The 57671-nt window shown below is 64.8% G+C and carries 45 protein-coding genes (2 of these 45 running past the window's edge); 26 read left to right on the forward strand and 19 right to left on the reverse strand.

Translation table 11 applies throughout. The features are described from left to right. The 11 genes from GDH07_RS11810 to GDH07_RS32685 form a co-directional block, all read left to right on the forward strand. On the forward strand, positions 1-36 hold the 3' end of the coding sequence (locus GDH07_RS11810) for a metallophosphoesterase (protein ID WP_172681624.1). The gene continues 939 nt to the left of window position 1, outside the view; the window shows 36 of its 975 coding nt (coding positions 940-975); its start codon lies beyond the left edge, outside the window; it ends in the stop codon at positions 34-36. Next, positions 33-902 carry a rhomboid family intramembrane serine protease gene (locus GDH07_RS11815; protein ID WP_152897641.1) on the forward strand — a complete coding sequence of 290 codons (870 nt, stop codon included), beginning with the start codon at positions 33-35 and terminating at the stop codon, positions 900-902. Before GDH07_RS11810 ends, GDH07_RS11815 begins: the two co-directional genes overlap by 4 nt. Positions 903-917: 15 nt before the next feature. Next, the gene (locus GDH07_RS11820; protein WP_085597477.1) at positions 918-1178 is read left to right on the forward strand and encodes a YeaC family protein; all 261 of its coding nucleotides are present in this window, start codon (positions 918-920) and stop codon (positions 1176-1178) included. Further along, the gene (locus GDH07_RS11825) at positions 1175-2005 is read left to right on the forward strand and encodes a DUF2797 domain-containing protein (protein WP_022639027.1); all 831 of its coding nucleotides are present in this window, start codon (positions 1175-1177) and stop codon (positions 2003-2005) included. Before GDH07_RS11820 ends, GDH07_RS11825 begins: the two co-directional genes overlap by 4 nt. Positions 2006-2017: 12 nt before the next feature. Further along, the gene (gene pepN / locus GDH07_RS11830; protein ID WP_152897642.1) at positions 2018-4675 is read left to right on the forward strand and encodes an aminopeptidase N; all 2658 of its coding nucleotides are present in this window, start codon (positions 2018-2020) and stop codon (positions 4673-4675) included. Between the two features lie 376 nt (positions 4676-5051). Further along, the gene (locus GDH07_RS11835; protein ID WP_152897643.1) at positions 5052-6107 is read left to right on the forward strand and encodes a WD40/YVTN/BNR-like repeat-containing protein; all 1056 of its coding nucleotides are present in this window, start codon (positions 5052-5054) and stop codon (positions 6105-6107) included. Between the two features lie 32 nt (positions 6108-6139). Beyond that, on the forward strand, positions 6140-8515 hold the full coding sequence (locus GDH07_RS11840) for an efflux RND transporter permease subunit (RefSeq protein ID WP_022639024.1): 2376 nt from the start codon (positions 6140-6142) through the stop codon (positions 8513-8515). 147 nt (positions 8516-8662) lie between these two features. Further along, on the forward strand, positions 8663-8956 hold the full coding sequence (locus GDH07_RS11845) for a DUF5629 family protein (protein ID WP_022639023.1): 294 nt from the start codon (positions 8663-8665) through the stop codon (positions 8954-8956). Beyond that, positions 8943-10118 (forward strand): lactonase family protein, encoded by a 1176-nt coding sequence (locus GDH07_RS11850; protein WP_022639022.1) that lies wholly within the window; start codon positions 8943-8945, stop codon positions 10116-10118. The genes GDH07_RS11845 and GDH07_RS11850 overlap by 14 nt, the downstream gene beginning before the upstream one ends. Before the next feature lie 154 nt (positions 10119-10272). Next, a complete protein-coding gene (locus GDH07_RS11855; RefSeq protein WP_103324242.1) occupies positions 10273-10452 on the forward strand; it encodes a hypothetical protein in 180 nt (59 codons plus the stop codon). Between the two features lie 181 nt (positions 10453-10633). After that, on the forward strand, positions 10634-10759 hold the full coding sequence (locus GDH07_RS32685; RefSeq protein WP_022639020.1) for a hypothetical protein: 126 nt from the start codon (positions 10634-10636) through the stop codon (positions 10757-10759). Positions 10760-10890: 131 nt separating this feature from the next. Here the strand turns inward: GDH07_RS32685 and GDH07_RS11860 are convergent, their stop codons facing one another. Continuing rightward, positions 10891-11580, reverse strand: coding sequence for an aspartate/glutamate racemase family protein (locus GDH07_RS11860; protein ID WP_152897644.1), 690 nt, complete (start codon positions 11578-11580; stop codon positions 10891-10893). Between the two features lie 76 nt (positions 11581-11656). Between GDH07_RS11860 and GDH07_RS11865 the strand changes: the two genes are divergently transcribed. Beyond that, complete coding sequence (locus tag GDH07_RS11865; protein WP_152897645.1) at positions 11657-12430, forward strand: helix-turn-helix domain-containing protein; 774 nt, start codon at positions 11657-11659, stop codon at positions 12428-12430. 3 nt (positions 12431-12433) lie between these two features. Here the strand turns inward: GDH07_RS11865 and GDH07_RS11870 are convergent, their stop codons facing one another. Further along, positions 12434-12652, reverse strand: coding sequence for a hypothetical protein (locus GDH07_RS11870; protein WP_031319938.1), 219 nt, complete (start codon positions 12650-12652; stop codon positions 12434-12436). A gap of 57 nt (positions 12653-12709) precedes the next feature. Next, positions 12710-14137 (reverse strand): cytochrome-c oxidase, cbb3-type subunit I, encoded by a 1428-nt coding sequence (gene ccoN / locus GDH07_RS11875; RefSeq protein ID WP_053130401.1) that lies wholly within the window; start codon positions 14135-14137, stop codon positions 12710-12712. Between the two features lie 419 nt (positions 14138-14556). Between ccoN and GDH07_RS11885 the strand changes: the two genes are divergently transcribed. The 3 genes from GDH07_RS11885 (at position 14557) to GDH07_RS11895 (ending at position 17511) form a co-directional block, all read left to right on the forward strand. Then, entirely contained in the window at positions 14557-16230 is a 1674-nt protein-coding gene (locus tag GDH07_RS11885; protein ID WP_152897646.1) for a nitrite/sulfite reductase, read from the forward strand. Further along, entirely contained in the window at positions 16227-16721 is a 495-nt protein-coding gene (locus GDH07_RS11890) for a DUF934 domain-containing protein (protein ID WP_022639017.1), read from the forward strand. The genes GDH07_RS11885 and GDH07_RS11890 overlap by 4 nt, the downstream gene beginning before the upstream one ends. 118 nt (positions 16722-16839) lie before the next feature. Further along, positions 16840-17511 (forward strand): DUF3313 domain-containing protein, encoded by a 672-nt coding sequence (locus GDH07_RS11895; protein WP_103324239.1) that lies wholly within the window; start codon positions 16840-16842, stop codon positions 17509-17511. Positions 17512-17545: 34 nt separating this feature from the next. Here GDH07_RS11895 and GDH07_RS11900 read toward each other — a convergent pair whose 3' ends face one another. Further along, a complete protein-coding gene (locus GDH07_RS11900; RefSeq protein WP_152897647.1) occupies positions 17546-18520 on the reverse strand; it encodes a DUF3829 domain-containing protein in 975 nt (324 codons plus the stop codon). Further along, complete coding sequence (locus GDH07_RS11905; protein WP_152897648.1) at positions 18517-20154, reverse strand: molecular chaperone DnaJ; 1638 nt, start codon at positions 20152-20154, stop codon at positions 18517-18519. The genes GDH07_RS11900 and GDH07_RS11905 overlap by 4 nt, the downstream gene beginning before the upstream one ends. A gap of 521 nt (positions 20155-20675) precedes the next feature. Here GDH07_RS11905 and tpx point away from each other — a divergent pair. From tpx to GDH07_RS11940, 7 genes are all read left to right on the forward strand, one after another. Then, entirely contained in the window at positions 20676-21176 is a 501-nt protein-coding gene (gene tpx, locus GDH07_RS11910) for a thiol peroxidase (protein WP_022639010.1), read from the forward strand. A gap of 177 nt (positions 21177-21353) precedes the next feature. Then, complete coding sequence (locus GDH07_RS11915; RefSeq protein WP_152897649.1) at positions 21354-22682, forward strand: MdtA/MuxA family multidrug efflux RND transporter periplasmic adaptor subunit; 1329 nt, start codon at positions 21354-21356, stop codon at positions 22680-22682. Then, complete coding sequence (locus GDH07_RS11920; RefSeq protein ID WP_152897650.1) at positions 22679-25771, forward strand: MdtB/MuxB family multidrug efflux RND transporter permease subunit; 3093 nt, start codon at positions 22679-22681, stop codon at positions 25769-25771. Before GDH07_RS11915 ends, GDH07_RS11920 begins: the two co-directional genes overlap by 4 nt. 118 nt (positions 25772-25889) lie before the next feature. Beyond that, positions 25890-28997 carry an efflux RND transporter permease subunit gene (locus GDH07_RS11925; protein WP_152897651.1) on the forward strand — a complete coding sequence of 1036 codons (3108 nt, stop codon included), beginning with the start codon at positions 25890-25892 and terminating at the stop codon, positions 28995-28997. Next, a complete protein-coding gene (locus tag GDH07_RS11930) occupies positions 28994-30487 on the forward strand; it encodes an efflux transporter outer membrane subunit (protein WP_152897652.1) in 1494 nt (497 codons plus the stop codon). Before GDH07_RS11925 ends, GDH07_RS11930 begins: the two co-directional genes overlap by 4 nt. A gap of 313 nt (positions 30488-30800) precedes the next feature. Further along, a complete protein-coding gene (locus GDH07_RS11935; protein ID WP_053130376.1) occupies positions 30801-32888 on the forward strand; it encodes a putative bifunctional diguanylate cyclase/phosphodiesterase in 2088 nt (695 codons plus the stop codon). Positions 32889-33113: 225 nt separating this feature from the next. After that, positions 33114-33860, forward strand: coding sequence for an SDR family oxidoreductase (locus GDH07_RS11940; protein ID WP_022639007.1), 747 nt, complete (start codon positions 33114-33116; stop codon positions 33858-33860). Between the two features lie 70 nt (positions 33861-33930). Here the strand turns inward: GDH07_RS11940 and GDH07_RS11945 are convergent, their stop codons facing one another. From GDH07_RS11945 to GDH07_RS11970, 6 genes are all read right to left on the reverse strand, one after another. After that, a complete protein-coding gene (locus GDH07_RS11945; RefSeq protein WP_152897653.1) occupies positions 33931-34494 on the reverse strand; it encodes a hypothetical protein in 564 nt (187 codons plus the stop codon). 43 nt (positions 34495-34537) lie between these two features. Then, positions 34538-35335 (reverse strand): PoNe immunity protein domain-containing protein, encoded by a 798-nt coding sequence (locus tag GDH07_RS11950; protein WP_152897654.1) that lies wholly within the window; start codon positions 35333-35335, stop codon positions 34538-34540. A 15-nt stretch (positions 35336-35350) separates the two neighbouring features. Further along, positions 35351-36391 (reverse strand): hypothetical protein, encoded by a 1041-nt coding sequence (locus tag GDH07_RS11955; RefSeq protein WP_022639003.1) that lies wholly within the window; start codon positions 36389-36391, stop codon positions 35351-35353. Between the two features lie 226 nt (positions 36392-36617). Beyond that, on the reverse strand, positions 36618-38027 hold the full coding sequence (gene mapR, locus GDH07_RS11960) for a GntR family transcriptional regulator MpaR (protein ID WP_152897655.1): 1410 nt from the start codon (positions 38025-38027) through the stop codon (positions 36618-36620). A 151-nt stretch (positions 38028-38178) separates the two neighbouring features. Then, positions 38179-39594, reverse strand: a complete 1416-nt coding sequence (ccoG, locus tag GDH07_RS11965) for a cytochrome c oxidase accessory protein CcoG (RefSeq protein ID WP_053130367.1) — start codon at positions 39592-39594, stop codon at positions 38179-38181. Between the two features lie 207 nt (positions 39595-39801). Then, positions 39802-40035: a DUF3203 family protein gene (locus tag GDH07_RS11970; protein WP_022639001.1), complete on the reverse strand. Its 234-nt coding sequence runs from the start codon at positions 40033-40035 to the stop codon at positions 39802-39804. A gap of 180 nt (positions 40036-40215) precedes the next feature. Here GDH07_RS11970 and GDH07_RS11975 point away from each other — a divergent pair, with 180 nt between their 5' ends. Continuing rightward, the gene (locus GDH07_RS11975; protein WP_022639000.1) at positions 40216-40710 is read left to right on the forward strand and encodes an MgtC/SapB family protein; all 495 of its coding nucleotides are present in this window, start codon (positions 40216-40218) and stop codon (positions 40708-40710) included. Positions 40711-40751: 41 nt separating this feature from the next. On the opposite strand, the gene GDH07_RS32285 is transcribed toward GDH07_RS11975, so the two are convergent. Continuing rightward, positions 40752-40922 carry a hypothetical protein gene (locus GDH07_RS32285; protein WP_022638999.1) on the reverse strand — a complete coding sequence of 57 codons (171 nt, stop codon included), beginning with the start codon at positions 40920-40922 and terminating at the stop codon, positions 40752-40754. A 211-nt stretch (positions 40923-41133) separates the two neighbouring features. Between GDH07_RS32285 and GDH07_RS11980 the strand changes: the two genes are divergently transcribed. The 3 genes from GDH07_RS11980 (at position 41134) to glgB (ending at position 48777) form a co-directional block, all read left to right on the forward strand. Next, positions 41134-43128 carry an alpha-1,4-glucan--maltose-1-phosphate maltosyltransferase gene (locus tag GDH07_RS11980; RefSeq protein ID WP_152897656.1) on the forward strand — a complete coding sequence of 665 codons (1995 nt, stop codon included), beginning with the start codon at positions 41134-41136 and terminating at the stop codon, positions 43126-43128. A gap of 76 nt (positions 43129-43204) precedes the next feature. After that, positions 43205-46549: a maltose alpha-D-glucosyltransferase gene (gene treS, locus GDH07_RS11985; RefSeq protein ID WP_152897657.1), complete on the forward strand. Its 3345-nt coding sequence runs from the start codon at positions 43205-43207 to the stop codon at positions 46547-46549. After that, positions 46546-48777, forward strand: coding sequence for a 1,4-alpha-glucan branching protein GlgB (gene glgB / locus GDH07_RS11990; protein ID WP_152897658.1), 2232 nt, complete (start codon positions 46546-46548; stop codon positions 48775-48777). The genes treS and glgB overlap by 4 nt, the downstream gene beginning before the upstream one ends. 60 nt (positions 48778-48837) lie before the next feature. Here glgB and GDH07_RS11995 read toward each other — a convergent pair whose 3' ends face one another. The 7 genes from GDH07_RS11995 to malQ form a co-directional block, all read right to left on the reverse strand. Continuing rightward, the gene (locus GDH07_RS11995; protein WP_022644258.1) at positions 48838-49527 is read right to left on the reverse strand and encodes an alpha/beta hydrolase; all 690 of its coding nucleotides are present in this window, start codon (positions 49525-49527) and stop codon (positions 48838-48840) included. Between the two features lie 101 nt (positions 49528-49628). Further along, positions 49629-50435: an endonuclease/exonuclease/phosphatase family protein gene (locus GDH07_RS12000; RefSeq protein WP_022644259.1), complete on the reverse strand. Its 807-nt coding sequence runs from the start codon at positions 50433-50435 to the stop codon at positions 49629-49631. Between the two features lie 84 nt (positions 50436-50519). Further along, positions 50520-51278 carry a PIG-L deacetylase family protein gene (locus GDH07_RS12005; RefSeq protein WP_085597506.1) on the reverse strand — a complete coding sequence of 253 codons (759 nt, stop codon included), beginning with the start codon at positions 51276-51278 and terminating at the stop codon, positions 50520-50522. A gap of 356 nt (positions 51279-51634) precedes the next feature. After that, entirely contained in the window at positions 51635-53800 is a 2166-nt protein-coding gene (gene glgX, locus GDH07_RS12010; protein ID WP_152897659.1) for a glycogen debranching protein GlgX, read from the reverse strand. Between the two features lie 97 nt (positions 53801-53897). Then, positions 53898-54194 carry a DUF2934 domain-containing protein gene (locus GDH07_RS12015; RefSeq protein ID WP_152897660.1) on the reverse strand — a complete coding sequence of 99 codons (297 nt, stop codon included), beginning with the start codon at positions 54192-54194 and terminating at the stop codon, positions 53898-53900. A gap of 21 nt (positions 54195-54215) precedes the next feature. Next, positions 54216-56990, reverse strand: a complete 2775-nt coding sequence (locus GDH07_RS12020; protein ID WP_152897661.1) for a malto-oligosyltrehalose synthase — start codon at positions 56988-56990, stop codon at positions 54216-54218. Beyond that, positions 56987-57671 carry the 3' portion of a 4-alpha-glucanotransferase gene (gene malQ / locus GDH07_RS12025; protein WP_152897662.1) on the reverse strand. 1397 nt of this gene lie beyond the right edge of the window, so 685 of the gene's 2082 nt are visible here — the last part of the coding sequence; the start codon falls outside the window, past its right edge; the stop codon is at positions 56987-56989. Before malQ ends, GDH07_RS12020 begins: the two co-directional genes overlap by 4 nt.

Here is a 57671-nt window from a genome sequence, read left to right on the forward strand (position 1 = left end):
TGGGTCGACGTCGAGCGGCCGGAGGTGTCGCGATGAGCGCGGTAGCTATCTTGCGCCTGCCCCTGGCTACCGACCTCAGCGGTTTCGTCAAGCTCTTGCAACGCATGCAGGTACCTCATCGGGTCAGCGAGGAAGCCGGGGAACAGGTGCTGTGGGTGCCCGAGTCCATTAGCCAGGATGTGCTGGGCCTGTACCAGCGCTTCCCAAAGGGCGATCCCGAGCAACAGTTGGACATTCCCCAGGCCACTGCCCCCGAGGGACCTGGGCTGGCCCAGCAGCTGCGGCGCAGCCCGGTGACGGCCCTGGTGCTGGTCCTGAGCCTGGTGGTCTGCGGCGTCACGTTGCTGGGGGACAACCTGCAAGTGCTGAGCTGGTTCACCTTCCTCGATTTTCGCGTAGCCGGCGACTACCTGCAGTTCCGCCCCCTGGCCGACGGCCTGGCGGCAGGGCAGTGGTGGCGGCTGGTGACGCCGATGCTGATCCACTTCGGCATCCTCCACATCGCCATGAACGGCATGTGGTATTGGGAGCTGGGGCGGCGCATCGAGTTGCGCCAGGGCAGCATCAACCTGCTGGGCCTGACCCTGTTGTTCAGCCTGGTTTCCAATTACGCGCAATATCATTTCAGCGGCCCCAGCCTGTTCGGTGGCTTGTCCGGGGTGCTGTACGGCCTGCTGGGGCATTGCTGGATCTATCAATGGCTGTCGCCCAACCCCATTTATCGCCTGCCCCGTGGTGTGCTGGTGATGATGCTGGTGTGGTTGCTGCTGTGCCTGTCCGGGCTGGTCTCGATGATCGGCTTCGGTGAAATCGCCAACGCCGCCCATGTCGGCGGGTTGCTCGTCGGTTGCCTCACCGGTTTGTTGGGCGGCTTGTACAGCCGCCGTAAACTGGCCCTCTAATTCCTGGAGTCTTGTATGTCGTCCTTTGTCGAAATGATCGAAAACATCACCCCCGATATCTACCGCAGCCTGAAGCTGGCGGTGGAGATCGGCAAATGGTCCGATGGCCGCAAGCTCACCCCCGAGCAGCGCGAGCTGTCGCTGCAGGCCATGATCGCCTGGGAAATGCACAACCTGCCCGAGGAAGAGCGCACCGGCTACATGGGCCCGCAGGAGTGCTCGTCCAAGGCCGAGGCCGTGCCGAATATCCTGTTCAAGTCGGATGCCATCCATTGATCGAGATCGGCCGTGGCTCCATCAGTAAAATGTCGACCCGCCTGGACGGGCCGAACGTGCAATACGCCTTCCGCCTGGGCGACAGCGAAGTGCCGGTCAATCCCTTGATCGGCAGCAAGCTGCGCCTGGAATACCTGGGGGCGATCCACTGCACCCATTGCGGGCGCAAGACCAAGACCAGCTTCAGCCAGGGCTACTGCTATCCGTGCATGACCAAGCTGGCCCAGTGCGATGTCTGCATCATGAGCCCGGAGCGTTGCCACTACGACGCCGGCACTTGCCGCGAGCCGTCCTGGGGCGAGCAGTTCTGCATGACCGACCACGTGGTCTACCTGGCCAACTCCTCGGGGATCAAGGTCGGCATCACCCGGGCCACCCAGTTGCCCACCCGCTGGCTCGACCAGGGCGCCAGCCAGGCGCTGCCGATCATGCGCGTGGCGACCCGCCAGCAGTCCGGTTTCGTCGAGGATCTGTTCCGCACCCAGGTGGCCGACAAGACCAACTGGCGGGCCTTGCTCAAGGGCGACGCCCAGGCCGTGGACCTGGTCCAGGTGCGCGAGCAGCTGTTCGCATCCTGCGCCGAGGGTTTGCTGGCTTTGCAGGAGCGTTTCGGTTTGCAGGCGATCCAGCCGGTGCGTGACATCGAGCCCCTGGAAATCCGCTATCCGGTCGAGCAGTACCCGGCCAAGATCGTCAGCTTCAACCTGGACAAGAATCCGATCGCCGAAGGCACCCTGCTGGGGATCAAGGGTCAGTACCTGATCTTCGACACCGGCGTGATCAACATTCGCAAATACACGGCCTACCAGCTGGCCGTGCATCAGTAGAAGGAATTCGCCATGCGCACCGAACAGCCGAAGATGATCTACCTGAAGGACTATCAGGCCCCCGAGTACCTGATCGACGAGACCCACCTGACCTTCGAGTTGTTCGAGGACCACAGCCTGGTCCACGCGCAACTGGTGATGCGCCGCAACCCGGCCCGTGGCGCCGGGCTACCGCCGCTGGTGCTCGATGGCCAGCAACTGGAGCTGTTGTCGGTGAGCCTGGCCGACCAGCCCCTGGGCGCGGCCGACTACCAGCTGGACGACAGCCACCTGACCCTGCACCCGGCCAGTGCCAGCTTCACCGTGGACACCAGCGTCAGGATCAACCCGCAAACCAATACCGCCCTGGAAGGCCTGTACAAGTCCAGCGGCATGTTCTGCACCCAGTGCGAAGCCGAGGGCTTTCGCAAGATCACCTATTACCTGGACCGTCCGGATGTGATGAGCAAGTTCACCACCACCGTGGTGGCCGAGCAGCACCGCTACCCGGTACTGCTGTCCAACGGCAACCCGATCGCCAGCGGCCCGGGTGAAGATGGCCGGCACTGGGCGACCTGGGAAGACCCGTTCATGAAGCCGGCCTACCTGTTCGCCCTGGTGGCCGGTGATCTGTGGTGCGTCGAGGACAGCTTCTGCACCATGAGCGGTCGTGACGTCGCACTGCGTATCTATGTCGAGCCGGAGAACATCGACAAGTGCCAGCACGCCATGAACAGCCTGAAGAAATCCATGCGCTGGGACGAACAGACCTATGGCCGGGAATATGACCTGGACATCTTCATGATCGTCGCGGTCAACGATTTCAACATGGGCGCCATGGAAAACAAGGGCCTGAACATCTTCAACTCCAGCGCCGTGCTGGCCCGCGCCGAGACCGCCACCGACGCCGCCCACCAGCGGGTCGAGGCCATCGTCGCCCACGAGTACTTCCACAACTGGTCGGGCAACCGGGTGACCTGTCGCGACTGGTTCCAGCTGTCGCTCAAGGAAGGTTTCACGGTGTTCCGCGATGCCGGGTTCTCCTCGGACATGAATTCGCGCACGGTCAAGCGCATCCAGGACGTGGCCTACCTGCGCACCCACCAGTTCGCCGAAGACGCCGGGCCCATGGCCCACGCAGTGCGCCCGGAGAGCTTCATCGAGATCTCCAACTTCTACACCCTGACCGTGTACGAGAAGGGCTCGGAAGTAGTGGGCATGATCCACACACTGCTGGGCGCCGAGGGCTTTCGCCAGGGCAGCGACCTGTACTTCGAACGCCATGATGGCCAGGCCGTGACCTGCGACGACTTCGTCAAGGCCATGGAAGATGCCAATGGCGTCGACCTGACCCAGTTCAAGCGCTGGTACAGCCAGGCCGGCACTCCGCGCCTCGCGGTCAGCGAAGCCTACGACGCCGCAGCCAAGACCTACAGCCTGACCTTCCGCCAGAGTTGCCCGCAAACGCCGGACAAGGTGGAAAAACTGCCGTTCGTGATCCCGGTGGAGTTGGGCCTGCTGGACAGCCAGGGCGCCGCCATCGCCCTGCGCCTGGTCGGCGAGGCCAGCGCCCAGGGCAACTCCCGGGTGATCTCGGTGACCGAGGCCGAGCAGACCCTCACGTTCGTCGACATCGCCGAGCGTCCGTTGCCGTCGCTGCTGCGCGGTTTCTCGGCGCCGGTCAAGCTGAGCTTCCCCTACGATCGCGACCAGCTGATGTTCCTCATGCAGCATGACAGCGATGGTTTCAACCGTTGGGAGGCCGGCCAGCAACTGGCGGTGCAGGTACTGCAGGAGCTGATCGCCCAGCACCAACAGGGCCAGGCCCTGGTGATGGACCAACGCCTGGTGACGGCCCTGGGCAGCGTGCTGGCCGACGAAAGCCTGGACCCGGCCATGGTCGCCGAGATGCTGTCGTTGCCGGGCGAGGCCTACCTCACCGAAATCAGCGAAGTAGCGGATGTCGAGGCCATCCATGGGGCCCGCGAGTTCGCTCGCAAGCAACTGGCCGAGCAGCTGTCCGCTGCCTTGCTCAAGCGCTACCAGGCCAATCGCGAGCTGTCCCGCGCCACCGCCTATGTGGCCGAGTCCGAGCACTTTGCCCGCCGCGCGCTGCAGAACATCGCCTTGTCCTACCTGATGCTGGTCGGCGAGCCTGAGGTCCTGGCGGCCGCCATCGAGCAATTCGACAGCGCCGACAACATGACCGAGCGCCTGACCGCCCTGGCGGTGCTGGTCAATTCGCCGTTCGAGGCCGAGAAGGCCCAGGCCCTGGCGGTGTTCGCCGAAAACTTCAAGGACAATGCGCTGGTCATGGACCAGTGGTTCAGCGTCCAGGCGGCCAGCCCGTTGCCTGGCGGCCTGGAGCGGGTCAAGGCGTTGATGCAGCACCCGGCGTTCAACATCAAGAACCCGAACAAGGTGCGAGCGTTGATCGGGGCCTTCGCTGGCCAGAACCTGATCAACTTCCACGCCGCCGACGGTTCGGGCTACCGCTTCCTGGCGGACCTGGTGATCCAGCTCAACGGTTTCAATCCGCAGATCGCTTCCCGCCAGCTGGCGCCGCTGACTCGCTGGCGCAAGTACGACAGCGCCCGGCAGGCGTTGATGAAGGCCGAGCTGGAGCGCATCCGCGGCTCGGGCGAGCTGTCCAGCGATGTGTTCGAGGTGGTCAGCAAGAGCCTGGCCTGATCTGCCCCCGGGCACGGCGACCCTGCCGTGCCTTCGCCCCTCCCGGTGCTGCCCAGGCAGCGCCGGGCTTTTTGTTTGCGCACTCCCTCTCTTCGGTCCCGGCAAGCTGCCGGCAGGCCGCGCTGAGCGCTGCCTGGGTATCGATCACTTCGACGAATGCCCGAATATTCAGGCCTGGCCCGAGGGGCTGCGATTAACAAAAGATAACGTGGCGTCGATTGTCAGACGTTTCCAAAGCCCGATAGGATAGCCCGCAGCCAAAGGGGCTCTAGATTGCAGGTTTCAGGACGATCGAGCGGATCGGACGAACACCCGCGAGACCCTGCAGGCGCCCTGAAAGGTTGAACGACCTGACAATAATAATGGGGAGAGGTCTATGAGTGAGCCTGTCATGGGTGTGGTTGCTGGCCGCCCGCCGGCGTTGCGTAGGGTCGCATCGTTGGCTGCAGCGCTCTCGCTGTTGAGTGTCGCGACACTGGCGCTGCCTGTCCGGGCTGCCGCCGATACGGCGGACGCCGCTGTCTATTCCATCGAATCGCCCAAGGCGGCGAAGAACCTGATGCTCGATGTGGTCCACGCTGGCAAGCGCCTGGTGGCGGTGGGCGATCGCGGGCATATCCTCTATTCCGACGACCAGGGCGCGACCTGGAACCAGGCCAAGGTGCCGAGCCGGCAGTTGCTGACCGCGGTGTATTTCGTCGACGAGCAACATGGCTGGGCCGTGGGCCATGATGCGCAGATCCTCGCCAGCCAGGATGGCGGTGCCACCTGGACCCGGCAGTTCCAGGACCTCAAGCGCGAAGCGCCGCTGCTGGACGTATGGTTCAAGGACGCCCAGACCGGTTATGCGGTGGGTGCCTATGGCGCCTTCCTGGAAACCACCGATGGCGGCCTGCACTGGGAAGACGCCAGCGAGCGCCTGGACAACGAAGACCAGTACCACCTCAACGCCATTGCCCAGGTCAAGGGCTCGGGGCTGTTCATCGTCGGTGAGCAGGGCAGCATGTTCCGCTCCGCCGATGACGGACAGACCTGGGAACGCCTCGAGGGGCCTTACGAGGGCTCGCTGTTCGGTGTGATCGGCACCGGCCAGCCGGCGACCCTGCTGGTCTACGGCCTGCGCGGCAACCTCTATCGCTCCACGGATTTCGGTGGCACCTGGGAGCAGGTGCGGCTCGAGGCCACGCGCGGCGCCCTGGAGTTCGGCTTGTCTGGCGCCACGCTGCTCGACGACGGCTCGCTGGTGATAGTCGGCCATGGCGGCAGCGTGATCCGCAGTACCGACCAGGGCCAGAGCTTCAGCGTATTCAACCGTCCGGATCGCATTTCCCTGTCATCGGTGAGTGCGGCCGGCAACGGCAACCTGGTCCTGGCCGGGCAGGGCGGCGTTCGCGTCGCGGCGGCAACGGGCGCTGAACTCGGTAATAAATAGGCCGGGCACATAATAAGAAGGTGGGGAATTCCATGAGCAGTCATCACCAGGACAAGGCGAACTTTCTCGAACGCCTGATTTTCAACAACCGCCCGGCAGTGATCTTCATCTGCTTGCTGGTCAGCGTCTTCCTGTTCTGGCAGGCGACCCTGATCCGACCCTCCACCAGCTTCGAAAAGATGATTCCGCTCAAGCACCCGTTCATCGAGCGGATGATGGAGCACCGCAATGACCTGGCCAACCTGGGCAACACCGTGCGCATCTCGGTGGAGGCCAGGGACGGCGATATCTTCACCCAGGAATACATGGAGACCCTCAGGCAGATCAATGACGAGGTGTTCTACATCCCGGGCGTCGACCGCTCTGGGCTCAAGTCTCTGTGGAGCCCCAGCGTGCGCTGGACCGAGGTCACCGAGGAAGGTTTCGCCGGCGGCGAGGTGATCCCGCAGAGCTACAACGGCTCCGCTGCAAGCCTCGACAAGCTGCGCAACAACGTGCTCAAGTCCGGCCAGGTGGGGCGCCTGGTAGCCAACGATTTCAAGTCCAGCATTGTCGATATCCCACTGCTGGAGTCCTATCCGGACCCGCAGGACCAGGGCAAGCTGCTGGCCCTGGACTACCAGAAGTTCTCCCACCAGCTGGAAGAGAAGATCCGCGACAAGTTCGAGGCGCAGAACCCCAATGTGAAGATCCACATCGTCGGTTTCGCCAAGAAGGTCGGCGACCTGATCGACGGCCTGATCATGGTGGTGCTGTTCTTCGGCGTGGCCTTCGTCATTACCCTGGTGCTGTTGTACTGGTTCACCTGGTGCATCCGCAGCACCATCGCGGTGCTGATCACTACCCTGGTGGCGGTGGTTTGGCAGTTGGGGCTGATGCATGCCATCGGATTCGGCCTGGATCCGTACTCGATGCTGGTACCGTTCCTGATCTTCGCCATCGGTATTTCCCATGGGGTGCAGAAGATCAACGGCATCGCTTTGCAATCCAGTGATGCCGACAACGCCCTGACCGCGGCGCGGCGCACCTTCCGCCAGCTGTTCCTGCCGGGAATGATCGCGATCCTGGCCGATGCCGTGGGTTTCATCACGCTGCTGATCATCGATATCGGGGTGATCCGCGAGCTGGCCATCGGCGCCTCCATCGGCGTGGCGGTGATCGTGTTCACCAACCTGATCCTGCTGCCGGTGGCGATTTCCTATGTCGGCATCAGCCAGCGCGCCGTGGAGCGCAGCAAGAAGGACGCTTCCCGCGAGCATCCGTTCTGGCGTCTGCTGTCCAATTTCGCCAGCCCCAAGGTTGCTCCCGTGTCCATTGCCCTGGCCTTGGTGGCCTTCGGTGGCGGTCTCTGGTACAGCCAGAATCTGAAGATCGGCGACCTCGACCAGGGCGCACCGGAGCTGCGTCCGGATTCGCGCTACAACAAGGACAACAACTTCATCATCAGCAACTATTCCACCAGCTCCGACGTGCTGGTGGTGATGGTCAAAACCGCCGCCGAGGGCTGCTCGCGCTACGAAGCCATGGCGCCGATCGACGAGCTGATGTGGAAGATGCAGAACACCGAGGGCGTGCAGTCGGCGATCTCCCTGGTGACCGTGTCCAAGCAGATGATCAAGGGCATGAACGAGGGCAACCTGAAATGGGAAACCCTGTCGCGCAACCCCGATGTGCTGAACAACTCCATCGCCCGCGCCGACGGCCTGTACAACAACAACTGCTCCCTGGCCCCGGTGCTGGTGTTCCTCAACGACCACAAGGCCGAGACCCTCAATCGCGCTGTGCATGCGGTGCAGGAGTTCGCCAAGGAAAACAACAAGGATGGCCTGGAATTCATCCTGGCCGCGGGTAACGCCGGGATCGAGGCGGCCACCAACGAGGTGATCAAGACCTCGGAGCTGACCATCCTGATCCTGGTGTACATCTGCGTGGCGGCCATGTGCATGATCACCTTCCGTTCCTGGGCAGCGACCCTGTGCATCGTCCTGCCGCTGGTGTTGACCTCGGTACTGGGGAACGCGCTGATGGCCTTCATGGGCATCGGGGTCAAGGTGGCGACCCTGCCGGTGGTGGCGCTGGGCGTGGGCATCGGTGTCGACTACGGCATCTACATCTACAGCCGCCTGGAAAGCTTCCTGCGCGCCGGGTTGTCGTTGCAGGAGGCCTACTACCAGACCCTGCGGTCCACCGGCAAGGCGGTGTTGTTCACCGGCCTGTGCCTGGCCATCGGCGTGTGCACCTGGATCTTCTCGGCCATCAAGTTCCAGGCCGACATGGGCCTGATGCTGACCTTCATGCTGCTGTGGAACATGTTCGGCGCGCTGTGGCTGCTGCCGGCCCTGGCCCGCTTCCTGATCCGTCCCGAGAAGCTGGCGGGGCAGAAGGGCAACTCGCTGTTCGCCCACTGATCGGCGGATGTCTCCCCAAGCCGCAACCCCACGAGGTTGCGGCTTTTTCATGGGCGCATGATTGGGCTTCGAGGAGGCGCAATACTGGCCCGACCGCCCCGCGCCAATCGGCTATCATTGCGCCTTTCCAACTGATGATTGATCGCTATGACCGCTGCTACCGACACCTTGCTCAACGCTCTCCAGGCCTGCGACATGCTGGAGATCGATGGCCTGCACGCCTTCGACTTCTCCCTCGACGACCAGCAATTGCTGATCGAGTGCATGGATGGCCGCGCCGCCAAGCGCTGGAGCTTCACCCTGGCCCAGGTGCAGGCCGCGAACTTCGACCAGGCCTTGCAGAGCTGGGTCGTGGAGGGCGACAGCGGCGAGCACCGCCTGGTATGCATGAGCGCGTTCAGTGCCCGTGACGAAGAGGAAGATGACCATGAAGATGCGTAATTTCTGGCCGCTGCTGATCGCTGGCAGTGTCGGTGCCATGGCGGTGCAGGCCGCGCCGGTGGAGACCCAGGAACTGTTGGTGGGCTCCTACACCCAGGGCCAGAGCCAGGGGTTGTACCGCCTGCGCTTCAACGAGCGTACCGGGCAGATCGATCCCAAGCCGCTGCAGGTGGTCAAGAGCTCCAACCCGTCCTGGCTGACCCTGTCCAAGGACCTGAAGTTCGTCTTCGCGGTGAACGAGAACAGTCCGGGCCAGGCCGACCCCATCGGCCGGGTCAGCAGCTACAGCCTGGCTCCCAAGACCCATCAGCTGAGCCTGATCAACCAGGTGCAGAGCCAGGGCAACGAGCCGACCCATTCCAGCTTGAGCGCCGATGGCAGCTACCTGTTCGTCAGCAACTATTCGGTGGACGTGGACCCGGGCGGCAGCCTGGCAGTGGTTCCGGTCAGCGCCGATGGCCATCTGTCGCCGGTGGTGCAGCTGAGCAGCCACCCGGCCAGCCGGGTCGACCCCGAGCGCCAGCAGTCGGCCCACGTGCATTCGTCGGTGTCCTCGCCGGATGGCAAGTTCCTGTTCGCCAACGACCTGGGGGCGGACAAGATCTTCGTCTACCGCTACGATCCCAAGGCCAATCCGGAGCACCCGCTGAGCGCCGCCGATCCGGCCTTCGTCCAGTTGCCGCCGGGTAGTGGCCCGCGCCATTTGCTGTTCAGTGCCGATGGCAAGCATGCCTACCTGACCATGGAGATGAGCGCCCAGGTGGCGGTGTTCGACTACCAGGACGGCAAGCTGACCCAGCGCCAGATCCTCGACCTGGCGGCCAACGCCGGCAAGGAGAAGAAGGCCGCCGGAGCCCTGCATGCCTCCAAGGACGGCCAGTACCTGTACGTGAGCAACCGTGGCACCGCCAACCAGCTGCTGGTGTTCGCCATCGACCCGGCCAACGGCCAGCTCAAGGAGATCCAGCGCCGCTCGGTGGAGGGCGATCACCCACGGGAGTTCAGCCTCGATCCGAGCAACCGCTATGTGCTGATCGGCAACCAGAAGAGCAACCAGATCGTGGTGATCGAGCGTGACGCCAAGACCGGTTTCCTGGGCAAGACCGTGCAAAAACTGCCGTTCGATGCCCCTAGCGATATCAAATTCCTGGTGCGTCAATAAGCCGCAGGCCCCGGCATCCGGGGCCTGAGCGCTTCTATTAATGACGCTGATATCGGCTACTGGTGCAAAGAATTTTTTCCCGCCAACCCTCGATAGTAAGTTTGCTCCACGGCCCACACGGGCAAGCCAGCCAACCGAATACGAGGGTTACCCCATGAATTTCAATCTCTTCTCCGTGATCGCCGCCTCGGCCATTTCCGCCAGCGTGGTCCTGCCTGCCGGCGCCAACGTGGAAATCAGCCAGAAGAAATCCGCCACCAACACCTACACCGAGAAATACCTGCAACAAAGCGCCAACTTCTATGCCGCGCTGGATCACAAGTCCCATAGCTGAGCCCGACTCGTCCATATCCAGGTATGCAGGAGCGACATCACTGGTGCAGTGCTGTCGCTCCTGCATGACCTGTTTGCGACCAGGCGCACAGGACGGCGAATTTTGCTTGGTAGTGTCACATCGCCATGTGTTTAAATTTGGCGCTGAATTATTGACTCTTTCCCGAGCAAGGATCGATAGCATGGTGATGCGTCTGACTGTGGTTCTGCTGTTGCTCTATTCCAGCCCCATCCTGTCTTCCGCGCAGCCGGTGGAAGGCGAACCCGAAACCTCCCGCGAACGCCTGGCCAGCCTGTTGCAAGACTGAGGCGGGCGGCGCTCATCAACGGCCTGGCCTGACGCTGGTTCCTGCTGGGTGGCCGGCTTTGCGCGGTGGGCTTGCGAGCGCTTGCCCGGCAACTCTAGATCCACGATCCGCCTGCCGCGCCATGCTCCCGGTCAAGCCAGGGCGAATGCCACCGCCGCCTGGGCGTGCAGCTCAGTGGTATCCAGCAGTGGCAGGGGGCTGTGCTCCGGCTTGAGCAGCAGGCCGATTTCGGTGCAGCCGAGAATCACCGCCTGGGCCCCGCGGGCCTGCAGCGACTGGATGACCTGCTGATACTGCCTGCGCGATTGTTCGCGGATCACACCCACGCACAACTCTTCATAGATGATCCGATGCACGACCTGGCTCTGTTCGGCGTCCGGCACCAGCACTTGCAGGCCCTGGTCGGCCAGGCGCTGCTTGAGGAAGTCCTGCTTCATGGTGAAGGCCGTGCCCAGCAGGCCCACCTTCAGGGTGCCGGCGGCCAGCGCCGCCTGGGCGGTGGGGTCGGCAATGTGCAGGAAAGGCAGGTTCGTCGCCGCCTGGATCGGTGCGGCCACCTTGTGCATGGTGTTGGTGCACAGCACCAGGCAGTCGGCGCCGCCGGCCTCCAGGCGCCGGGCGGCGTCCACCAGGATCGCCGCTGCCGCGTCCCAGTCTCCGGCGTGCTGGGCCCGTTCGACAGGTCCGAAGTCGACGCTGTACATTAGCAGCCGCGCTGAACGCAGGGCGCCCAGGCGGTCGCGGACCTGCTGGTTGATCAGGCGATAGTATTCGGCGCTGGACTCCCAGCTCATGCCGCCGATCAGGCCGATGGTGCGCATCTGCAACTCCTTGGGTCGTGTTGGATACGGCTCAGTCTGGCTTGCTCAAGGCCAGTGATCTATCAGGAAATTTCACATGCCCCAGGTGCTTGAACATCGCTTGCTGGACGGCCAGCTGGTCCTGCAGCTGCTGCCGGCTGCGGCCTATAGCGCCCGTGACCCGGTGCAATGGCAGACCCTGGGCGTGGCCCTGGAGCGCCAGCGCGGAGTGCATGCGATCGGCTCCGACCGGCGTGAGGATTTCGACACCTGGCCCGGAACCCTGGCCTTGACGCCCAAGGGTATCGAAGTGTTTTCCGAATCCGCCGAAGGTGGTGAGTACCTGCTGGCCCGTTGGCAGGGGCCGCTTTGGCCGGAGGCCGTCGAGCGGCGCCTGCAGAGCCCCGGACATGCCCGCGCCTTGGCCTTGGGGCGCGAGGCCCGACGGTTGTTGTTAATGCCGCAGCCCGACGAACTGGCCCTGGAGCAGTGCGCCCTGGCCTTTGTCGGCTTGCCCTGGCAGCCCGCCACCAAGCCGCCGGTGGCCGATCTGCGCCGGGTACTGCAGAGAATGGCCGATGAGTACGCCCAGCCCTTGTCCCTGGCGCAACTGGCCGTCACCTATGGGCATAACGAGTTGCGCCTGCTGCGGGACTTCAGCCGTGGGGTGGGCATGACGCCCCATGCCTGGCTCACCGAGATCCGCCTGCAAGCGGCCCGGCGCTTGCTGGAACACAGCGACCTGCCGTTGGCAGCCATTGCTCAGGACTGCGGTTTTGCCCATCAATCGCACCTGGGCAGTGCCTTGCGCAAGGGCCTTGGGTTGACGCCACGCCAGTACCGTTTGCGGTTCCAGCAGCGTGAGCCGTGACGGCTACATCTCCAGGTTGATCCAGCCCGGCTTGGCTTCCTCCGGAGCCACGGCGTCGATCTTCTTGCCGGTGGCGGCCTCCACCCGGCGCGCCACTTCCGGATCGTCGGCGAAAGGAATCAGGCTAGCCTCGTCCAGGCTCTTGGCGCTCTGGTGGCGCAGGCAGTACTCGATGCAGAGGTAGAGAAACACCACCCCCAGCAGGTTGAACAGAATGTCCATGACGGTCTTGCTCCCTGGAATGAAAACGCCGGCCCGGGGCCGGCGTCTGGAGGTGGATCAGGCGATCCGGGCGTCGCTCAGCGCCAGCCGGGAATCGGCCACGCGCACGGTGCGCCAGGTGTTGTAGGCCATCAGCAGCATGCCGCTGAGGAAGAACACGCCACCGGCGAAGCGCACCACGAAGCCCGGATGGCTGGCCACCAGGCCCTCGACGAAGGAATAGGTGAGGGTGCCGTCTTCGTTGACCGCGCGCCACATCAGGCCCTGGGTGATGCCGTTGACCCACATCGAGGCGATGTAGAGCACGGTGCCGATGGTGGCCAGCCAGAAGTGCAGGTTGATCAGCGGCACGCTGTGCATCTGCTCGCGGCCGAACACCTTGGGCACCATGTGGTAGATGGCGCCGAAGGTGATCATGGCTACCCAGCCCAGGGCGCCGGCGTGTACGTGGCCGATTGTCCAGTCGGTGTAGTGGGAGAGGGCGTTGACGGTCTTGATCGCCATCATCGGGCCTTCGAAGGTCGACATGCCGTAGAACGCCAGCGACAGCACCAGGAAGCGCAGGATCGGGTCGGTGCGCAGCTTATGCCAGGCGCCCGAGAGGGTCATCATGCCGTTGATCATGCCGCCCCAGCTCGGAGCCAGGAGGATCAGCGACATGGCCATGCCCAGCGATTGCGCCCAGTCCGGCAGCGCGGTGTAGTGCAGGTGGTGCGGGCCGGCCCAGATATACAGGGTGATCAGCGCCCAGAAGTGCACGATCGACAGGCGATAGGAATAGACCGGGCGGCCCACTTGCTTGGGTACGAAGTAATACATCATCCCCAGGAAGCCGGTGGTCAGGAAGAAGCCCACGGCGTTGTGGCCGTACCACCACTGGACCATGGCATCGGTGGCCCCGGAATACACCGGGTAGGATTTGAACCAGTCCACCGGGATCGACAGGTGGTTGACCACGTGGAGCATGGCGATCACCAGGATGAAGGCGCCGAAGAACCAGTTGCCGACATAGATGTGCTGGCTCTTGCGCTGGACCACGGTGGTGAAGAACACGATGCCGTAGACCACCCAGACCACCGCCATCCATACCGCGCCGGCGAATTCGATCTCGGCGTATTCCTTGGTGGTGGTGTAGCCCAGGGGCAGGGTGACCAGCATGATCACGATCACCGATTGCCAGCCCCAGAAGGTGAAGGCTGCCAGCGTGTCGGAGTACAGCCGTACCTGGCAGGTACGCTGCACCGCATAGTAGCTGGCGGCGAACTGCGCGCTGCCGGCGAAGCCGAAGATCACCAGGCTGGTGTGCAGCGGCCGCAGGCGCCCGAAGGTGGTCCACGGCAGGTCGAGGTTCATGTCCGGCCACACCAGCTGCGAGGCAATCCATACCCCCATGGCCATGCCGATCACACCCCATACCACTGTTGCGACGACGAATTGGCGAACCACCTTGTAGTTGTAGGCCTGTTCGAGTGTTGCTGAGTTCATGGTCAATGCTTCCACGGTTGCAGAGTCTTGCCAGGCCACCCGGTCTGGCACGGGGTGCACTGTAGGAACCATGGACAAAACAAAACAGGCTCAGAAAAACAGCAATAATACGGATCAGATTTTCCTCAAGGCAGGCTGGATATCACAGCTACTGATATGGTTTTTTAGTTTTTACCTGGATCTGTAACGATCTGCGCCGCAAGCGCATAGTCGCCGCCTCACCCCAACGCGCCGTTGGGTCCTGTAGCGCAAGCTCGTCGAGCGAACACCAGGCAAGGCCATGACCGGCACGGCCCGAGCGGGCTGCCTGCGATGCCGGAGTGCTTCGCCATGCCACGGCTGTTTCGCGGTCCGGATGTCGCCGGTTTTGGGTACAGGGCCCGCAGCACGACCAGTACCGATGAGGACGAGGTAGGCACATGTATCAGTACGACGACTATGACCGGGCCCTGGTCTTTGAGCGGGTGGCGCAGTTTCGCGACCAGGTGGAGCGCTTCATGGAGGGCCAGCTGAGCGAGGAGGAGTTCCTGCCCCTGCGCCTGCAGAACGGCCTGTACCTGCAACGGCACGCCTACATGCTGCGGGTGGCGATCCCCTACGGCACCCTCAGCGCGCGGCAGATGCGCACCCTGGCCGGCATCGCCAGGGACTACGACCGCGGCTACGGGCACTTCACCACCCGCCAGAACCTGCAGTTCAACTGGATCGAGCTGACCCAGGTGCCGGACATTCTCGAGCGCCTGGCCGCGGTGGAAATGCACGCCATCCAGACTTCGGGCAACTGCGTGCGCAACATCACCACCGAGGCCTTCGCCGGGGTCGCCGCCGACGAGTTGCTGGACCCGCGGCCGCTGGCGGAAATCCTCCGCCAATGGTCGACCATCAACCCGGAGTTCCTGTTCCTGCCGCGCAAGTTCAAGATCGCCATCTGTTCGGCGGAGCAGGATCGCGCGGCGATCATGATGCATGACATCGGCCTGTACCTGTATCGCGCCGCCGACGACCAGATGCTGTTGCGGGTAATGGTCGGCGGCGGCCTGGGCCGCACTCCGATCCTCAGCCAGCAGATCCGCGAGGGCTTGCCCTGGCAGCACCTGTTGTCCTACGTCGAGGCGATCCTGCGGGTCTACAACCGCCATGGCCGGCGTGACAACAAGTACAAGGCGCGGATCAAGATCCTGGTCAAGGCCCTGGGCATCGAGGCGTTCGCCCGTGAAGTGGAGGAGGAGTGGCAGCACCTCAAGGAGGGGCCGGCGCAGCTTACCGAGGACGAATACCAGCGGGTTGCCAGCGCTTTCGTGCCGCCGATCTACGAACACCTGGGGGACGCCGACCTGGAGTACGGCAGTCGCCTGGCGGAGGACGCGGGTTTCGCCCGCTGGGTGGCCCACAACGTGCAGCCGCACAAGGTCCCGGGCTACGCCAGCGTGGTGCTGTCGACCAAGCCGGGGTTGGCCGCGCCACCTGGGGATGTCACCGGATTGCAGATGGAGGCGGTGGCCGAATGGTCGGAGCGTTTCGGCTTCGGCGAGATCCGCATCGCCCATGAGCAGAACATCGTCCTTCCGGATGTGCCCAAGTCACAGCTGTACGAGCTCTGGCAGCTGGCCTGCGACAAGGGCCTGGGTACCCCCAACGCCGGTCTGTTGACCGACATCATCGCTTGTCCGGGCGGCGACTTCTGTGCCCTGGCCAACGCTCGCTCGATTCCCATCACCCAGGCCATCCAGCAGCGTTTCGATGACCTGGACTATGTGCATGACCTGGGGGACATCAGCCTGAACATCTCCGGCTGCATGAATGCCTGCGGTCATCACCACATCGGCAATATCGGCATCCTTGGGGTCGACAAGAACGGCCAGGAGTGGTTCCAGGTCACCCTCGGCGGCGCCCAGGGCAAGGACAGCGCCCTGGGCAAGGTGATCGGCCCGTCGTTCAGCGCTGGAGAAATCCCCCTGGTGATCGAGCGCATCATCGGCACCTTCGTGCGCTATCGCGAGAGCGACGAGCCGTTCCTCGATACCTTGCAGCGCATCGGCCTGGAGCCGTTCAAGGAAAGGGTCTATCCCAAGGCACAGGAGCTCTCGGCATGAACAACCTGTTGAGCTTGCAGGATGGCGAGGCGCGCCTGGTGGAGGATGATCCCTGGAGCCTGGTACGCGGTGTCGACGATCCCTTGCCCGAAGGGCCGCTGATCCTGCCGCTGGCTCGTTGGCTGATGCGCCGCATCGAGCATCATCCGGCCCGGGACGGTGTCTGGCTCGGCCCGGACGACGAGGTCGAAAGCCTCAAGCCCTGGCTCAAGTTGATCCCTGTGGTGGCGGTGGACTTTCCCAGCTTTCGCGATGGCCGGGGCTACAGCCAGGCCTACCTGCTGCGTACCCGCCTGGGCTGGATGGGCGAGCTGCGGGCCGTGGGCGATGTGCTGCGCGACCAGTTGAGCCACATGCGCCAATGCGGTTTCGACAGCTTCGCCGTGCGTGAGGACAAATGCGCCCTGGATGCGCTCAAGGGCCTGGCGGGCATGAGCGTGCTCTACGGGCGTTCGGTGATCGAGCCACGCCCGCTGTTTCGCCGGCGCTAGGAGGTGTTCGTGGCGTCGTCGGCCGGCGGTTCGAGGGTGGCGGCGCAAGTGCAGGCTTTTGGCTATACCTGTAGTTCCCCTAGCCAGTCCATGGCTGCTTCACCTACAGGAGTTATCCATGAAGCTTGCACTGACCCTCAGCACGCTGTGCCTCGCCACTCTCGCCATGGCGGGGTGTTCCAGCAACGAGACCCGGCCCGAGGACTATTCCGGGTTCCTCAGTGACTACAGCCTGCTCAAGGAGGCCAAGTCGCCGTCCGGGGTGCAGGTCATGCGCTGGATCGACCCCAAGCTCAAGCTGGATCAGTATCGCAGTGTGTACATCGAGCCCACCCAGTTCCATCCGCAGCCACAGCCGACGGTGAAGATTCCCCAATCCACCCTGGCCGGCATCACCCGCTACTACGATGAAGCGCTCAAGCGCGAGCTGGGCAAATCCATGCCGCTGGCAACCGGTCCCGGGCCGGGCGTGGTGGTGGTACGGGCGGCGATCACTGCGGTGAGCAGCAAGACTGAAGGGCTCAAGCCCTATGAAATCATCCCGGTGGCCCTGGTGGCGGCTGCGGTGAGCACCGCCAGTGGTATCCGCGACCAGGAGACCACCCTGGGCACCGAGGCAGCCTTCCTCGACGGTGGTGATGGCCGAGTGATCGCCGAAGTGGTGCGCAAGGGCACTGGCAAGCCGTTGGCGAACGATACCCAGGTGATGCAGGCCAGCGATGTGCAGAGCGTTATCGATAGCTGGGCTTCGGACCTGCACCAGTCCTATGTGCAATTGAAGAACAAATGAGCCGCGCAGCGCTGCCCCGGCCGGGGCAGCGCTTTCAATAACGGCTACGCGCCAGCTGGTTGTAGTGATAGAGCATCTGGTCGTAGCCCTGGGTCACGGCGTGGAAGTCCTCGCCCAGGCGTTGCGGCTCGGCATGCTGCAGCCAGTCCCGGTGCAGGGTGTCCAGGGCCTGCAGGTAATGCTGGCTGGGGGCGGCGATCAGTTGCCAGAGGTACAGGGCTTCGCGGGTTTCCTGGTCCTGGATGCTGCCGATGAACTGTTGCCGGGCCTCCCAGGCCTGGCGCAGTTCCTGGGTGGCCTGGGTCAGTTGCGCCGGGGTCAGGGTGCGCTGGTGGATACCGTCGTCGAGCAAGTCCATGGTGCTTCTGGCCTGGATCATGTAGTTGAGCAAAGCCCAGTGGACGTTACGGCCCAGGCGCTGCTCCAGGCGTTGCAACTGCTGGGGGCGATGCTCGACATCCTGCGGCAGTAGCAGCTGGCGGACAGCATTCGAGGCTTGCAGATAGTCCGGGGCCTGGATCTCCAATTGCCGTACCAGTTCATCGAGCTGTGCCTCATGCAGCGTTCGACCAAGCCCCAGGCGGTGCATGTGTGCATCCTTGGTCAAGGCGACGAAGCGCGTGAGCACTTGCTGGTAGCGTTCGGTGGCGGCCAGCAGGGGGTTGCCGGGGTCGAGGCGGCGCAGTTTGGCGCCAATGTCGCCACTGCAGGAGCTGCGATAGGCCAGATCGATGTCCGGGCCGCCCTGGCTGCTCAGGTCATAGGCTCCAGGGGCTGTCGAGCGTGGCTTGCCCTCGGCCAGGTAGGCCTGGTGCACCATGCGCCAGGGCACATCCACCTGGTTCATGCAGTCGATGATCGGATTCAGGGCATTGGCCTGGGCGGTATAGGGGCTGTCCCGGTTATCGAGCCAGAGGCCGATTTGTCCCAGCTGCGTGCCGGAGCCGGCCAGCCCGAACAGGGTCAATCCCAGGCCCAGGCTGATCGGAAACAACCAATTGGGGTTCATGGCGTGCCCTCCCGGCCGTACCACTGGGCGCTGGTGGCCGGCGCGGCGCAGCCCGGGGCATTGGCCGGCATCCGTGCGCACAGGCGTTCGCTCCATTGTTGCAGGCCCTGGTTGGCGGTGACCGTGCCGTAGTCGCCCACCAGCTTGATCGCCACCAGGGCGATGGTCAGCAGCACACAGCCCAGCCCGCCCAGCAGGCGTCGTTGCCAGGGCGCGAGCTGACGCCAGGAAATACCGTGCTTGACCTCGATATTGCGCGCCAGGGCGACGCTCGGCAGCACTGCCAGATAAACCATCGCGCTGATCGGGCCGCAGATGTAACTCAGGGCCGGACCGAGCACGGCCACCGGCAGCAGGTCACGCAGGGGCAGCAAGCGTTGGCCGGGATTCAGCCAGCCTGGCAGGCGGCTGCCAAGACGATGGTCGTGGGCCCACAGGCGATGGGCCAGGGGTTGCCAGAGCCAATGCAGGAGCGCCGCGGAGCCAGCGAAACAGGCGCTCCAGAACAGCGTGACCCCGATGATCTCTCCCAGGCTGTTGCCTTGTGGGGCGTAGCGGGCCACGGCTCCAGCCAGGCAGGCGCTGAACAGCGCCAGGTACATCGGCCAGGAGTCGAACGCGAATTCCCAGTCACGCCAGAAGAATGGGGTGCCACCCGGCATCTCGGCCGCCACCTGCGGGTAATAGGCGTGCAGGTGCGAGCTGAGCTTGCGGCATGCGGCCCAGTCCTCTTCGGCGAGGCGTCGGGCGAAGGCTCGGCGGCGGTGCAGGCTGATGGGTGCCAGCAGCAGGTAGGCCGCTCGTTGCTCCGGCGAGGCCGGTGGTTGGCTGGCGAGAGCTCGCTGGTTGGCGATGAACGCCAGGCCTTCCTCACGCACCAGCAGGCGGTTCCATTCATGTTCGGGGCAGAGGTTGTCTTTTCCGCGCTTCCAGCCTTGGCCGAGGCACAGGGCCTGGAACAGCGTGCTGGACCAATAGGGGTTGTCCGCGAGCATTTGTGCCAGGCACTGATTGAACCAGTGGCGCTGGTCCAGTTCATCCAGCCAGCCGTGGGTGGCGCGGTTGGCATAGCTGTGGAGGAAGGCTTCGTCGTCCTGTCGGTCCAGGGCGCTGCGCAGGGATTGCTCCAGGGCGTGGCGGCATTGGCGCAGCAGGGCGTCGGTGAGGTACTCCGGCAGGTCCAGGTGTTGCCAGGCGCTCAGCCAGTGGAAGGTTTCGAAGCCCCAGGCCAGTAACTGCCCGGACTGTTCCGGGCGCTCCACGCAATGGCGCAGCAGGCCCAGTTCGAACTCCAGTGCGCAACCGCTGGCGATCGCTTGCTCATGGCGTTGATCCAGTTGCTCGATACGAATCCCTTCCAGCAGCGGGGCGACCCGCTGCGCCGGAGTCAGTTGCACGGTGGGTTGCACTGTCGCCAGGTTATCGGACGGTTCATCGGCCGCGCCGGTATCGGGCTCTTGTTCTTCGTCCAGCCACTGCGCCTGCTCCATGGCTTGCTCATAGGCATCGCGCAGGCGCTGGAAAGCCTCCGGGTCTTCGTCCGGACGGGTCTGTTTCAGCAGCTTGGCGTAATGGCGCTTGATCGTGCGGGTGTCAGGGGTGGCCGGCAGGCCGAGCAGGGTCCAGCAACTCATTGGGCGGTACGACTCCGTGAAAACCGCGGCGGGGCTCGTTAGTGGCGCGATGATACTACGGTCTACAACCGATCCACGAGAAAAACCCAAGGGGTGGATGCGGCGAGAAGGGCGGGATGCCGAAGCTGCTGCTTAATGTGCTTTGCATTCATGACCATTCATTTTGAGTGGTTTATTTAAAGTGATTTCTAGAATATAAAAAATCTATATAAAACATATAGATATGATTGTTATGTAATCTTGTTTGTAAGTTTTTTCTCGACTCTTGATGAGGTTTTTACGGGGGGCTTCGTTTCCAGTGCCTGCTGTTGCAGGTGGCGGCGATGCCGTCATGGCTTGTCCATGGAGCTGCGAAGTCCCTGGATAGAGTGAGAACCGTGCGTTGGCCGCCGCTAACGGCCGCGGGGCTTGTTGGACAATTTATCCAGCGGGCATAGGTGCTTGCGCCGTTTCATGCTTAACTTCGGCCTCTCGACGGTTTTCCATCATTGTTTCCATCACTCCCGCAAAGGACTCCGCTCATGGCTCAAGTCACCCTCAAAGGCAATCCGGTCCAGGTCAACGGCCAACTGCCGCAAGTCGGCTCCAAGGCGCCTGCATTCTCCCTGGTGGGCGCCGGCCTCGCCGATGTCTCCCTGGCCAGCCTTGCCGGCAAGCGCAAGGTGCTGAACATCTTCCCAAGCGTCGACACTCCGACCTGCGCGACCTCGGTGCGCAAGTTCAATGCCCAGGCCAATGACCTGGCCAACACCGTGGTGCTGTGCATCTCCGCCGACCTGCCGTTCGCCCAGGCACGCTTCTGCGGCGCCGAAGGCCTGGAAAACGTACAGAACCTGTCGACCCTGCGTGGCCGCGAATTCATCGAGAACTACGGCGTGGCCATCGCCGACGGCCCGCTGGCCGGCCTGACCGCCCGTGCCGTGGTGGTACTGGATGAAAACGACCAGGTACTGCACAGCGAGCTGGTCAAGGAGATCGCCGAGGAGCCGAACTACGACGCTGCCCTGGCCGTGCTCAAGTAAGGGCTTTTACAATTATTCACGGCCTGGCTTGCCCAGGCCGTTTTTATTTGTGCTTCAGTAAGTTAGCGACACACTTTGAAAACGTCAGGCAAAGGTAAATTGCCGGTAAAGGCCCTTTGCTAAAACCGCTCTAGTGCTTATCTTTCAGCCTTCTCAAAAGACACTCCCACGCGCCCAATGGTTGATCACTCCATGCAATCCTCTGCTACCCGCAACTCCCGCCGTTGGCTGTTCGGCCTGTTTGTCCTGCTGCTGGTCGCTGGCCTGTGCTGGAAATTCTGGCCAGCCAGCAGCACCCACAAGGATGCGGCGCAGCAGAAGGCCGCCAGCGGGCATACCGGCCGCAGCGGCAGCGTGCGTCCCGGCTTCGGTGGCGCCAGCGGGCCGATCCCGGTGCGGGTGCTACCGGTGACCCAGGGGGATTTCCCGCTGTACTACAAGGCCCTGGGTACGGTGACCGCGCTGAACACCATCAACGTGCGCAGCCGGGTGGCGGGAGAGCTGGTCAAGGTCAACTTCGAGGAAGGGCAGATGGTCAAGGCCGGCGACCTGTTGGCGCAGATCGATCCGCGGCCCTACCAGAACGCCTTGCTCCAGGCCGAGGGCACCCTGTTGCAGAATCAGGCGCAGTTGAAGAACGCCCAGATCGACCTCGAGCGCTATCGCGGGCTGTATGCCCAGGACAGCGTCGCCAAGCAGACCCTGGACAACGCCGTGGCGCTGGTAGGCCAGTACCAGGGCACGGTCAAGACCAACCAGGCGGCGGTCAACGATGCCCGGCTCAACCTCGAGTTCACCAATATCCGCGCGCCCATCGCCGGGCGCCTGGGCCTGCGCCAGCTGGACGTGGGCAACCTGGTGGCGGCCAATGACACCACGGCGCTGGTGATCATCACCCAGACCCAGCCCATCAGCGTGGCCTTCACCCTGCCGGAAAACAGCCTGGAAACCGTACTCGCCCGTTATCACGGCGGCGCTCGGCTGCCGGTGGAGGCCTGGGACCGTGGCGACCTCAAGTTGCAGGCCAGCGGCGTGCTGCAGAGCCTGGACAACCAGATCGACACCACGACCGGCACCCTGAAGTTCAAGGCGCGCTTCGATAACCGCGACCAGGGCCTGTTCCCCAACCAGTTCGTCAACGTGCGCCTGCTGGCCGACACCCAGAAGAACGTGGTGCTGGCCCCTTCGGCAGCGATCCAGTTCGGTACCAACGGCACTTTCGTCTATGCCATGGATGGGGACCACAAGGTCAAGATCCAGCAACTCAAGGTCGGCGCCAGCAACGGCGACTCGACGGTGATCACCGAGGGCCTCAAGGCGGGCGATCGGGTGGTGATGGAAGGAACCGATCGCCTGAAGGATGGCAGCGAGGTGGAAGTGGTCAATGACGCCATCGATGTGCCGAGCACTCCGACCGAACACTTGCAAGGCCAGCCTGCGGGCTCGACCAGTGCCCCGGCCAATGCCAAGCCGGTCGATGGCAAGGCACAAAAGGCCGGCGCATGAATTTCTCGCGGCTGTTCATCCTCCGTCCGGTAGCCACCACCCTGAGCATGCTGGCCATTGTCCTGGCCGGCCTGATCGCCTATCGCCTGCTGCCGGTCTCGGCCTTGCCCCAGGTGGACTACCCGACCATCCGGGTCATGACCCTGTACCCCGGAGCCAGCCCGGATGTGATGACCAGCGCGGTCACCGCGCCCCTGGAACGCCAGTTCGGGCAGATGCCGGGCCTGACCCAGATGGCCTCCACCAGCTCCGGTGGCGCTTCGGTACTGACCCTGCGCTTCAGCCTCGACATCAATATGGATGTGGCTGAACAGCAGGTGCAGGCCGCGATCAACGCCGCCACCAACCTGCTGCCCAAGGACTTGCCAGCACCGCCGGTGTACAACAAGGTCAACCCGGCGGACACCCCGGTGCTGACCCTGGCCATCACTTCCAAGACCATGCTGCTGCCCAAGCTCAATGACCTGGTGGACACCCGCATGGCGCAGAAGATCGCCCAGATCAGCGGCGTGGGCATGGTCAGCATCGCCGGCGGCCAGCGCCAGGCCGTGCGGATCAAGGTCAATCCCGAGGCCCTGGCGGCCAACGGCCTGAACCTTTCGGACGTGCGTACGCTGATCGCCGCGTCCAACGTCAACCAGCCCAAGGGCAACTTCGACGGCCCGACCCGGGTGTCGATGCTCGACGCCAACGACCAGCTGACCTCGCCCAAGGACTATGCCGAGCTGATCCTGGCCTACAAGAACGGCGCGCCCTTGCGCCTCAAGGATGTGGCCGAGATCGTCGATGGCGCCGAGAACGAGCGCCTGGCCGCCTGGGCCAACGAGAACCAGGCGGTGCTGCTGAACATCCAGCGCCAGCCCGGGGCCAACGTCATCGAGGTGGTGGACCGGATCAAGGCCATGCTGCCGAGCATCACCGACAACCTGCCGGCGGGCCTGGATGTCACCGTGTTGACCGATCGCACCCAGACCATCCGCGCCTCGGTCACCGATGTGCAGCACGAACTGTTCATCGCCATCGCCCTGGTGGTGATGGTGACCTTCCTGTTCCTGCGTCGGGCCAGCGCCACCGTGATCCCGTCGATCGCCGTGCCGTTGTCGCTGATCGGCACCTTCGGCGTGATGTACCTGGCCGGGTTCTCGGTGAACAACTTGACCCTGATGGCGTTGACCATCGCCACCGGCTTCGTGGTGGATGACGCCATCGTCATGCTGGAGAACATCTCGCGCTTCATCGAGGAGGGCGACAGCCCGTTGCAGGCGGCGCTCAAGGGAGCCAAGCAGATCGGCTTCACCCTGATCTCCCTGACCCTGTCCCTGATCGCGGTGCTGATCCCGCTGCTGTTCATGGCCGATGTGGTCGGGCGGCTGTTCCGTGAGTTCGCCATCACCCTGGCGGTGGCGATCCTGATTTCCCTGGTGGTGTCCCTGACCCTGACCCCGATGATGTGCGCGCGGTTGCTCAAGCGCGAGCCCAAGGAGCACGAGCAGGGGCGGTTCTATCGCGCCAGCGGCGCCTGGATCGACTGGCTGATCGCAGGCTACGGGCGCCAGCTGCAATGGGTGCTCAAGCACCAGTTCCTGACCTTGCTGGTGGCTATCGGCACCCTGGCGCTGACGGTATTCCTCTACCTGATAGTGCCCAAGGGCTTCTTCCCGGTGCAGGACACAGGGGTCATCCAGGGGATTTCCGAGGCGCCGCAATCGGTGTCCTTCGCCGCCATGAGCCAACGCCAGCAGGACTTGGCCAAGGTCATCCTGCAAGATCCGGCGGTACAGAGCCTGTCATCCTACATCGGGGTCGACGGCGACAACGCCACCCTCAACAGCGGCCGCCTGCTGATCAACCTCAAGCCCCACAGCCAGCGCGACCTCAGCGCCGCCCAGGTGATCGCGCGGTTGCAGCCGCAAGTGGACAAGCTGCTGGGCATCCGCCTGTTCATGCAGCCGGTACAAGACCTGACCATCGAAGACCGGGTCAGCCGTACCCAGTACCAGTTCAGCCTGTCGTCGCCCGATGCCGACCTGCTGAGCCTGTGGAGCGGTCGCCTGGTGGAGGCCCTGGCCCAGCGTCCGGAGCTCACCGATGTGGCCAGCGACCTGCAGGACAAGGGCTTGCAGGTGTACCTGGTGATCGACCGTGACGCCGCCTCCCGGCTGGGCGTCTCGGTGTCGAACATCACCGATGCCCTGTACGACGCCTTCGGCCAGCGACAGATTTCTACCATCTATACCCAGGCCAGCCAGTACCGGGTGGTGCTCCAGGCCCAGGCCGGGGAGCGCATCGGGCCCCAGGCCCTGGACCAGATCCACGTCAAGACCACCGATGGCGGGCAGGTGCGCCTGTCCAGCCTGGCCCATGTCGAGGAGCGCCAGGCTCAACTGGCGATTGCCCATATCGGCCAGTTCCCGGCGGTGATGATGTCCTTCAACCTGGCGCCCGGGGTGGCGCTGGGCGAGGCGGTCAAGGTCATCGAGCAGGTACAGCAGGAGATCGGCATGCCGGTGGGAGTGCAGACCCGCTTCCAGGGCGCGGCGGAGGCCTTCCAGGCTTCGCTGTCCAGTACCTTGCTGCTGATCCTGGCGGCGGTGGTGACCATGTACATCGTGCTCGGCGTGCTCTATGAGAGCTACATCCACCCGGTCACCATCCTTTCCACTTTGCCCTCGGCAGCGGTGGGGGCCTTGCTGGCGCTGATCCTCAGCGGCAACGACCTGGGCATGATCGCGATCATCGGCATCATCTTGCTGATCGGTATCGTCAAGAAGAACGCGATCATGATGATCGACTTCGCCCTCGATGCCGAACGGCACCAGGGCATGGATCCGCAGCAGGCCATCTACCAGGCGGCATTGCTGCGTTTCCGGCCGATCCTCATGACCACCCTGGCGGCGTTGTTCGGCGCCGTGCCACTGATGCTGGCCACCGGTTCCGGCGCCGAGCTGCGCCAGCCCCTGGGCCTGGTGATGGTGGGTGGCCTGCTGGTGAGCCAGGTCCTGACCCTGTTCACGACGCCCGTTATCTACTTGTACTTCGACCGCTTGGGCCGCCGGTTTGCCAAGCCCGCCGTAGGAGAAGTGGTGTGAGGGGCGTGAGCGGCAAGCTGCAAGCCGCAAGCGGCAAGCCGGAGCAAAAGCCAGAGCCGCTGCTGGGCGTCCTGCTTTTCTCTTGTAGTTTGCAGCTTGAAGCTTGGAGCGGTCGCCCATGAACCTCTCGGGACCCTTCATCAAACGCCCGGTGGCGACCATGCTGCTGTCACTGGCGATCATGCTGCTGGGTGGCGTCAGCTTCGGCCTGTTGCCGGTGGCGCCGTTGCCGCAGATGGATTTCCCGGTGATCGTGGTCCAGGCCAGCCTGCCCGGGGCCAGCCCCGAGGTCATGGCCTCCACCGTGGCCACGCCCCTGGAGCGTTCCTTCGGCGCCATCGCTGGGATCGACACCATGAGCAGCCGCTCCAGCCAGGGTTCGACCCGGGTGATCCTGCAATTCGACCTGGGTCGCGATATCAATGGTGCGGCGCGGGAAGTGCAGGCGGCGATCAACGCCTCGCGCAACCTGTTGCCCAGCGGCATGCGCAGCATGCCCACCTACAAGAAGGTCAACCCGTCCCAGGCGCCGATCATGGTGCTGTCCTTGACCTCCGACGTGCTGGAGAAGGGCCAGCTCTACGACCTGGCCTCGACGATCCTGTCCCAGAGCCTGTCCCAGGTTCAGGGGGTGGGCGAGGTACAGGTCGGTGGCAGCTCGCTGCCGGCGGTGCGCATCGAACTGGAGCCGCAACTGCTCAACCAGTACGGGGTGGCCCTGGACGACGTACGCAACGCCATCGCCAATGCCAACCAGCGCCGGCCCAAGGGCTCGGTGGAGGATGACCAGCGGCTGTGGCAGATCCAGGCCAACGACCAGCTGGAGAAGGCCCGTGATTACGAACCGCTGATCATCCACTACAACAACGGCGCGGCCCTGCGCCTGAAGGACGTGGCCAAGGTCAGCGATGGCGTCGAGGATCGCTACAACAGCGGCTTCTTCAACGACGACGCCGCCGTGCTGCTGGTGATCAACCGCCAGGCCGGGGCCAACATCATCGAGACGGTGAACGAGATCAAGGCCCAGTTGCCGGCGTTGCAGGCGGTGCTGCCGGCCAGCGTCAAGCTCAACCTGGCCATGGACCGCTCACCGGTGATCAAGGCCACCTTGCACGAGGCCGAGATGACGCTGCTGATCGCCGTGGCCCTGGTGATCCTGGTGGTGTTCCTGTTCCTGGGCAACTTCCGCGCCTCGGTGATCCCGACCCTGGCGGTACCGGTATCGCTGGTGGGCACCTTCGCCGTCATGTACCTGTACGGCTTTTCCCTGAACAACCTGTCGCTGATGGCGCTGATCCTGGCCACGGGGTTGGTGGTGGACGATGCCATCGTGGTCCTGGAGAACATCTCGCGGCATATCGACGAGGGCGTGAAGCCGCTGCAGGCTGCCTACATGGGAGCCAAGGAAGTGGGCTTCACCCTGTTGTCGATGAACGTCTCGCTGGTGGCGGTGTTCCTGTCGATCCTGTTCATGGGCGGGATCATCGAGAGCCTGTTCCGCGAGTTCTCCATCACCCTGGCGGCGGCCATCGTGGTCTCGCTGGTGGTGTCCCTGACCCTGACGCCGATGCTCTGCGCCCGCTGGCTCAAGCCCCATCTGCCGGGCCAGGAGAATGCCCTGCAGCGCTGGAGCCGGCGCAGCAACGACTGGATGGTCGGCAAGTACGCCAGCAGCCTGGACTGGGTGCTACGGCATCGACGCCTGACCCTGCTCAGCCTGCTGCTGACCATTGGCGTCAACGTCGCCTTGTATGTAGTGGTGCCCAAGACCTTCATGCCCCAGCAGGACACTGGCCAGTTGATCGGTTTCGTCCGTGGCGACGACGGCCTGTCCTTCAGCGTGATGCAGCCGAAGATGGAGATCTTCCGCCGCGCCGTGCTCAAGGATGAGGCGGTGGAGAGCGTGGCCGGCTTCATCGGTGGCTCCAACGGCACCAACAACGCCTTCATGCTGGTGCGCCTGAAACCCATCAAGGAACGCAATATCTCGGCGCAGAAGGTCATCGAGCGCCTGCGCAAGGAAATGCCCAAGGTGCCCGGGGCCCAGCTGATGCTGATGGCCGACCAGGACCTGCAGTTCGGTGGTGGCCGCGAACAGACCACCTCGCAGTATTCCTACATCCTGCAGAGCGGCGACCTGGGCGAGCTGCGCGAGTGGTACCCGAAGGTGGTCGCGGCGTTGCGGGCCTTGCCCGAGCTGACCGCCATCGATGCCCGGGACGGCCACGGTGCGCAACAGGTGACCCTGGTGGTGGACCGTGACCAGGCCAAGCGCCTGGGGGTGGACATGGACATGGTCACCGCGGTGCTCAACAACGCCTACAGCCAGCGGCAGATCTCCACCATCTACGACAGCCTCAACCAGTACCAGGTGGTGATGGAGGTCAATCCCAAGTACGCCCAGGACCCGATCACCCTGAACCAGGTGCAGGTGATCACCGCCGACGGGGCTCGGATCCCGCTGTCGACCATCGCCCATTACGAGAGCAGCCTGGAAGACGATCGGGTCAGCCACGAGGGCCAGTTCGCCTCGGAGAGCATTTCCTTCGACATGGCTGAAGGCATCACCGTGGAGCAGGGCACTGCCGCCATCGAACGGGCGATCGCCAAGCTGGGCATGCCCGAGGACGTGATCATCAAGATGGCCGGCACCGCCGACGCCTTCGCCGCCACCCAGAAAAGCCAGCCGTTCATGATCCTCGGTGCGCTGCTGGCGGTGTACCTGGTGCTCGGGGTGCTCTACGAGAGCTACATCCACCCGCTGACCATCCTTTCTACCTTGCCCTCGGCCGGCGTCGGCGCCTTGCTCTCGATCTACGTGCTGGGCAGCGAGTTCAGCCTGATTTCGCTGCTGGGGCTGTTCCTGCTGATCGGCGTGGTGAAGAAGAACGCGATCCTGATGATCGACCTGGCGCTGCAACTGGAACGGCATGAGAAGCTCGACCCGCTGCAGTCGATCCGCAGTGCCTGCCTGCAGCGCCTGCGGCCGATCCTGATGACCACCCTGGCGGCGATCCTCGGCGCCTTGCCGCTGCTGCTGGGCACTGCCGAGGGCTCGGAAATGCGCCAGCCCCTGGGCCTGACCATCATCGGCGGCCTGGTCTTCAGCCAGATCCTGACCCTCTACACCACCCCGGTGGTCTACCTCTATCTCGACCGCCTGCGCCACAAGTTCAACCACTGGCGTGGGGTCCGTACCGATGCCGCTCTGGAAACGCCGCTATGACCGAACACTCGTCCCGTCCCGTTTCGCTGTTGTCCGCCCAGCGCCTGGTCATGGCCCGGGGCTCACGGGCCCTGAGCCTGGGCCTGTGCGTGCTGTTGCTCAGCGCCTGCGCGATCGGTCCCGACTACCAGCGACCCGAAGTGGCCGAGCCTGCGCAATACAAGGCCGCCGAGGGCTGGCGCCAGGCCAGTCCCAGCGATGCCCTGGCCCGTGGCGCCTGGTGGGAGCTGTATGGCGATACCCAGCTCAATGGCCTGGTGGCCCAGCTCAATAGCGCCAACCAGAGCGTGGCCCAGGCCGAAGCCCAGTACCGCCAGGCCCAGGCCCTGGTGCGCAGTTCCCGCGGGGCGTTCTTTCCCAGTGTCGACCTGAGTGCCGGCAAAACCCGCGCCAGCCAGGGCACCGGCAGCAGCAGCTCGGCCCTGAGCAGTTCCAGCAGCGGTATCCGCGACACCTATAACACCCAGCTGGGGGTGAGTTGGGAGGCCGATATCTGGGGCAAGCTGCGCCGTGGCCTGGAGGCCAACGAGGGCAGTGCCGAGGCGAGCTTCGCCGACCTGGCGGCCATGCGCCTGAGCCAGCAGTCCGAACTGGTGCAGAACTACCTGCAACTGCGGGTAATCGATGAGCAGAAGCGCCTGCTGGAAGCCACGGTGGTGGCCTATCAGCGGTCCCTGACCATGACGCAGAACCAGTACCAGGCCGGAGTCGCCGGCAAGGACGCGGTGGCCCAGGCCCAGACCCAGCTCAAGAGCACCCAGGCCGACCTGATCGACCTGATCTGGCAGCGCGCTCAGTTCGAGAACGCCATCGCGGTGCTGATCGGCGTGCCGCCGGCCGAGTTCAAGCTGGCCGAGGCGCAGAACGTCCCGGTACTGCCCCAGGTCCCCCTGGGCGTGCCTTCGCAATTGCTGGAGCGGCGCCCCGACATCGCCTCGGCCGAGCGGGCGATGATGGCGGCCAACGCCAATATCGGCGTAGCCAAGGCCGCCTATTATCCGGACCTGACCCTGAGCATGGCCGGCGGCTATAGCAGCAGCACCTACTCCAACTGGATCACGTTGCCGAACCGTTTCTGGTCGGTGGGGCCGAAACTGGCGATGACCCTGTTCGATGGCGGCCAGCGCTCGGCGGAGGTGGACCGCACGGTGGCGGTATACGACCAGACCGTGGCCAAGTACCGGCAGACCGTGCTCGACGGCTTTCGCGAGGTAGAGAACTACATGACCCAGCTCAAGGTCCTGGAGGACGAGGCGGGCGTGCGCCAGCAGGCCCTGGACTCGGCCCGCGATGCCCTGCGCCTGACCGAGAACCAGTACAAGGCCGGGCTCATCGGCTACCTCGATGTGGTCACCAGCCAGACCACCGCGCTGAGCAATGAACGTAGTGTCCTGAGCCTGTTGCAGAGTCGCCTGATCGCCAGCGTGCAACTGATCGCGGCCCTGGGCGGCGGCTGGGATGGCCAGTTGCAGGTCAGCGAGCAGAAATAGCCGGGAGCGGGTCAGCCATGGGGGCCTGCCACGATCGCGCGATGCAGAGCCTTCGCGATCGTCATCAGCAGCTACAGTATTTGCTGGCGACGCCGATAAAGCAGGAAGCAACCGAGATTGTCCGGCGCCGGCCGAAAGACGCTCCTGTGAATGTACCAAGGCCATGTCCATGAGGCTTGTAGGGGCTTGTGGACCCTCTGTCAGACTGATGGCCTTTTGCTAACTTTATGGATGCGTTATTTCCTGCAATCAGTACAATCTGCGGTTTTGCCCGCCGCGCAGGGATGTCGGCACAACGGCCAAGAGACGCCTAATGCTCATCGGTAGCTACTCCTCCGCACTGGTCCTGATCTCCATTTTCGTGGCGATCCTCGCTTCCTATACCGCTCTCGATCTCACCGGCCGCATAGCCACCGCCCAGGGACGTGCGGCCTACCTGTGGATGGGCGGCGGTGCCCTAGCCATGGGCATCGGCGTCTGGTCCATGCATTTCATCGGCATGCTGGCCTTTTCATTGCCCATCGACCTGGGCTACGACATCGGCCTCACGGCGCTGTCGTTGCTGATTTCCTTCCTGTCTTGCGGTTTCGCCCTATGGCTGGTGAGCCAGCCACGCCTGCCAGTGATGCAACTGCTGTTCGGGGCGCTGATCATGGGCTCGGGAATCAGCGGCATGCACTACACCGGGATGGCGGCCCTGCGCATGCAGCCGGGTATCGACTACGACCCGCAGCTGTTCGGCGCTTCGCTGCTGATCGCCTTCGGTGCGTCGCTGGCGGCGCTGTGGATCGCCTTCCGCCTGCGCCAGAACACTCCCTACGTACGCCTGGTGCGCACCGGCGCGGCGATCATCATGGGCTTCGCCATCGTCGGCATGCACTACACCGGCATGGCCGCCGCACGATTTTCCGGGGGCAGCTTCTGCGGGGCCCTGGCCGACGGCCTGAGTGGCAAGGGTCTGGACAACCTGGTGCTGATCACCACCCTGGCGGTGTTGATCATCGCCTTGCTGACCTCGGTGCTCGATGCTCGCCTGGAGGCGCGCACCGCTGTGCTGGCGCAGTCCCTGACCGAGGCCAACAAGGAACTCACCCAACTGGCCCTGCACGACACCCTGACCGGCTTGCCGAACCGCATCCTGCTGGCCGACCGCATCGACCAGGCCATGCACCGGGTCACCGCCCACGGTGGCTGCTTTGCCCTGATGTTCATCGACCTGGACGGTTTCAAGCCGGTCAACGACGCCTTCGGCCACCACATGGGCGACCAGCTCCTGCGCGAGGTGGCCCAGCGCCTGCGCGAGGATCTGCGCAGCGAAGATACCCTGGCCCGGATCGGCGGCGACGAGTTCGTGCTGCTGGTGCAGCTTGCCGAGCCCGACGACGCCCTGCGCCTGGCGTCGCGCCAGGTGGGCTTGGTATCGCGTTCGTTCAAGGTGGCCGAGCACGAGCTGCAGATATCCGCCAGCATCGGCATCGCGGTGTATCCGGGCAATGGCCAGAGCGCCCAGGAACTCTTGATGAACGCCGATGCCGCGATGTATCACGCCAAGGGCACCGGCAAGAACGGCTACAGCTTTTTCGATGCCTCGATGAACAACAATGCCCGGCGCCAGCTGCAGCTGCTCCAAGACCTGCGCAATGCCCTGGAACACCATCAGTTCCGCCTGCACTATCAGCCCAAGTTCGATGCCGTCGACGGCCGGCCGGTAGGGGCCGAGGCCTTGTTGCGCTGGGAGCATCCGCAGCACGGGCTGCTGATGCCGGACAAGTTCATCGAGCTGGCGGAGAAGACCGGCCTGATCATTTCCATCGGTGAGTGGGTGCTGGACGAAGCCTGCCGGCAGATGCAGCAGTGGTACGCCGAGGGTTATACCGATTGGCGCATCGCGGTGAACCTGTCGGCCATGCAGTTCTGCCATGGGGGGCTGGTCAACAGCGTGTCCGGCGCCTTGGAGCGCTACCACCTGCCGGCCAACAACCTGACCCTGGAAATCACCGAGACCACGGCGATGCATGATGCCGATGTCAGCATGATCGTCCTGCAGCAATTGGCGGACATGGGCGTGGACCTGTCCATCGACGATTTCGGCACCGGCTATTCGAGCCTGATGTACCTCAAGCGCCTGCCGGCCAACGAATTGAAGATCGACCGTGGCTTCGTCCGTGACCTGGAGCACGACAGCGACGACGCCGCCATCGTCTCGGCGATCGTCGCCCTGGGCCAGGCCCTGGGCCTGCGGATCGTCGCCGAAGGGGTGGAGACCGGTGTGCAGCGGACCTTCCTCACCGAGCTTGGGTGCGATTCGCTGCAAGGCTACTACCTCGGCCACCCTATGCCGCCCGAGCGATTCCTCCAGGGCTTGCGCCAGAACCTGCAGAAACTCGAACGCGAAGCCTGAGTCCTGCAGGCAGCTGCGCCGCCGCAACCCCTGGCGCACGATGCTCCAGGCTCGCCCCATTACCTGGTCCTGCGCCCGCCGTGCAGGCGTGCGCAGCCTGCGGCAGCGGCTGCACAGAGCCTGTGCCTGGCCGATCGCGCCAAGGGCGGCCAGTTGCGGTTTTCATCACTGGCTGCGCGGTGTTTAATGGCTCGCGTTGAAATGATCAGTGAGGGAGTTGGCAGCATGGACAAAGTCATCGTCATCACCGGTGGCGGGCGGGGGATCGGCGCAGCCACGGCGTTGCTGGCCGCGCAGCAGGGTTTCAAGGTGTGTATCAACTACCAGGCCGACGAGCAGTCTGCCCAGCAGGTCCTGGAGCAGGTCCGGGCCCTGGGCGCCCAGGCGATCGCCGTACGGGCCGATGTCAGTATCGAAGATGAAGTCATCGGCCTGTTCCAGCGGGTCGACGCCGAGCTGGGCCGGGTTACGGCGCTGGTCAACAATGCCGGCACCGTGGGGCAGAAGTCGCGCCTGGAGGAAATGTCCGAGTTCCGCATCCAGAAGATCATGAAGACCAACGTCATGGGGCCGATCCTCTGCGCCAAGCACGCGGTGCTGCGCATGTCGCCGCGCCATGGCGGGCAGGGCGGCAGCATCGTCAACGTATCATCGGTGGCGGCGCGCCTGGGCTCGCCTGGCGAGTACATCGACTACGCGGCATCCAAGGGCGCGCTGGACACCTTCACCATCGGCCTGGCCAAGGAAGTGGCGGGCGAGGGCATCCGCGTCAACGCCGTGCGCCCGGGCTATATCTATACCGATTTCCATGCGCTCAGCGGCGATGCCGACCGTGTCAGCAAGCTGGAGAGCGCCATCCCCATGGGCCGCGGCGGGCGTCCGGACGAGGTGGCCGAGGCCATCATCTGGCTGCTGTCGGACAAGGCCTCCTATGCCACCGGCACCTTCGTTGACCTGGGCGGCGGTCGCTGACTCCTGGTCCATGAGCCGGTTTGTCGGCCAATAGCCCCTGAGCCTGGCACCAGACTGCGGATGCCAGGGCTCAGGGCAACGCGTCGACGGTGCGGCGGCGGGGCACGATCAGCAAGGCCAGCAGTAGCCCAAGCAGGCCGGTGCCATAGCTCATCGACAGCGGCAGCAGGCGACTCAGGGTTTCGCCAGGGCGTATGCAGCTATAGCGAAATCCATAACCCTGCTCATCTGCCCAGACTCCCGGGACCTTGTTCACCGGTGTCGGGTCTGATGGCGCCAGTTGCTCATCCGAGAGCTCCAGCTTGGCATGGCTCGCTTCACGTGCCGCCAGTTGTTCGATGGCCTGCAACTGGGCATCGTTGCAGCGGCTCTCGCTCCAGTTGTGCAACACCAGCAAGGCCGATAGCAGCAACAGCAAGGGCACTGGATAAAAGCGTCGGGTCGGCAACAGGGGCGCTACCAGCAGTCCGGCCAGGAAACCGGCCAGCAGCAGGTTGGCCCAGTACCAGCCGCCGCCTTCCCAGCTTGGCAGCATTATCAGCATCAGCACCGGGGGCAGTACGACGCGAGCGAACAGCAGGCACAGGGCTGCGGCGAGGAGGGTGACCAGCAGGGTCTTGATCCAGGATTTCATGGCTGTTCCGCCGCCTGTATGAGTGGAGCCAAAACGGCACGCATCAGTCTTGTGTCGCCTGCCCGGGAATATTCGGTGGGGTGAAGCGGCGGGCATATTGGAGCATGTCCCGGGGATAGATCATGTGCCGCACCGCGCCATCGTCCAGGCCGTAGAGGTAGACGATGGCCGCGGCCTCGAAGGCCCAATAGCCGAAGTAGCCGCCATCGTCGTCGAAACTATGGCTGTCGTGCCACGGAGCGTGCACGAAGGCCGGGTACCACTGGTTGCAGTACTCCACCAGCAATTCTCGGGCTTGCGCCGGGTCCTTGTGGTAGACCGCGCGCACCAGGGGCGTGTAGACCTCGTGGTACCACTCATCCACCTCCACCCGGTCGGCCAGGAAACCCTTGAGCAGATCCTCGATCAGCACGTCCTCGCCATGGTAGCCAGCCCGATCCTGCAACAGCGCCACCCGTGGCAGCAGGTCGCTGCGTTGCAGGAGGATGCACAGGCTGATGACCTGTACGTACTCCTCGAAGTCATGAGGGTAGTGATCGATCGCCAGGGGCGCGATTTCCGGCAGTTCTTCATAGCGCGCCAGCTTGCGCTGGTAGTCCTCGTAGCTTTCCACCACTGCGTCCAGGGCCTGGGCCAGCGCTTGCATGGGCTCGCCAGCGGTGTAGCCGAGGATCAGTCGGTGCAGGCGCGCTTGCTGCACCTGCCGGGCCTTGAGGGAGGCTTCCTGGAGGGGGCAGTCGGCCTCCATGGAGTGCTCCTGCCAGAAGGCCTCGGTGCCTTCCAGGTGCTCGCTGAGCTGGTAGTACTGTTTGTGGCTGAGAAACACTTGCCTGCGGTTCATCGCGCTCGCCTCGGTTCAATAGGGGATCAGGGTGAAAGCCGGCTTGCGCTCGGACGCTTCCAGCAGCAGGGTCGGCAGGTCCACCTCGGTAGGCTCCAGGCACAGGATGCCGAGCTCCTCCTCCAGGGCTGGGCGGTCGGCCGCCAGTGCCTGGATCGGCAGGCGTTGGTAGGGGCGTGGGTCTTCGCCGTAGTAGACCTTGGCGGTGCCGGCAGGGATGCCTTCCAGGCGGGCGAAGCCTTCTTCGTCGAGGTGCCCCTGGATTTGCGAACCGTCGGTGAAGACCACCCGGTAGGCGGCACCGGACACGGGTTCGAGGTTGGAGTAATGCAGGTTCAGTTCCAGCCAGTGGCCGTCGCCGGTGAGGTGCTCCATGCCCTGGTTGATGGCTTGTGGAGTGCTGGCGGCCTCGCGGGCTGCGGGCAAGGTGCTGCTGGTACCGGCACTGCCTGCCGATTGCGGCTTGGGCAACAGGGCCGGGCCCTGGCTGTGGGCCAGGGCCGAACTGTTGCGTTGCACCGCCAGCCACGGTGCGATGCGTTGCTGCACCGCTTGCATGAGCATCTGGCTGTGGTCCCGGGCCTCGTCCAGGTTGTGCAGCACCAGTTGCTGCTGGCGTGGGGCAAGGCCTGTGAAGGTCGAGGACGCCTGCACGCCACGGACGATCTCTGGCATTTCCTCGGTCAGGCGAGCGGGGTCCAGGGATTTTTCCAGTAATTGTTCCGGGCTGGTCTTGATCCGGCAGCTCAGCAGCGTATGGCGGATCAGGTCGAAGAGTTTATCGGCGTGGCGCCAGGGGGCTCGGTTGATCTGGCGCAGGATGAGCTTGAATTCCTGCCCGGGGCCGGGGATCCAGCCGATCAAGGCCAGGGCCAGGTCGAAGAGGGCGTCTGCTTCGTCCTGGTCATTGTTCACTGCATCCAGTTCAAGGATCGCCTGGACCGTATCGTAGGCGTTGAGCTCTTGGGCCAGCAGCGGCAGGCGACCGCGCTTGATGGCTTGGCTCAGTTCGGCCTTGGCTTCTGGATAGTCGTCGTAATACAGGTCTTCGACCATGCCGTGCTCCTTCCCTGGAAAATTCGAGCGCGGATGCTGCACCAGTGCCGGCCCGGGGGCAAGTCGTTTGACCACCAAGGGCGTATCTCTGCGACCGCTGCGCGCCTGTGGGCAGCCTGCGGCAGCGGCTACACGAAGCGAGTCCGTAGCCGCTGTCGAGACTGCGCCAAGGTCCGCAAGACCTCAAGCGTTCGGCCAGTCAAGCACAGGCTGCACTCGGCGGGGGTCAGAACGAGCGGATGATCCGCCCCAGGGTCTCCATGGCCTTTTCCATCGTCTCGTTCCAGGGGCTGCCGTAGTTGAGGCGAATGCAATTGCGAAAACGCTGGGTCGGGGAAAAGATCGGCCCGGGGGCGATGCTGATGCCCTGGGCCAGAGCCATCTGGAACAGTTTCAGCGAGTCCATCTGCGGCGGTAGCTCCAGCCACAGGAAGTAGCCGCCAGCGGGCTGGCTGACCCGGGTCTGGGCCGGGAAGTGCCGGGCGATCGCAGCCAGCATGGCGCTTTGCTGTTCTTCCAGGGCATAGCGCAGCTTGCGCAGGTGACGGTCGTAGCCGCCATGTTGCAGGTAGTCGGCGATCGCCGCCTGGGCCGGCATCGAGGCGCACAACGAGGTCATCAACTTGAGCCGTTCGATCTTCTGTGCGTAGCGCCCGGCGGCCACCCAACCGATGCGGTAGCCCGGGGCCAGGCTCTTGGCGAAGGACCCGCAGTGCATCACCAGGCCCTCGGTATCGAAGGCCTTGGCCGGTTTCGGGGCTTGCTGGCCGTAGTACAGCTCGGCGTAGACATCGTCCTCGATCAGCGGCACCTGGTGCTGGCGCAGCAGTTCCACCAGTTCCTGTTTCTTGGACTCGGGCATGCTCGCGCCCATGGGGTTCTGGAAGTTGGTCATGCACCAGCAAGCCTTGATCGGATGGCGCTCCAGGGTCTGGGCCAGGACCCCCAGGTCGATGCCGTCCCGTGGGTGCACGGGAATCTCCACCGCCTTGAGCTTGAGTCGCTCCAGGACCTGCAGGCTGGCATAGAAGGCCGGGGCCTCGATGGCCACCAGGTCGCCGGGTTCGGTCACGGCCTGCAAGCACAGGTTCAGCGCCTCGAGGGCGCCGTTGGTGATCAGCAGCTCCTCCATGGGCAGCATCAGCCCCGCCACCATGTAGCGCAGGGCGATCTGCCGCCGCAGTTGCGGGTTGCCCGGCGACATGTCGGTGACCACCACCCGTGGGTCCATCTCGCGGCTCGCGCTGGCCAGGGAGCGGGACAGGCGCTGCAGGGGGAACAGGGTCGGGCTGGGGAAGGCCGAGCCGAAGGGCACGGTACTCGGGTCCTTGATCGAGTCGAGCACCGAGAATACCAGTTCGCTGACATCGACTTCGGTGGATTCGTTGACTTCGCTGCTGATCACCGGCTCGGAGAATGGGCTGGGCGCGTGGGCATTGACGAAGTAGCCCGAACGCGGGCGGGCACGGATCAACCCGCGGCGTTCCAGCAGGTAATAGGCCTGGAACACCGTCGACGGGCTGACCCCGTAGGTCTGGCTGGCATAGCGCACCGAGGGTACGCGCTGGCCAGGACCCAGGACCCCGGAACGGATCAGTTCGGCGATGTCATCGGCGAATTTTTCGTAGCGTTTCATCTGCGGTGCAAGATCCAGTCTGGTCATCGGTGCGACATGCGTGAGGTAGCGAGAGTAGGGACTGCGACCCGCGGGCGCCAGGAAGGTCCATGGCGCCCGCGGGTGCTCGTGGCGTGGCCCGGGATACCCCTCGCCACGGCATTCTAGAGGTTCAGCGGTTCATCGGCGCGACAAAACGACTCGCCGCCACGGCCTGGATGCCCGGATCGTCGCTATCGCTGACCTTGAAGCTGATGTCCTGGGAACTGCTTTGCGGGCGTTCCTGGACCAGCGCCACCGAAACCGGCAAGTCGATGATTTCACCTGGAGCCAGGCTCAGCTCGGTCTTGCCTTGCAGCTCGAAGCCTTCGCCATCCACCAGGGCTACCTGGTATTGCTGGCGTTGCTGGGTCTTGTTGATGATCTTCAGGCTGTAGATGTTCTCGATCTGCCCCAGGGCGTTCTCGCGGAACAGGCCACGGTCCTTGGTCACGTCCAGGGACACCATCGGCCGTTGCACCAGGGCCAGGGTCAGCGCGCCGATCATCACCAGCATCACTGCGCAGTAGCCCACCAGGCGCGGCCGCAGCAGGTGGGTCTTGCCCCCTTGCAGCTCATGTTCGGAGGTATAGGAGATCAGGCCGCGGGCGTAGCCCATCTTGTCCATGATCGAGTCGCAGGCATCGATGCAGGCGGCGCAGCCGATGCATTCCATCTGCAGGCCGTCGCGGATGTCGATGCCGGTGGGGCATACCTGCACGCACAGCTGGCAGTCGATGCAATCGCCCAGGCCGACGTCGGCGGGCTTGACGTCGCGCTTGCGCGGGCCTCGGCTTTCGCCACGGGCCGGGTTGTAGGAAATGGTCAGGGTGTCCTTGTCGAACATCACGCTCTGGAAGCGGGCATAAGGGCACATGTGCATGCACACTGCTTCGCGCATCCAGCCGGCATTGATATAGGTGGCGCCGGCGAAGAACACTACCCAGAACAGGCTCAGGCCGCCGATCTGCAGGGTCATCAGTTCCTGGGCCAGGGGCCGGATCGGGGTGAAGTAGCCAACGAAGGTCAGGCCGGTGAGCAGGCTGATGCCCAGCCACAGGGTGTGCTTGAGGGCCCGGCGGGCCAGCTTGTTGGCGCTCCAGGGCGCGGCCTGCAGCTTGATCCGCTGGTTGCGGTCGCCCTCGGTGACCTTTTCGCACCACATGAACAGCCAGGTCCAGGAGCTCTGCGGGCAGGTATAGCCGCACCACACCCGGCCGGCGAACACCGTGATGGAGAACAGGCCGAAGGCGCAGATGATCAGCAGCGCCGAGAGGAGGATGAAGTCCTGGGGCCAGAAGGTGGCGCCGAAGATATGGAACTTGCTTTCCGCCAGGTCCCACAGCACTGCTTGGCGTCCGCCCCAGTTCAGCCAGACGGTGCCGAAGAACAAGAGGAACAGGAACCCTGCGCCGCTCATGCGCAGGGTGCGGAACAGGCCGCTGAAACTACGGGTATAGACGTGTTTGTCGGTGCTCTTCGTCTTCATCTGTTTAGGGCGTGAAGGTTCGAAGGTCTCTACTAATCGGACGGGGATTCTTTCGCTCATGGTCGTTCGCTCATAGCCTCCATCAGGCCGCGCAACTATGACCACGGATCTGTTTGCATAACAGACTCAGCTATTTGATAAAAAAGCGGATCAGATGGCCTTTCCAGGAGGCCTGCGACAACTTGCTGCACCCCGGCAAGTTCCCCGGGGACCTGGCCCCGCAGGCTGATGGCACAGGGCTACGGGGCGGACCCTGATCCAGGTCAGTCAAATCACCGAATCACCCCCGGAGGCCTTCAGGTGGCGTCGGCCGTCGGTGGCACCTGCTACGGTCAATGCGTCGGCTTCTGCTTCGGTGATGTAGATACGCTCGCCCTTGATCTCCACCGCCGACATCGCCTTGGCGCTGTCGGTGATGATGGTCACGGCACTGGCGGGCAGGCGTTCGTGGAGGGTCTGGGTGTCGAAATAACAGTGCTGCTGTTCGATGCGCAGGCTCATGTCGGGTACCTCCTGGCGATGGCTATACAGGTTAGGGCCCGTAGCGCGGCCAGGGTTCGCCGCCGGCGATCAACGGCGGCCAGGCAGTGGGCCGGCACCATCTGCCCGACGCCGCGGTCCATCCTTAATGAAGCCCATGGCCCGCAACCCGCGGGGCCGGGATGGCCGGAGGAGCACTCGATGGACGCCTGGTGGCATGAGGTATGGCTGACCCTGCAAGCGGAGTTCGCTGATATCGGCGATGCGCGGCAGATGACCCGGATCATCCTGCGCCTGCTGCTGGCAGCGGCGCTGGGCGCGGTGCTGGGGTTCGAGCGGGAACAGAAGGGCAAGGCGGCAGGAGTGCGCACCCACATGCTGGTGGCCATGGGCGCCGCCTTGTTCGTGCTGGTGCCGAGCCTTTCGGGAGCCCAGTCCGATGCCATGAGCCGGGTACTCCAGGGAGTGATCGCCGGGATCGGCTTCCTCGGCGCCGGGACCATTCTCAAGGGGCGTGAGGAGGAGGCAGGCCAGCACGTCAAGGGCTTGACCACCGCCGCCGGGTTGTGGATGACCGCCGCCATCGGCGTCGCGGCCGGCATGGGCCGCGAGGCCACGGCGCTGTTGAGCACCTTGCTGGCATTGATGGTCTTCAGCCTGATGCCGTTGATCGTGCGGCGCCTGGAAAAGCGCTGAATACCGCCTGTCTATCTATGCTTGCCGGCGAACCGCCGCACTTATTCCCGCTGCTCGGCCAGTACCGGCGGCCTGGGCATGGGCGGGTCGACCTTGGGCGGCGGGGTGCTGTCCGGTGGCTCCTGCTCGGGAACCGCCGGTGGTTCGCTGGGCGGCAGGGGTGGCTGGTCGATGTTCGGATCAGGGGGATCCGCCGGGATCGGGATACTCATTGCTGGCCTCCTGGGTGCTTGCAGTTGCACCGGCTCGTTCGGTGGACCCCGCAACGGCGCATTTGATTCCCGCCGTCTCGATGATCAATTGCGCTGAACTTTCCGCAAGGCGGGTGGCTCGGAACCTAAGTGTGTCGATCCAGTGCTGTACCGGGGCATCGCCGACCCGGTCAGCCTAGCGTCGAGAACCAGTACAGAGGGGTGATGCTCGATGAGCGCAGAACAACCGACCGAACAGAGCTACCAGGCGCACCTGCCGTTGTCCCAGGCCTTGCTGCTGCCGCGCATCGCCATCGAAGGTACCCGCCCGGTGCTCGATGGCGGCCAGTTCGCGGCCAAGGCCACTGCGGGCCAGCAGGTGGAGGTGGGGTGCAAGGTCTTCGCCGATGGCCACGACAAGCTGGCGGTGCGGGTGCGCTGGCGCAACGAACGGCAGGATGTTTGGCACAGCCGGGTCCTGGAAGACCAGGGCAACGATGGCTGGCTGGGGCACTTCCCGGTGCCGGAGGCGGGCCGCTATCGCTTCTGCATCGAGGCCTGGATCGACCTGTTCGCCAGCTTCTGCTACGAGCTGGAAAAGAAGCACCTGGCCGCCCAGCCGGTCAGCCTGGAACTGCAAGAAGGCCGCACCCTGGTGCAGCAGGCTGGCGAACGCAGCGAAGGCGCGCTGCGCGAACAACTGCTGGTGCTGCACCAGCAACTGGGCGGCTTGCTCGCGGCCGAGCAGGTGGCGCTGTTCTTGAGTGCCGACAGTGCCCGACTGATGGCCGAGGCCGACCTGCGTCCCTACCTCAGCCTGAGTCCCGAGTACCCATTGGACGTGGAGCGCGAGCGTGCGCAGTTCGCCAGCTGGTACGAGCTGTTTCCCCGTTCCATCACCGACGATCCGGCGCGCCACGGCACTTTCGACGATGTGCATTCGCGCTTGTCGATGATCCATGACATGGGCTTCGACGTGTTGTATTTCCCGCCGATCCACCCCATTGGCCGGCGCCACCGCAAGGGGCGCAACAACGCCTTGGTCGCGGCCCCGGACGATCCGGGCAGCCCCTATGCCATCGGCAGCGAGGAGGGCGGCCACGAGGCGATCCATCCGCAACTGGGCAGCCGCGAGGATTTTCGCCGGCTGGTGGCCGCAGCCGCCGACCATGGCCTGGAAATCGCTCTGGATTTCGCCATCCAGTGCTCCCAGGACCATCCCTGGCTGACCCAGCATCCGGGCTGGTTCAACTGGCGCCCGGACGGCACGATCAAATACGCCGAGAACCCGCCCAAGAAGTACCAGGACATCGTCAACGTCGACTTCTATGCCGCCGATGCCATCCCCAGCCTGTGGCTGGAGCTGCGGGACATAGTGCTCGGCTGGGTCGAGGAGGGTGTCACCATCTTCCGGGTCGATAACCCGCATACCAAGCCGTTGCCGTTCTGGCAGTGGTTGATCGGCGATGTGCGCAGCCGGCACCCGCAGGTGATCTTCCTGGCCGAGGCCTTCACCACCCCGGCGATGATGGCGCGCCTGGGCAAGATCGGTTACTCCCAGAGCTACACCTACTTCACCTGGCGCAACACCAAGAGCGAACTGGCCAGCTACCTGAGCGAGCTCAACCAGTCGCCCTGGCGCGAATGCTTCCGGCCGAACTTCTTCGTCAACACTCCGGATATCAACCCCGGCTTCCTGCATGACTCGGGCCGCCCCGGCTTTCTCATCCGCGCGGCGCTGGCGACCATGGGTTCGGGCCTGTGGGGCATGTATTCGGGGTTCGAGCTGTGCGAGTCGGCGCCGTTGCCAGGCAAGGAGGAATATCTGGATTCGGAGAAGTACGAGATCCGCCCGCGGGACTTCAATGCCCCGGGCAACATCATCGCCGAGATCGCCCAGCTCAACCGTATCCGCCGTCAGAACCCGGCGCTGCAATCGCACCTGGGGCTCAAGCTGTACAACGCCTGGAACGACCGGATCCTGTACTTCGGCAAACGCAGCGCCGACGGCGGCAACTTCGTGCTGGTGGCGGTCAGCCTCGATCCCTTCAACCCCCAGGAGGCGCATTTCGAGCTGCCACTCTGGGAAATGGGCCTGCCCGACGATGCCGCCACCCAGGGCGAGGACTTGATGAACGGCCATCGCTGGACCTGGTACGGCAAGGTCCAGTTCATGCGCCTTGAACCGGCCCAGCCGTTCGGTATCTGGCGCATCAGCGTCGACTGACCTGGCCGCGCCGCCGGCCCTAAGGCCAGGCGGCAGTGGTCGGGCAGGGACCTCTGAACAGATTCAGGAGTGAGCAATGGCGAAGAAAACCCGACCAGCGACCTTCATCAAGGATCCGCTCTGGTACAAGGACGCGGTGATCTACCAAGTGCATGTGAAGTCCTATTTCGATTCCAACGACGATGGCGTCGGCGACTTTCCCGGGCTGATCGCCAAGCTGGACTACATCAAGGAACTGGGGGTCAACACCATCTGGTTGTTGCCGTTCTATCCCTCGCCACGGCGCGACGACGGCTACGACATCGCCGAGTACCGTGGGGTCAGCCCCGACTATGGCACCCTGGCGGACGTCCGGCGGTTCATCGCCGAGGCCCACAAGCGCGAACTGCGGGTGATCGCCGAACTGGTGATCAACCACACCTCCGACCAGCACCCCTGGTTCCAGCGTGCCCGCAAGGCCAAGCCCGGTTCGGCGGCGCGCAACTTCTATGTGTGGTCCGACGACGACCAGAAGTACGCCGGCACGCGGATCATCTTCCTCGACACCGAGAAGTCCAACTGGACCTGGGACCCGGTGGCGGGCCAGTACTTCTGGCACCGCTTCTATTCCCACCAGCCGGACCTGAACTTCGACAATCCGCAGGTGATGAAGGCGGTGCTCTCGGTCATGCGCCACTGGCTGGACATGGGTATCGACGGCCTGCGCCTGGACGCCATCCCCTACCTGATCGAGCGCGATGGCACCAACAACGAGAACCTGGCCGAGACCCACGATGTGCTCAAGCGCATCCGCGCCGAGATCGATGCCCATTATCCGGACCGCATGCTCCTGGCCGAGGCCAACCAGTGGCCCGAGGACACCCAGCTGTACTTCGGCCAGGCCAGTGGCAATGGTGCCGATGGCGACGAATGCCACATGGCCTTCCACTTTCCGCTGATGCCACGCATGTACATGGCCCTGGCCCAGGAAGATCGCTTCCCGATCACCGACATCCTGCGCCAGACCCCGGAAATCCCGGCCAATTGCCAGTGGGCGATCTTCCTGCGCAACCACGATGAGCTGACCCTGGAAATGGTCACCGACAAGGAGCGCGACTACCTGTGGAACTACTACGCCGCTGACCGGCGGGCGCGGATCAACCTGGGCATCCGCCGGCGCCTGGCACCGCTGATGGAGCGTGATCGGCGGCGCATCGAACTGCTCAACAGCCTGCTGCTGTCGATGCCCGGTACTCCGACCCTGTACTACGGCGACGAGATCGGCATGGGCGACAACATCTACCTGGGCGACCGCGATGGCGTGCGCACGCCGATGCAGTGGTCCATCGACCGTAACGGCGGCTTCTCCCGGGCCGACCCGGCGAGCCTGGTGCTGCCGCCGATCATGGACCCGCTCTACGGCTACCAGTCGGTGAACGTCGAGACCCAGTCCGGCGATCCGCATTCGCTGCTCAACTGGACCCGGCGCCTGCTGGCGGTGCGCAAGCAATCCAGGGCCTTCGGCCGGGGCACGCTGAAGATGCTGTCGCCGAACAATCGCCGGATCCTGGCCTATACCCGCGAATACACCGGGGCCGATGGCAAGCAGGAGATCATCCTCTGCGTGGCCAACGTCTCGCGCAGCGCCCAGGCGGCGGAGCTGGACCTGTCGAGCTTCGCCGGCATGGTGCCGGTGGAGATGCTCGGCGGCAGCGCCTTCCCGCCCATCGGCCAATTGAATTTCCTGCTGACGCTGGCGCCCTATGGCTTCTACTGGTTCGTCCTGGCCAGCGAGCAGCAGATGCCCAGCTGGCATGTCGAGCCGGCCCAGAGCCTGCCGGAGTTCACCACCCTGGTGTTGAAGAAACGCCTCGAGGAATTGCTGGAGGCGCCGTCGCGCACCACCCTGGAGCAGGAAATCCTGCCCAGCTGGCTGCCCAAGCGCCGCTGGTTCGCCGACAAGGACAGCACCCTGGGCCAAGTGCAGCTGGTGTATGGCGTGCGCTTCGGCGATCCGCAGCACCCGGTGCTGCTGGGCGAGATCGAGGTCACCAGCCAGGGCCGCAGCCAGCGCTACCAGGTGCCATTCGGCCTGCTGGCCGAGGACCAGATCAGCAGCGCCTTGCCCCAGCAACTGGCCATGTCCCGGGTCCGGCGCGGGCGCCAGGTGGGCTTGATCACCGATGCCTTCGCCCTCGACAGCTTCGTGCGCAGCGTGCTCCAGGCGCTCCAGGCCCAGGCCCGCTTGGACAGCGCCGCCGGACAGATCCGTTTCGATGGCAGCCCGCAACTGCAGCGCCTGGGCCTGGATGCCGAGGTCGACGTGCGCTACCTGTCGGCCGAGCAATCCAACAGCTCGGTGGTGGTGGGCGAAAGCCTGGTGCTCAAGCTGGTGCGCAAGGTGGCCGGCGGCATCCACCCGGAACTGGAAATGGGCGCTTTTCTCACCCAGGCCGGTTTTGCCCATATTTCGCCATTGCTGGGCTCGGTGGTGCGCCGTGACGCGCAGGGCGAGGATCACCTGCTGATGATCGCCCAGGGCTACCTGAGCAACCAGGGCGACGCCTGGGAGTGGACCCAGAGCAACCTGGAGCGGGCGATCCGCGACGAGCTGGCCAGCGCCGTTTCCGAACAGGAGCAGCATTACAACGCCCTGTCCGAACTCCAGGACTTCGCCGGACTCCTGGGCCAGCGCCTGGGGGAAATGCACATGCTGCTCGCCGCCCCCGGCAGTGCTGCGGATTTCACGCCCCAGGCCTATACCCAGGAGGATCTCCAGGCTTGCCAGCGCCAAGTCAGTGGGCAACTGGAACACAGTTTGCAGTTGCTCGAAGAACACCAGGACAGCCTCGCCGAGACCGACCGTGGCCTGTGCCAGCGCCTATTGCGGCACAAGGGGCGCATCCTCGCCGCAGTCGATCAACTGGCCGGGCAATTGCTGGGCGGCTTGCGCATCCGGGTCCATGGCGACCTGCACCTGGGCCAGGTGCTGGTGATCAAGGGTGATGCCTACCTGATCGACTTCGAGGGCGAGCCGGCGCGGCCCCTGGCGGAACGCCGGGCCAAGCACAGCCCCTACAAGGATGTCAGTGGCGTGCTGCGTTCGTTCGACTACGCCGCGGCCCTGGCCCTGGAGGCGCCGGCGGTGGATGGCGCGCCGGATGCCCAGGCGGTCCGGCAAACCGTGGTCGGGCGCTACCTGGAGCGCTCCCGGCAGGCTTTCGTCACGGCGTACCGGCAGGCGACGGCTAATCTTGCCCATGGCTGGCGAGCGTCGGCGGCCGATGCTGCCCTGGTGCTGTTCAGCCTGGAGAAGGCGGCCTACGAGCTGGCCTATGAGGCGCAGAACCGGCCCGCCTGGTTGCATGTGCCGCTGCGCGGCCTGGCTGGCCTGTTGCGTGAACTACCGGACTTTTCCGACATCGATGGAGAGCAGTCATGAATTTCTCGAACAGGGAGCAGGAGCGGCGCCAGGAGAGGTTGCTGCCACCGGCCGGGGCTATCGAGGCCCTGGTCCGGGCCGAGAACAACGACCCTTTCGCCATCCTCGGGCCCCATGGCGACGGTGCCGGTGGGCAGGTCATCCGGGCTTTCCTGCCCGGGGCGCTGAGTGTCCAGGTGCTGGACCGCGAGCGGCAGCAATTGCTCGGCAACCTGGAAACCGACGAGGTGCCGGGGTTGTTCGCCGGGCATTTTCCCGAGGCCCGGCCCTACCTCCTGCGTGTGCAGTGGGCCGGTGGCGAACAGGTCAGCGAAGATCCCTACAGCTTCGGGCCGTTGCTTGGTGAAATGGACCTGTACCTGTTCGCCGAAGGCAATCACCGCGACCTCGGCAGTTGCCTGGGAGCCCAGTTGACCACGGTGGACGGTGTAGCCGGCGTGCGTTTCGCGGTGTGGGCGCCCAATGCCCGGCGGGTCTCGGTGGTGGGTGACTTCAATGTCTGGGATGGCCGTCGGCATCCCATGCGCCTGCGTCATCCTTCGGGGGTCTGGGAGCTGTTCATCCCGCGCCTGCACGCTGGTGAATCCTACAAGTACGAGGTCCTCGGGCCCCACGGCATCCTGCCGCTCAAGGCCGACCCGGTAGCCCTGGCGACCCAGCTGCCGCCCGACACCGCGTCGAAGGTCGCGGCGCCGCTGGCCATCGACTGGCAGGACCAGGAGTGGATGCTGGCCCGTGGCGAACGCCAGCGGGTCGATGCGCCGCTGGCGATCTACGAGCTGCACGCCGGTTCCTGGCAGTGCGAGGTCGACGACGTGGGCGAGGTGGCCCGCCACTACAGTTGGCCGGAGCTGGCCGAACGGTTGATTCCCTACGTCAAGGAACTGGGCTTCACCCATATCGAGCTGATGCCGATCATGGAGCACCCGTTCGGCGGCTCCTGGGGCTACCAGCCCCTGGCGCAGTTTGCACCCAGCGCCCGCTACGGTACGCCCGAGGAGTTCGCGGCCTTCGTCAATGCCTGCCACCTGGCGCAGATCGGGGTGATCCTGGACTGGGTGCCGGCGCACTTTCCCACCGATTCCCATGGATTGGCGCAGTTCGATGGCACGGCGCTGTATGAGTACGGCAACCCCCTGGAAGGTTTCCACCAGGACTGGGACACCCTGATCTACAACCTCGGGCGTACCGAGGTGCACGGCTTCATGCTGGCCTCGGCCCTGCATTGGCTCAAGCATTTCCATGTCGATGGACTGCGGGTCGATGCGGTGGCCTCGATGCTCTACCGCGACTACTCGCGCAAGGCCGGGGAGTGGGTGCCCAACCGTCACGGCGGCCGGGAAAACCTCGAGGCGATCGAGTTCCTGCGCCATCTCAACGACGTGGTGGACCTGGAGGCGCCGGGCGCCCTGGTGATCGCCGAGGAATCCACCGCCTGGCCCGGGGTCAGCCAGAGTACCGAGCATGGCGGGCTGGGCTTCGCCTACAAGTGGAACATGGGCTGGATGCACGACTCCCTGCATTACATCCAGCAAGACCCGGTCTATCGGGCCCACCACCACAACGAACTGAGCTTCGGCCTGGTGTATGCCTGGTCCGAGCGCTTCATCCTGCCGATCTCCCATGACGAAGTGGTGCACGGCAAGCATTCGCTGATCGACAAGATGCCTGGCGATCGCTGGCAGAAGTTCGCCAACCTGCGGGCCTACCTGAGCTTCATGTGGACCCATCCGGGCAAGAAGCTGTTGTTCATGGGCTGCGAGTTCGGCCAGTGGCGCGAGTGGAACCACGACCAGCAGCTGGACTGGTACTTGCTGCAATATCCCGAACACCGTGGCGTGCAACAGCTGGTGGGCGACCTCAACCGCCTGTACCGCGAGTATCCGGCGCTGCACGAGCAGGACCACGTGCCCCAGGGCTTCCAGTGGCTGATTGGCGACGATGCGCTCAACAGTGTGTATGCCTGGCTGCGCTGGAGCCGCAATGGCGAGCCGTTGCTGGTGGTGGCCAACTTCACCCCGGTGCCACGCGAGGGGTATCGGGTGGGCGTACCCCTGGCCGGGCGCTGGAGCGAGGTGCTCAACAGCGATTCGCAACTCTATGCCGGGTCCAACTACGGCAACGCCGGCGAAGCCTTCAGCGAAGAGCAGGAAAGCCACGGCCAGGCCCTGTCCCTGGTGCTCAACCTGCCGCCCCTGGCGGTGCTGATCCTGCGCCCCGGCCACTGACACGGCCACAGGGCGCGCTTCGTTTAGCCGCTGCCGAAGTTGAACGCCAGCCCTGGCCGATCAGAGGCTGGCGGCGGCCTCGGCGATCAACCCGGCCACGGCGTGCGACTGCGAGGCCAGGGAGGCATGGCTGGCGTCCAGGCGGATCACCTTGCGCGCGTTCAGGCGCGCGGCCATGCGCTCCTGGTTGTGCGGGGCGATCATGCGGTCGGCGCTGGAGATCTGGTACCACGAGGGTTTGTCGCGCCAGGCCGGGGCGCCCAGGGTATCGCCGAAGGTGCTGGCCAGCGGGGCTTTCTGGGTCAGGCCCATGATCAGTCCCTCGCGGGCCGGCAGGTCCTGGCAAAAACTCTCATGGAAGCGCTCCGGACGAACCCACAGGTAGCCGTCGCTGTCCGGTTCCAGGTTGGCCGCGGCCGCGGGAGGAAACTCCTGGGTCAGGCTGCCGGGGCTCTCGCCGCTGTCGGGAGCGAAGGCGGCGATGTACACCAAACCAGCGACGTTGGCCTCGTGGCCGGCCTGGGTGATCACCGCGCCGCCGTAGGAATGCCCCACCAGCAGTACCGGCCCGGCTTGCTGGGCCAGCAGTTTGCGGGTGCGCTCGACGTCGTCGGCCAGGGACGTCAGGGGCAACTCTACCGCGCGGATCTTCTGCTGGCCGCGTTCCAGCAATTCGTCGATGACCCGGTTCCAGTGGGCGGCGCCGCCCCAGAACCCGTGGACCAGGACGATCGTGGGGGTATCGCTCATGGCATCGCTCCTTTTCACGGCAGGGGCGGCCCCGGGCGGATGCCCAGGGTCCCTGTCCGTTACAGAGCATGCATCAGTCTCATTGCGGCGCCAGTGCCGGATCAGCAATCCGGATGTACGGCAGGTTCCGGCAGGTGGACTTCCACCGCCAGGGGCAGGTGGTCGGAGAGGTGGGTCCAGGGTTTGTTGCCCAGGATCTGCGGGCTGTGGCTGCCGGCGTTGCGCAGGTAGACCCGGTCCAGGCGCAGTAGCGGCCAACGTGCCGGATAGGTGCGGGCCGGGCGGCCATGATGGCGTTCGAAGGCTTCGTGCAGGTCGTTGCGCCGGCCCAGGATGCTGTTGCCGCGCAGCTGCCAGTCGTTGAAGTCACCGGCGATGATCACCGGGGCCTGCCCGGGCAGGGATTCGAGCAGTTGGCAGAGCAGGGCCAGCTGTAGCTGCCGGTGGCTTTCCAGGAGGCTCAGGTGCACGCAGATGGCATGCACTTCGTCGTGGCCAGGCACATCCAGCACGCAATGCAGCAGGCCCCGGCGCTCGGGGCCGGTGATCGATACATCGAGGTTGCGATACTGGCGGATGGGGAATTTCGACAGCACGGCATTGCCGTGATGGCCGTCGGGATACACCGCGTTGCGCCCGTAGGCATAGTCGCTCCACATGCTGTCGGCGAGGAACTCGTACTGCGACTGGGAAGGCCAGTTGTCCAGGCGCGAGGCGTGGCGGCCATGCTCGCCCAGCACCTCCTGGAGGAACACCAGGTCGGCCTGGGTGCTGCGCACCGCTTCGCGCAGCTCGGGGAGGATGAAGCGCCGGTTCAGGGCGGTGAAGCCCTTGTGGGTGTTGACCGTCAGGATGCGCAACCGCTGGGTGGCCCCGTGGGGCACTGGCCGGGTGGAATCGCTGTTCACGCTCGCTCCTGTGAAATCAGTGGCGGTTACTGCTTGGGACTGATGACCGGCGCTGGCGTTCAGCTGGATTCCACCCGGACCGCGCTACATGAGGATGATCTCGTAGGGCAGGCGCATGCGCTCCAGCACGATGGGCGACAGCGACGGCTGCAAGCCGATCTCCGGCTCGCCCTGCAGTTGGCTGGCGTAGGCATGGGCGGCGTGGCGCTTGCGGGCCACGGTCCAGGTGTCCAGGCGCAGCTTGCGCGCGCGTTGCCAGGGAATCTGGTGCTCCTCGCGGGCCGAGCTGTGCCAGGCCCACACGGGGATCTCGCAGAACCTTGCCCCCACTTGCGCCGCGGCCTTGGCGGCAGCCCGGCCGACGGCCTCGTGATCGAGGTTGCCGTCTTCGCGCCAGGTACTGAACACCACATCCCCGGGGCGCAGGTAGCGGCTGATGAAGGGCACCAGCTGCTGCTCGCGCTCGCTCAATGCGCTGTCGGCGAACCCGCCGCGAATCCATTTCAGGCTATGCAAAGGCAGGCCCAGGCGGCGCAGGGCCTCGGCGCTTTCCTGGGGCCGGAACACACTCAGGCGGCGTTCCGGCCAGACCTCGGACCCGGGGTGGCTGGCGCTGCCGTCGCTGACCGAGATCAGCTCCAGGGGGTGGCCGTGGTGGGCCAGCACTTGCAGTAGGCCGCCACTGGCAATCACTTCGTCACCGGGATGCGGAGCCACCATCACCGCCCGGGAACCGGCCGGTACCAGGTTGGCAAGATTGATGGCTGGGACCTCGGCCAGGTTATGGGCGCTGTTCCAGATCTGGCTGGGCCAGCTGTTATCTATTGCGGATATGGCTTTCATAACGTGATACATCCCTGTTTCCGGGTCGTATGCGAAAAGCTGAACGAGCGTTCAGCATCGGCCCTGGGTTTGCACGCACGCTGATTCCATGGCACCTGCCTCAGCGTGAAGTACCGGTGTCCCATCCCTTTGGAACGCCGTGATAGCTGCGCAATCATACTCAGCCCGGCGCCGTCCACACAGGGGGCGCCAGGATAATTTGTCGATTGCGGTCCGCTTGATAGGGTAGACGTATTTCGTTACCGGGTATGTCGTCCTGACGAATATCGTCCCCGAAAAGCCCCAGGCGTCCCCCAAGACTCTGTCCCAAGGCGTTCCCAGGCCGGCCCGGCAGGCCCCGCCAGCCTGGGTTGCGGCTATTCCTGATCCTCGTGCTGGAGCTCGAAGAACAGCAGCGAACGCCCGGTCACCGAGTATTCATGGCCGAAATCCAGGCGTTCCTGGCCGCGCACCGCCGGCTGGTTGGTGTCGAGCATGCATGTCCAGAATTCCCCGGCCGGCACTTGCGGCAGGCGGAAATTGACGATGTCGTGGTGCGCGTTGACCACCAGCAGCACCGTGGCGTCGGCGCCCGGGCGGCGGATGCCGGTTTCCTGGGCGCGGCCATCGAGCAGCATGCCCAGGCACCGGCCATGGGCATCCTGCCAATGCTCGGTGGTCATCTCGCTGCCGTCGGGGGCCAGCCAGGTCACGTCCTTGACCCCGATGTCCTCGTTGTAGTTGCCCACCAGGAAGCGCCCGCGCCGCAGGATCGGATAGCTCAGGCGCAGCTTGACCAGGCGCTTGACGAACTTGAGCAGCGACTTGCCATCTTCGTCCAGGTCCCAGTTGACCCAGCCGATCTCGCTGTCCTGGCAATAGGCGTTGTTGTTGCCGTGCTGGGTACGGGCGAACTCGTCGCCGGCCACCATCATCGGCGTGCCCTGGGCCAGCAGCAGGGTGGCGAAGAAGTTGCGCATCTGGCGCAGGCGCAGGGCGTTGATCGCCGGATCGTCGGTGGGGCCTTCTGTCCCGTGATTCCAGGACAGGTTGTTGTTGCTGCCGTCCTGGTTGTTCTCGTCGTTGGCCTCGTTGTGCTTGTCGTTGTAGGACACCAGGTCGTGCAGGGTGAAGCCGTCGTGGGCGGTGATGAAGTTGACCGAGGCGTACGGGCGGCGCCCTCGCTGGTTGAACATCTCCCCGGAGGCGGTCATGCGCCCGGCGAAATCCGCCAATTGGCCGTCATCGCCTTTCCAGAAGGCGCGCACGGTGTCGCGAAAGCGATCGTTCCACTCCATCCAGCCCGGCGGGAAGCGCCCCACCTGGTAACCACCCGGGCCGCAATCCCAGGGCTCGGCGATCATCTTCACCTGGCGCAGCAGCGGGTCCTGGCGGCAGGCCACGAGGAAGCTGTGGCGCTCGTCGAAGCCATCGTGATAGCGCCCGAGAATGGTCGCCAGGTCGAAGCGGAAACCATCGACGTGCATCTCGCCGGCCCAGTAGCGCAGCGAGTCGGTGACCATCTGCAAGACGCACGGATGGCTCAGGTCCAGGGTGTTGCCGGTCCCGGAATCATTGATGTAGAAGCGCTTGTCGTCGGGCATCAGGCGGTAGTACGAGGCGTTGTCGATACCACGCATGGACAGGGTCGGACCCTGCTCGTTGCCCTCGGCGGTGTGGTTGTAGACCACGTCCAGCAGCACCTCCAGGCCGGCCTCGTGCAGGTGCGCGACCATCTCCTTGAACTCGGCGATCTTGCCGCTGGCCAGGTAGCGCGGGTCCGGGGCGAAGAAGGCGATGCTGTTGTAGCCCCAGTAGTTGGTCATGCCTTTTTGCAGCAGGTGCTGGTCGTTGACGAAGGCGTGGATCGGCAGCAGTTCCACCGACGACACCCCCAGGCTGCGGATGTGCTTGAGCACGTCCTCCGCCATCAGCCCGGCGAAGCTGCCGCGCAACTGCTCGGGAACCGCCGGGTGGCGCATGGTGAAGCCACGGACATGGGTCTCGTAGATGATGGTCTTGTCCCAGGGCACGCTGACGCGCTGGTCGTTGCCCCAGGTATGGGCCGGGTCGATGACCTTGCACTTGGGCACGAAGGGCGCGCTGTCGCGCTCATCGAAGCTCAGGTCGGCATCGGGGTGGCCGATGGTGTAGCCGAACAGTGCCTCGGACCACTTGAGCCCACCCACCAGTTGCTTGGCATAGGGGTCGATCAACAGCTTGTTGGGGTTGAAGCGATGGCCATTGACCGGATCGTAGGGACCGTGCACGCGGTAGCCATAGACCAGCCCGGGATGGGCGTCGGGCAGGTAGCCGTGGAAGATCTCGTCGGTGTATTCCGGTAGCTCGATGCGCTCCAGCTCCACCTCGCCGGCAGCGTCGAAGATGCAAAGCTCGACCTTGGTGGCATTGGCCGAGAACAGGGCGAAGTTGACGCCCAGGCCGTCCCAGGTGGCGCCCAGGGGGAAGGGCAGGCCTTCACGGATGCGCGAGGGCTCGCCGTCGGGGCCTGCGGTCGGGCTGTGCTTGGTGGCTGTACTCATGGTTGCTCCTGCAATGAGATGGGTGGAACAGGCGCGAACGCGATCATTGCGACACGGGTGGTGTCACAACGCCAAGGGGGGCCGGCTGCGTAAGGTGTCAGCTGGCGGGCGGCTTGCGTGGTGCCCGGGGCTTCTTGGCCACGGCCGGTTTCTCTCCCGGCGGCAGCACTGCGGTGGCCGACTTGGCCTTGGGCTTGAGCGCCGCCTTGCTGCCGGGCTTGGCGGCCGCCGGCTTGGCCTGCGTGACCTTGGGCGGCTTGGCCGGGGCCAGGGCTTCGGCCTCGGCGAGCTTGCAGGCCATTTCCCAATGGCGTTGTTCCTGGCCCTGGGGTTTTCCTTCCGACTCCCAGATCTGGTAGGCGAACTCACGAATGCGTTTATCGTCGGTACTCATCGCAATGCTCCCGCGCTGGATTCAATGGTCGATCAAGAGGTTCAACGCGAAGTCCCGCAGGACCTCGGCGAGCATCAGCTCCCTGTGGGCTGTGACTGTCGCGTTGGCAAAAAGTCCATTCAGATTGCGCCCCGGGGCGGCGAACGGCAGTTGCACCCGGGTATCGCCCCAGAGCGCGGCATCCAGGTGCGGCAGCGGACTGTCACCGAGCAGCCCGGCGACCCGTACCGGCACCAGTACCAGCGCTCGCTGCTGGCGGTATTCGCGCAGGAAGGCCAGGACCTGGCCGGCCCGCTGCCCGAGGACCTGCAGCGGCTGGTAGCTGCCATGGCGGAACAGCTGCGGATGTTGCCGGCGCAGCTCCAGGGTGCGGGCGATCAGGCCTTGCTTGATGTGGCCGGTGTGCCATTGGGCCAGCCACTGGGCCGCCGTGGCCGGCTGTTCCAGGGCCTGGCGCCGAGCCTGGTAGTCCACCGGCCGGCGGTTGTCCGGGTCCACCAGGCTGAAGTCCCAGAACTCATTGCCCTGGTACAGGTCGGGGACCCCAGGCACGGTCAGGCGCAACAGGGTCTGCGCCAGGCTGTTGAGGGCGCCGGCGGGGGCGATGGAGCGGGCCGCGGCGGCGATCGCTTGGCGCAGCTCCAGGCCCTGGGGCGCGAGCAGCAGGTTCTCGACGAAGGCCTGCACGGCCTCTTCGTATGGCGGGTTGGGGGCGGACCAGCCGCTGTGCAGCTTGGCCTCGCGCAGGGCCTTGAGCTGCCATTGCCAGATGCGCCGGGCATATTCCTCCAGGGCCGGGCCCGCGTTGGCCTGCAGGTCCAGGGGCCAGCTGCCCAGCAGGCTCTGGTAGAGAATCAGCTCGTCCGCCGCCGAGGGTGCATCGGCGCTGGCGCGCAGCGGCACCGCCAGGGCTCGCCAGTGGGCCACTTGCCGGGCATACCAGGTGGCGCGTTCGCTGAGCACCGCCAGCCGGGCCCGGCTGTCCTCGCCGCGTTTGTGATCATGGGTGGCGGTGGCCAGCAGGTTGTCGGGAAAGTTCTCCAGGCGTTCGCTGCAGGCCTGGTGAAACGCCGCCAGTGGCGCACTGAAGGCCTGGGGATCGAAGCCGACGTCGTTGCGCGCCAGCAGCACTGCCGAGCGATAGAAGGCGGTGTCTTCCACGGCCTTGGCCGCCGCGGGGGAGGTCAGTTGCTGGAAGCGCACCCCGGCATGGCGCAGCAGGCTGCGGGCCGGCCCTGGTGGCACCTGGCGCCAGCCCTGGCCGCCGAGCCAGCGGTCCAGGTAATCCAGAACCGGCCAGTCGGCTTCGCTGAGGCTGGCCCGGGCGCCTTCCAGTGCTTGCTGGAAAAAGCGCTGGTCCTGGGGCCCGCGGCCGCATCCGCCGATATAGGTGCGGTACACCGGGAAGTGCACGATCAGCTCCTGCAAGGCCCGGCGGATGGCGCCCAGGGTCAGGTCGCGGCTCATCAGGTCCAGCCGTGCCACTTGCAGCAGGGCCTGGGCCACGCTTTCGAAATCCCCGGCCAGGGAACCATTGAGGATCTGCTGGCGGGCCAAGCGCGCCTCGTCGACGAACTGCGGCGAGCGCTGGCTGTGCTGGCTCCAGAGTTCGGCCAGGGGTGCCTGGCCGGCCGGGTCCAGTTGCAGCAGCGATAGCTGGTTCATGAACTCGTAGCCAGTGCTGCCGTCGACCCCCCAGTCGCGATGCAGGGTTTCCCCGGCACCGAGGATCTTCTCCACATAGATCGGCAAGTGCTCGCCGGGGCGCAGGCGGTCGACCCGGCGCCGCAGCTTGCGGCAGTAGCCCCGGGGGGCGGCCAGGCCGTCGACATGGTCGATGCGCAGGCCATCTACCAGGCGGCGCTGGATCAGCTCGAAGATCTTGCCGTGAGTGGCTGCGAATACCGCAGGCCGCTCGACCCGCAGGCCGCCCAGTTCGTTGATGTCGAAGAACCTGCGCCAGTTGATGTCGTCGGCAGCCGTGCGCCAGCTGGCCAGGCGATAGACCTGGCGCTCCAGCAACTGGTGCAGGCGTTCGAAGCCGGGAGCCTGCCGGGAGTCGTAGTCGGCAAGCTTGTGTGCCACGGCCTGGCGCAAGCCCGGTTGTTGCAGGGCCTCGCCCAGGGCCTGTTGCAAGGCCTGCGCCTGGGCGTGGGCATCGCTGTTGAAGCGCAGCGCGGCGAAGGCGTCGGCCAGGGGCTTCAAGGTTTCGGCCGCTGCGCCGTCAGCGTGCAGCAACTCTGCATAGTCGCCAGGGCAGATGGGGAAGCGATGCTCGTGGTGGCGGACATGGAACCCCCGCAAGTCATCGTCTAGATGCAATTGCAGACTGCCTTCCTGCAGCGCCTGGCCGTAGTCGCTGCCCAGGAACGGCAGCAGCAACTGGCCAGCCATCAGCGGATCGGAAGAGTGCCACTGGATATCGAAGAACTCGCCATAGGGGCTCAGGCGCCCCCAGCGCAGCAGGTCGAGCCACCAGGGATTGTCGCCGCCACCGACCGCCATGTGATTGGAGACGATATCCAGGATCAGCCCCATGCCGTGCGGGCGCAGGGCGGCCACCAGGCGCTCGAGCGCCGCTTCTCCGCCCAGCTCCGGGTTGACCCGGGTCGGGTCCACCACGTCGTAGCCGTGCATGGAACCGGCGCGGGCGCAAAGCAAGGGCGAGGCATAGAGGTGGCTGATGCCCAGGCGTGCGAAGTAGGGCACCAGCGGCACGGCGTCATCCAGGGTGAAGCCGTGGTGGAACTGCAAGCGCAGGCTGGCCCGCAATTCGCGGGACGGTGGCGTGTTCATCGGTCGCGCTCCTGGGCTTGGCGCCGGGCGCAAGCCAGTTGCTCCAGGCGCCGCGCGGCATCGTTGTCGTCCAGCAAGTGCCGGGCGCTGCCGGCCAGGCGGCGACGCCAATTGGGGTGGCCGGTGACAGTGCCCGGCAGGTTGGCCTGTTCGTCGATGCCCAGCGCATCCTCTAGCGGCAACAGCACCAGGGGCGCACGGGTATGGCCAAGGAAGCGCACGCTGGCGTCGAGCAACTGGTCGGTTTCATCCAGCGGTTCGCGAAAGTTCTGCGGGTCCCGGGCCAGGGCCTGGCGCAGCCCGTCGCGTTCGCGCTGGCGGTGTTCGCGCCAGTGCCTGGCCCCGGCGTCATCCACCAGTTCCAGGCGCTGGTTCCACTCTATGTCGCGGCCGTGCCACCAACCGGCCAGGGGCGGCAGGTCATGGGTGCTGGTGGTGGCCAGGGCGTTGTCCGGCCAGTCCAGGATCGGCTTGAAGTGACAGCCGTGGTCCTGCTCGAACAGCAGCACGCGCATGCCGAGGATGGCCCTTGCGGCGAGCTTTTCCCGCAGGCCGTCAGGCACGGTGCCCAGGTCTTCGCCGAGGACGATGGCCTGGTGGCGATGGGACTCCAGGGCCAGCAGGCGCAGCAGGTCGTCCACTGGGTAATACAGGTACGCACCGTCGCAGGGCGGGGCGCCC

Source organism: Pseudomonas piscis, assembly GCF_009380155.1.
GTDB classification, from domain to species: Bacteria; Pseudomonadota; Gammaproteobacteria; order Pseudomonadales; family Pseudomonadaceae; genus Aquipseudomonas; species Aquipseudomonas piscis.

Excerpts from the sequence above, each read along its gene's own strand:
- GDH07_RS11905 (WP_152897648.1), bottom strand. The coding sequence starts at position 20,154 with ATGAGTTGCTGGACCCTGCTCGGCCTGCCGGCCACCCCTGACACCCGC.
- GDH07_RS11855 (WP_103324242.1), top strand. The coding sequence starts at position 10,273 with ATGAATTTCAATCTCTTCTCCGTGATCGCCGCCTCGGCCATTTCCGCC.
- pepN (WP_152897642.1), top strand. The coding sequence starts at position 2,018 with ATGCGCACCGAACAGCCGAAGATGATCTACCTGAAGGACTATCAGGCC.
- GDH07_RS11935 (WP_053130376.1), top strand. The coding sequence starts at position 30,801 with ATGCTCATCGGTAGCTACTCCTCCGCACTGGTCCTGATCTCCATTTTC.
- GDH07_RS11955 (WP_022639003.1), bottom strand. The coding sequence starts at position 36,391 with ATGGTCGAAGACCTGTATTACGACGACTATCCAGAAGCCAAGGCCGAA.
- GDH07_RS11920 (WP_152897650.1), top strand. The coding sequence starts at position 22,679 with ATGAATTTCTCGCGGCTGTTCATCCTCCGTCCGGTAGCCACCACCCTG.
- treS (WP_152897657.1), top strand. The coding sequence starts at position 43,205 with ATGGCGAAGAAAACCCGACCAGCGACCTTCATCAAGGATCCGCTCTGG.
- GDH07_RS11970 (WP_022639001.1), bottom strand. The coding sequence starts at position 40,035 with ATGAGCCTGCGCATCGAACAGCAGCACTGTTATTTCGACACCCAGACC.
- GDH07_RS12005 (WP_085597506.1), bottom strand. The coding sequence starts at position 51,278 with ATGAAAGCCATATCCGCAATAGATAACAGCTGGCCCAGCCAGATCTGG.
- GDH07_RS32685 (WP_022639020.1), top strand. The coding sequence starts at position 10,634 with ATGGTGATGCGTCTGACTGTGGTTCTGCTGTTGCTCTATTCCAGCCCC.
- GDH07_RS11845 (WP_022639023.1), top strand. The coding sequence starts at position 8,663 with ATGACCGCTGCTACCGACACCTTGCTCAACGCTCTCCAGGCCTGCGAC.
- GDH07_RS12015 (WP_152897660.1), bottom strand. The coding sequence starts at position 54,194 with ATGAGTACCGACGATAAACGCATTCGTGAGTTCGCCTACCAGATCTGG.
- GDH07_RS11840 (WP_022639024.1), top strand. The coding sequence starts at position 6,140 with ATGAGCAGTCATCACCAGGACAAGGCGAACTTTCTCGAACGCCTGATT.
- GDH07_RS11850 (WP_022639022.1), top strand. The coding sequence starts at position 8,943 with ATGAAGATGCGTAATTTCTGGCCGCTGCTGATCGCTGGCAGTGTCGGT.
- GDH07_RS11890 (WP_022639017.1), top strand. The coding sequence starts at position 16,227 with ATGAACAACCTGTTGAGCTTGCAGGATGGCGAGGCGCGCCTGGTGGAG.
- GDH07_RS11945 (WP_152897653.1), bottom strand. The coding sequence starts at position 34,494 with ATGAAATCCTGGATCAAGACCCTGCTGGTCACCCTCCTCGCCGCAGCC.
- GDH07_RS32285 (WP_022638999.1), bottom strand. The coding sequence starts at position 40,922 with ATGAGTATCCCGATCCCGGCGGATCCCCCTGATCCGAACATCGACCAG.
- GDH07_RS11865 (WP_152897645.1), top strand. The coding sequence starts at position 11,657 with ATGCCCCAGGTGCTTGAACATCGCTTGCTGGACGGCCAGCTGGTCCTG.
- GDH07_RS11995 (WP_022644258.1), bottom strand. The coding sequence starts at position 49,527 with ATGAGCGATACCCCCACGATCGTCCTGGTCCACGGGTTCTGGGGCGGC.
- GDH07_RS12020 (WP_152897661.1), bottom strand. The coding sequence starts at position 56,990 with ATGAACACGCCACCGTCCCGCGAATTGCGGGCCAGCCTGCGCTTGCAG.
- GDH07_RS11915 (WP_152897649.1), top strand. The coding sequence starts at position 21,354 with ATGGTTGATCACTCCATGCAATCCTCTGCTACCCGCAACTCCCGCCGT.
- GDH07_RS11930 (WP_152897652.1), top strand. The coding sequence starts at position 28,994 with ATGACCGAACACTCGTCCCGTCCCGTTTCGCTGTTGTCCGCCCAGCGC.
- GDH07_RS11895 (WP_103324239.1), top strand. The coding sequence starts at position 16,840 with ATGAAGCTTGCACTGACCCTCAGCACGCTGTGCCTCGCCACTCTCGCC.
- GDH07_RS11835 (WP_152897643.1), top strand. The coding sequence starts at position 5,052 with ATGAGTGAGCCTGTCATGGGTGTGGTTGCTGGCCGCCCGCCGGCGTTG.
- glgX (WP_152897659.1), bottom strand. The coding sequence starts at position 53,800 with ATGAGTACAGCCACCAAGCACAGCCCGACCGCAGGCCCCGACGGCGAG.
- GDH07_RS11975 (WP_022639000.1), top strand. The coding sequence starts at position 40,216 with ATGGACGCCTGGTGGCATGAGGTATGGCTGACCCTGCAAGCGGAGTTC.
- GDH07_RS11815 (WP_152897641.1), top strand. The coding sequence starts at position 33 with ATGAGCGCGGTAGCTATCTTGCGCCTGCCCCTGGCTACCGACCTCAGC.
- GDH07_RS11900 (WP_152897647.1), bottom strand. The coding sequence starts at position 18,520 with ATGAACCCCAATTGGTTGTTTCCGATCAGCCTGGGCCTGGGATTGACC.
- GDH07_RS11980 (WP_152897656.1), top strand. The coding sequence starts at position 41,134 with ATGAGCGCAGAACAACCGACCGAACAGAGCTACCAGGCGCACCTGCCG.
- GDH07_RS11940 (WP_022639007.1), top strand. The coding sequence starts at position 33,114 with ATGGACAAAGTCATCGTCATCACCGGTGGCGGGCGGGGGATCGGCGCA.
- GDH07_RS11885 (WP_152897646.1), top strand. The coding sequence starts at position 14,557 with ATGTATCAGTACGACGACTATGACCGGGCCCTGGTCTTTGAGCGGGTG.
- GDH07_RS11860 (WP_152897644.1), bottom strand. The coding sequence starts at position 11,580 with ATGCGCACCATCGGCCTGATCGGCGGCATGAGCTGGGAGTCCAGCGCC.
- GDH07_RS11925 (WP_152897651.1), top strand. The coding sequence starts at position 25,890 with ATGAACCTCTCGGGACCCTTCATCAAACGCCCGGTGGCGACCATGCTG.
- GDH07_RS11870 (WP_031319938.1), bottom strand. The coding sequence starts at position 12,652 with ATGGACATTCTGTTCAACCTGCTGGGGGTGGTGTTTCTCTACCTCTGC.
- GDH07_RS11820 (WP_085597477.1), top strand. The coding sequence starts at position 918 with ATGTCGTCCTTTGTCGAAATGATCGAAAACATCACCCCCGATATCTAC.
- ccoG (WP_053130367.1), bottom strand. The coding sequence starts at position 39,594 with ATGAGCGAAAGAATCCCCGTCCGATTAGTAGAGACCTTCGAACCTTCA.
- ccoN (WP_053130401.1), bottom strand. The coding sequence starts at position 14,137 with ATGAACTCAGCAACACTCGAACAGGCCTACAACTACAAGGTGGTTCGC.
- tpx (WP_022639010.1), top strand. The coding sequence starts at position 20,676 with ATGGCTCAAGTCACCCTCAAAGGCAATCCGGTCCAGGTCAACGGCCAA.
- mapR (WP_152897655.1), bottom strand. The coding sequence starts at position 38,027 with ATGAAACGCTACGAAAAATTCGCCGATGACATCGCCGAACTGATCCGT.
- glgB (WP_152897658.1), top strand. The coding sequence starts at position 46,546 with ATGAATTTCTCGAACAGGGAGCAGGAGCGGCGCCAGGAGAGGTTGCTG.
- GDH07_RS11950 (WP_152897654.1), bottom strand. The coding sequence starts at position 35,335 with ATGAACCGCAGGCAAGTGTTTCTCAGCCACAAACAGTACTACCAGCTC.